General features: G+C 66.7%; 50 protein-coding genes, 2 tRNA genes and 2 riboswitches (2 of these 54 cut by a window edge). Of the genes, 33 read left to right on the top strand and 19 right to left on the bottom strand.

Annotation, left to right across the window (positions count from 1 at the left end):
- From L880_RS0112550 to L880_RS0112575, 6 genes are all read left to right on the top strand, one after another.
- Window positions 1–1,175, top strand: partial view of a C13 family peptidase gene (locus L880_RS0112550; protein WP_027475973.1) — the 3' portion only. The gene continues 361 nt to the left of window position 1, outside the view; 1,175 of the gene's 1,536 nt are visible here — the last part of the coding sequence; its start codon lies off the left edge, out of view; its stop codon occupies window positions 1,173–1,175.
- A gap of 106 nt (window positions 1,176–1,281) precedes the next feature.
- On the top strand, window positions 1,282–1,536 hold the full coding sequence (locus L880_RS0112555) for a type II toxin-antitoxin system Phd/YefM family antitoxin (RefSeq protein WP_027475974.1): 255 nt from the start codon (window positions 1,282–1,284) through the stop codon (window positions 1,534–1,536).
- Window positions 1,533–1,787 (top strand): Txe/YoeB family addiction module toxin, encoded by a 255-nt coding sequence (locus L880_RS0112560; protein WP_027475975.1) that lies wholly within the window; start codon window positions 1,533–1,535, stop codon window positions 1,785–1,787. The genes L880_RS0112555 and L880_RS0112560 overlap by 4 nt, the downstream gene beginning before the upstream one ends.
- 86 nt (window positions 1,788–1,873) lie before the next feature.
- Complete coding sequence (locus L880_RS0112565; protein ID WP_027475976.1) at window positions 1,874–4,393, top strand: ABC transporter permease; 2,520 nt, start codon at window positions 1,874–1,876, stop codon at window positions 4,391–4,393.
- Between the two features lie 60 nt (window positions 4,394–4,453).
- Complete coding sequence (locus L880_RS0112570; protein WP_027475977.1) at window positions 4,454–4,873, top strand: group II truncated hemoglobin; 420 nt, start codon at window positions 4,454–4,456, stop codon at window positions 4,871–4,873.
- A gap of 34 nt (window positions 4,874–4,907) precedes the next feature.
- Window positions 4,908–5,408 (top strand): GNAT family N-acetyltransferase, encoded by a 501-nt coding sequence (locus L880_RS0112575; protein ID WP_027475978.1) that lies wholly within the window; start codon window positions 4,908–4,910, stop codon window positions 5,406–5,408.
- A gap of 13 nt (window positions 5,409–5,421) precedes the next feature.
- On the opposite strand, the gene L880_RS0112580 is transcribed toward L880_RS0112575, so the two are convergent.
- The 3 genes from L880_RS0112580 to radC are packed head-to-tail and all read right to left on the bottom strand — an operon-like array spanning window position 5,422 to window position 8,232.
- The gene (locus tag L880_RS0112580; RefSeq protein ID WP_027475979.1) at window positions 5,422–6,798 is read right to left on the bottom strand and encodes an amidase family protein; all 1,377 of its coding nucleotides are present in this window, start codon (window positions 6,796–6,798) and stop codon (window positions 5,422–5,424) included.
- A gap of 58 nt (window positions 6,799–6,856) precedes the next feature.
- Entirely contained in the window at window positions 6,857–7,555 is a 699-nt protein-coding gene (locus L880_RS0112585; RefSeq protein WP_027475980.1) for a Smr/MutS family protein, read from the bottom strand.
- Window positions 7,555–8,232, bottom strand: a complete 678-nt coding sequence (radC, locus tag L880_RS0112590) for a RadC family protein (protein ID WP_027475981.1) — start codon at window positions 8,230–8,232, stop codon at window positions 7,555–7,557. The genes L880_RS0112585 and radC overlap by 1 nt, the downstream gene beginning before the upstream one ends.
- Window positions 8,233–8,409: 177 nt before the next feature.
- Between radC and L880_RS0112595 the strand changes: the two genes are divergently transcribed.
- Window positions 8,410–8,871 (top strand): FKBP-type peptidyl-prolyl cis-trans isomerase, encoded by a 462-nt coding sequence (locus L880_RS0112595; protein ID WP_019573972.1) that lies wholly within the window; start codon window positions 8,410–8,412, stop codon window positions 8,869–8,871.
- A complete protein-coding gene (gene ispH / locus L880_RS0112600; protein ID WP_027475982.1) occupies window positions 8,871–9,827 on the top strand; it encodes a 4-hydroxy-3-methylbut-2-enyl diphosphate reductase in 957 nt (318 codons plus the stop codon). Before L880_RS0112595 ends, ispH begins: the two co-directional genes overlap by 1 nt.
- 25 nt (window positions 9,828–9,852) lie before the next feature.
- Here ispH and L880_RS0112605 read toward each other — a convergent pair whose 3' ends face one another.
- Window positions 9,853–10,530 carry a CBS domain-containing protein gene (locus L880_RS0112605; protein ID WP_027475983.1) on the bottom strand — a complete coding sequence of 226 codons (678 nt, stop codon included), beginning with the start codon at window positions 10,528–10,530 and terminating at the stop codon, window positions 9,853–9,855.
- A gap of 102 nt (window positions 10,531–10,632) precedes the next feature.
- Between L880_RS0112605 and L880_RS0112610 the strand changes: the two genes are divergently transcribed.
- The 15 genes from L880_RS0112610 to L880_RS0112680 all read left to right on the top strand — a co-directional run bounded on the left by L880_RS0112610 (window position 10,633) and on the right by L880_RS0112680 (window position 27,995).
- Window positions 10,633–11,577, top strand: a complete 945-nt coding sequence (locus tag L880_RS0112610; RefSeq protein WP_027475984.1) for a threonine/serine dehydratase — start codon at window positions 10,633–10,635, stop codon at window positions 11,575–11,577.
- A gap of 46 nt (window positions 11,578–11,623) precedes the next feature.
- Window positions 11,624–12,934, top strand: a complete 1,311-nt coding sequence (serS, locus tag L880_RS0112615) for a serine--tRNA ligase (RefSeq protein WP_027475985.1) — start codon at window positions 11,624–11,626, stop codon at window positions 12,932–12,934.
- Window positions 12,935–12,968: 34 nt separating this feature from the next.
- Window positions 12,969–14,408: a cache domain-containing protein gene (locus L880_RS0112620; RefSeq protein WP_051443274.1), complete on the top strand. Its 1,440-nt coding sequence runs from the start codon at window positions 12,969–12,971 to the stop codon at window positions 14,406–14,408.
- Window positions 14,405–15,031, top strand: a complete 627-nt coding sequence (locus L880_RS0112625; protein WP_027475987.1) for a response regulator transcription factor — start codon at window positions 14,405–14,407, stop codon at window positions 15,029–15,031. The genes L880_RS0112620 and L880_RS0112625 overlap by 4 nt, the downstream gene beginning before the upstream one ends.
- 260 nt (window positions 15,032–15,291) lie before the next feature.
- Window positions 15,292–16,461: an acyl-CoA dehydrogenase family protein gene (locus L880_RS0112630; RefSeq protein ID WP_027475988.1), complete on the top strand. Its 1,170-nt coding sequence runs from the start codon at window positions 15,292–15,294 to the stop codon at window positions 16,459–16,461.
- 159 nt (window positions 16,462–16,620) lie between these two features.
- Complete coding sequence (locus L880_RS0112635; RefSeq protein WP_027475989.1) at window positions 16,621–18,687, top strand: carbon starvation CstA family protein; 2,067 nt, start codon at window positions 16,621–16,623, stop codon at window positions 18,685–18,687.
- A complete protein-coding gene (locus L880_RS0112640; RefSeq protein ID WP_051443275.1) occupies window positions 18,684–18,908 on the top strand; it encodes a YbdD/YjiX family protein in 225 nt (74 codons plus the stop codon). The genes L880_RS0112635 and L880_RS0112640 overlap by 4 nt, the downstream gene beginning before the upstream one ends.
- 146 nt (window positions 18,909–19,054) lie before the next feature.
- A tRNA-Ser gene (locus L880_RS0112645) sits at window positions 19,055–19,145 on the top strand.
- A gap of 199 nt (window positions 19,146–19,344) precedes the next feature.
- Window positions 19,345–19,599 carry a helix-turn-helix domain-containing protein gene (locus L880_RS32330; protein ID WP_051443276.1) on the top strand — a complete coding sequence of 85 codons (255 nt, stop codon included), beginning with the start codon at window positions 19,345–19,347 and terminating at the stop codon, window positions 19,597–19,599.
- Window positions 19,596–21,560, top strand: coding sequence for a site-specific DNA-methyltransferase (locus tag L880_RS0112655; RefSeq protein ID WP_027475991.1), 1,965 nt, complete (start codon window positions 19,596–19,598; stop codon window positions 21,558–21,560). Before L880_RS32330 ends, L880_RS0112655 begins: the two co-directional genes overlap by 4 nt.
- Before the next feature lie 9 nt (window positions 21,561–21,569).
- The gene (locus L880_RS0112660) at window positions 21,570–22,652 is read left to right on the top strand and encodes an AAA family ATPase (protein WP_027475992.1); all 1,083 of its coding nucleotides are present in this window, start codon (window positions 21,570–21,572) and stop codon (window positions 22,650–22,652) included.
- Window positions 22,653–23,336: a DUF4276 family protein gene (locus tag L880_RS0112665; RefSeq protein ID WP_027475993.1), complete on the top strand. Its 684-nt coding sequence runs from the start codon at window positions 22,653–22,655 to the stop codon at window positions 23,334–23,336.
- Window positions 23,333–26,113 (top strand): restriction endonuclease, encoded by a 2,781-nt coding sequence (locus L880_RS0112670; protein WP_027475994.1) that lies wholly within the window; start codon window positions 23,333–23,335, stop codon window positions 26,111–26,113. The genes L880_RS0112665 and L880_RS0112670 overlap by 4 nt, the downstream gene beginning before the upstream one ends.
- A gap of 427 nt (window positions 26,114–26,540) precedes the next feature.
- The gene (locus tag L880_RS0112675) at window positions 26,541–27,359 is read left to right on the top strand and encodes an EAL domain-containing protein (RefSeq protein WP_027475995.1); all 819 of its coding nucleotides are present in this window, start codon (window positions 26,541–26,543) and stop codon (window positions 27,357–27,359) included.
- Between the two features lie 48 nt (window positions 27,360–27,407).
- Window positions 27,408–27,995 carry a TMEM175 family protein gene (locus L880_RS0112680; protein WP_027475996.1) on the top strand — a complete coding sequence of 196 codons (588 nt, stop codon included), beginning with the start codon at window positions 27,408–27,410 and terminating at the stop codon, window positions 27,993–27,995.
- A gap of 138 nt (window positions 27,996–28,133) precedes the next feature.
- On the opposite strand, the gene L880_RS0112685 is transcribed toward L880_RS0112680, so the two are convergent.
- The 5 genes from L880_RS0112685 to L880_RS0112705 all read right to left on the bottom strand — a co-directional run bounded on the left by L880_RS0112685 (window position 28,134) and on the right by L880_RS0112705 (window position 36,006).
- Window positions 28,134–29,384: a hypothetical protein gene (locus L880_RS0112685; RefSeq protein ID WP_043329357.1), complete on the bottom strand. Its 1,251-nt coding sequence runs from the start codon at window positions 29,382–29,384 to the stop codon at window positions 28,134–28,136.
- A gap of 2 nt (window positions 29,385–29,386) precedes the next feature.
- Window positions 29,387–30,193: an outer membrane lipoprotein-sorting protein gene (locus L880_RS0112690; protein WP_027475998.1), complete on the bottom strand. Its 807-nt coding sequence runs from the start codon at window positions 30,191–30,193 to the stop codon at window positions 29,387–29,389.
- Window positions 30,190–32,832: an RND transporter family protein gene (locus L880_RS0112695; RefSeq protein ID WP_027475999.1), complete on the bottom strand. Its 2,643-nt coding sequence runs from the start codon at window positions 32,830–32,832 to the stop codon at window positions 30,190–30,192. The genes L880_RS0112690 and L880_RS0112695 overlap by 4 nt, the downstream gene beginning before the upstream one ends.
- A 14-nt stretch (window positions 32,833–32,846) precedes the next feature.
- Complete coding sequence (locus tag L880_RS0112700; RefSeq protein WP_027476000.1) at window positions 32,847–34,010, bottom strand: hypothetical protein; 1,164 nt, start codon at window positions 34,008–34,010, stop codon at window positions 32,847–32,849.
- Window positions 34,011–34,122: 112 nt separating this feature from the next.
- Window positions 34,123–36,006, bottom strand: a complete 1,884-nt coding sequence (locus L880_RS0112705) for a sensor histidine kinase (RefSeq protein WP_169737754.1) — start codon at window positions 36,004–36,006, stop codon at window positions 34,123–34,125.
- 19 nt (window positions 36,007–36,025) lie between these two features.
- Between L880_RS0112705 and L880_RS32335 the strand changes: the two genes are divergently transcribed.
- Window positions 36,026–36,685: a LuxR C-terminal-related transcriptional regulator gene (locus tag L880_RS32335; RefSeq protein WP_051443277.1), complete on the top strand. Its 660-nt coding sequence runs from the start codon at window positions 36,026–36,028 to the stop codon at window positions 36,683–36,685.
- On the top strand, window positions 36,682–37,953 hold the full coding sequence (locus L880_RS0112715; RefSeq protein WP_027476002.1) for an FAD-binding domain-containing protein: 1,272 nt from the start codon (window positions 36,682–36,684) through the stop codon (window positions 37,951–37,953). The genes L880_RS32335 and L880_RS0112715 overlap by 4 nt, the downstream gene beginning before the upstream one ends.
- 19 nt (window positions 37,954–37,972) lie before the next feature.
- Here the strand turns inward: L880_RS0112715 and L880_RS32340 are convergent, their stop codons facing one another.
- Complete coding sequence (locus L880_RS32340) at window positions 37,973–38,407, bottom strand: lysozyme inhibitor LprI family protein (RefSeq protein WP_211245314.1); 435 nt, start codon at window positions 38,405–38,407, stop codon at window positions 37,973–37,975.
- A gap of 5 nt (window positions 38,408–38,412) precedes the next feature.
- A complete protein-coding gene (locus L880_RS0112725; RefSeq protein WP_027476003.1) occupies window positions 38,413–39,096 on the bottom strand; it encodes a glutathione S-transferase family protein in 684 nt (227 codons plus the stop codon).
- A gap of 199 nt (window positions 39,097–39,295) precedes the next feature.
- Between L880_RS0112725 and L880_RS0112730 the strand changes: the two genes are divergently transcribed.
- A tRNA-Met gene (locus L880_RS0112730) sits at window positions 39,296–39,372 on the top strand.
- A gap of 110 nt (window positions 39,373–39,482) precedes the next feature.
- Here the strand turns inward: L880_RS0112730 and L880_RS0112735 are convergent.
- A complete protein-coding gene (locus L880_RS0112735) occupies window positions 39,483–39,899 on the bottom strand; it encodes a winged helix-turn-helix transcriptional regulator (protein WP_043329359.1) in 417 nt (138 codons plus the stop codon).
- 90 nt (window positions 39,900–39,989) lie between these two features.
- Between L880_RS0112735 and L880_RS0112740 the strand changes: the two genes are divergently transcribed.
- Both L880_RS0112740 and L880_RS0112745 read left to right on the top strand, forming a co-directional pair.
- Window positions 39,990–40,841 (top strand): SDR family oxidoreductase, encoded by an 852-nt coding sequence (locus L880_RS0112740; RefSeq protein WP_027476005.1) that lies wholly within the window; start codon window positions 39,990–39,992, stop codon window positions 40,839–40,841.
- An 87-nt stretch (window positions 40,842–40,928) separates the two neighbouring features.
- Entirely contained in the window at window positions 40,929–41,177 is a 249-nt protein-coding gene (locus tag L880_RS0112745; RefSeq protein WP_027476006.1) for a hypothetical protein, read from the top strand.
- A 13-nt stretch (window positions 41,178–41,190) separates the two neighbouring features.
- Here the strand turns inward: L880_RS0112745 and L880_RS0112750 are convergent, their stop codons facing one another.
- The gene (locus tag L880_RS0112750) at window positions 41,191–42,093 is read right to left on the bottom strand and encodes a polysaccharide deacetylase family protein (RefSeq protein WP_157462840.1); all 903 of its coding nucleotides are present in this window, start codon (window positions 42,091–42,093) and stop codon (window positions 41,191–41,193) included.
- A 53-nt stretch (window positions 42,094–42,146) separates the two neighbouring features.
- The gene (locus L880_RS0112755; protein ID WP_027476008.1) at window positions 42,147–43,133 is read right to left on the bottom strand and encodes an MBL fold metallo-hydrolase; all 987 of its coding nucleotides are present in this window, start codon (window positions 43,131–43,133) and stop codon (window positions 42,147–42,149) included.
- A 132-nt stretch (window positions 43,134–43,265) separates the two neighbouring features.
- Here L880_RS0112755 and L880_RS0112760 point away from each other — a divergent pair, with 132 nt between their 5' ends.
- A complete protein-coding gene (locus tag L880_RS0112760) occupies window positions 43,266–44,132 on the top strand; it encodes a transporter substrate-binding domain-containing protein (protein WP_027476009.1) in 867 nt (288 codons plus the stop codon).
- 21 nt (window positions 44,133–44,153) lie between these two features.
- Here the strand turns inward: L880_RS0112760 and L880_RS0112765 are convergent, their stop codons facing one another.
- Both L880_RS0112765 and L880_RS0112770 read right to left on the bottom strand, forming a co-directional pair.
- Window positions 44,154–45,407 (bottom strand): branched-chain amino acid ABC transporter substrate-binding protein, encoded by a 1,254-nt coding sequence (locus L880_RS0112765; RefSeq protein WP_027476010.1) that lies wholly within the window; start codon window positions 45,405–45,407, stop codon window positions 44,154–44,156.
- Window positions 45,408–45,462: 55 nt separating this feature from the next.
- Window positions 45,463–47,091: a long-chain-fatty-acid--CoA ligase gene (locus tag L880_RS0112770; RefSeq protein ID WP_027476011.1), complete on the bottom strand. Its 1,629-nt coding sequence runs from the start codon at window positions 47,089–47,091 to the stop codon at window positions 45,463–45,465.
- 199 nt (window positions 47,092–47,290) lie between these two features.
- A riboswitch (glycine riboswitch) is annotated at window positions 47,291–47,393 on the top strand.
- A 1-nt stretch (window position 47,394) separates the two neighbouring features.
- Window positions 47,395–47,524, top strand: a riboswitch (glycine riboswitch).
- Window positions 47,525–47,581: 57 nt separating this feature from the next.
- On the opposite strand from L880_RS0112770, the gene L880_RS0112775 reads away from it, so the two are divergent.
- Both L880_RS0112775 and L880_RS34970 read left to right on the top strand, forming a co-directional pair.
- Window positions 47,582–48,859 carry a D-amino acid dehydrogenase gene (locus tag L880_RS0112775; RefSeq protein WP_027476012.1) on the top strand — a complete coding sequence of 426 codons (1,278 nt, stop codon included), beginning with the start codon at window positions 47,582–47,584 and terminating at the stop codon, window positions 48,857–48,859.
- Between the two features lie 237 nt (window positions 48,860–49,096).
- Window positions 49,097–51,073 carry a methyl-accepting chemotaxis protein gene (locus L880_RS34970; protein WP_245615129.1) on the top strand — a complete coding sequence of 659 codons (1,977 nt, stop codon included), beginning with the start codon at window positions 49,097–49,099 and terminating at the stop codon, window positions 51,071–51,073.
- 21 nt (window positions 51,074–51,094) lie between these two features.
- Here L880_RS34970 and L880_RS0112785 read toward each other — a convergent pair whose 3' ends face one another.
- Window positions 51,095–51,523 carry an acyl-CoA thioesterase gene (locus L880_RS0112785; protein ID WP_027476013.1) on the bottom strand — a complete coding sequence of 143 codons (429 nt, stop codon included), beginning with the start codon at window positions 51,521–51,523 and terminating at the stop codon, window positions 51,095–51,097.
- A gap of 286 nt (window positions 51,524–51,809) precedes the next feature.
- Between L880_RS0112785 and L880_RS0112790 the strand changes: the two genes are divergently transcribed.
- Window positions 51,810–52,340 (top strand): chemotaxis protein CheW, encoded by a 531-nt coding sequence (locus tag L880_RS0112790; RefSeq protein ID WP_027476014.1) that lies wholly within the window; start codon window positions 51,810–51,812, stop codon window positions 52,338–52,340.
- Here the strand turns inward: L880_RS0112790 and L880_RS0112795 are convergent, their stop codons facing one another.
- Both L880_RS0112795 and L880_RS0112800 read right to left on the bottom strand, forming a co-directional pair.
- Entirely contained in the window at window positions 52,341–54,077 is a 1,737-nt protein-coding gene (locus L880_RS0112795; protein ID WP_027476015.1) for an FAD-dependent oxidoreductase, read from the bottom strand.
- A gap of 259 nt (window positions 54,078–54,336) precedes the next feature.
- On the bottom strand, window positions 54,337–55,143 hold the full coding sequence (locus tag L880_RS0112800) for a shikimate dehydrogenase family protein (protein WP_027476016.1): 807 nt from the start codon (window positions 55,141–55,143) through the stop codon (window positions 54,337–54,339).
- Window positions 55,144–55,343: 200 nt separating this feature from the next.
- On the opposite strand from L880_RS0112800, the gene L880_RS32350 reads away from it, so the two are divergent.
- Window positions 55,344–55,817, top strand: partial view of an IclR family transcriptional regulator gene (locus L880_RS32350; RefSeq protein WP_043329364.1) — the 5' portion only. Its footprint extends 354 nt past the window's final position; the window shows 474 of its 828 coding nt (coding positions 1–474); it begins with the start codon at window positions 55,344–55,346; the stop codon falls past the right edge of the window.

Below are 55,817 nucleotides of genomic sequence, written 5' to 3' on the forward strand. Positions count from 1 at the left end.
CCTGGTTTGCCCTGCCGCCCGAGCGCGTGGCCGAGATCGATGACGACCCCTGGCACCTGCGCGGCCTGGGCACCTGGTTTGCGCTCAGTTCGGGCGTGGCCCTGCCCGCGCAGCTGGTGCTGCAGGCCCTGTCGATCGCCGTGGTGCGCGAATGGCTTCCGGCGCAGACCGTGGCCCTGCAATGGGTCTATTGGGGCCTGTACCTGGGCCTGTCGCTGTGGCTGTGGGCGGCGGTGGTGCGGCTGACGGCCCGTTTTGCCGGCCCGCGCTGGCGCCTGGGCCTGTTTGCGGCCTTGCTGGCCGGCCTGTTCGCCCTGGCCATCTGGCAGTTCCCGGACCGCCCCTGGGCCCCCGATGAAAGCGCCGAGCTGGCCGCCGCCGACACCCCTGAGCCCCCGCGCCTGCACCTGAGTCAGGCCGTGTTCGAGGCCCAGCAAGCCCTGTGGCCTGCGGCCGAGCAGGCCCTGGCGGCGCAGCGCGAGGGCGTGGTCGATGTCTATGGCCTGGTGTTCGCCCCCGACGGCAGCGAGGCGGTGTTCCGCCGCGAAAGCCAGCTGGTGGCCGATGTGCTGCGCCAGCGCTTTGACGCCGAAGGCCGGGTGCTGCACCTGCTGAACAACCCCGAGACCGCCACCACCTTGCCCTGGGCCACGCCTGAGAACCTGGGCCGCGCCATCGGCCTGCTGGCCACCCACATGGACCGCGAACACGATCTGCTGGTGGTGTACCTGACCTCGCACGGGGCGCAGAACTTTCAGCTGGCCGCCAGCAACGACCCCTTGGAGGTGGCCCCGGTCGACCCCGGCCTGCTGCGCCGCCTGCTCGACGAAGCCGGCATCCGCAACCGGGTGATCATGGTGTCGGCCTGCTTTGCCGGCGGCTGGATCGAGCCCCTGGCCACCGACACCAGCCTGGTGATCACCGCCTCGGATGCCGAGCACACCTCCTACGGCTGCGGCCGCCTGTCGGAGCTGACCTTCTTCGGCCGGGCCGTGGTCGACGAGCAATTGCGCCAGACCCACTCCTTCACCCAGGCCTTCGAACGGGCCCGCCTGGTGATCGGCAAGCGCGAGGTCGAGGCCGGCAAGCCCGACGGCCCGTCCAACCCGCAGATGCGCCTGGGCGCCGGCCTGGTGCCGGTGCTGGGGGCGCTGGAGGCGCGGCTGGGGCCTTGACCGCGCCTGGATGCGATCGGCGCAGGTGCGGCGCCGATCCCTGGCGAGGGCGCCGGCAGCAAGCCGGTGCAGTATGTACAATTTTGTGTACAGATAGGAGCTTGCCATGGACACCATCACCTACACGGCGGCCCGCGCCCGGCTGGCCCAGACCATGGACCGGGTCTGCAATGACCACGAGCCCTTGATCATCACGCGCAATGGTGAGCAGCAGGCCGTGGTCATGCTGTCGCTGGAAGATTACAAGGCGCTCGAAGAAACGGCTTACCTGCTGCGCAGCCCCGCCAACGCCCAGCGCTTGCTGGCCGCCACCGCTCAATTGAATGCGGGCCAGGGCCAGGTCCGCACGCTGGCAGAGTGAGGCTGATCTTTGCCGACAGCGCCTGGGACGACTACCTGGACTGGCAGCAGCACGACCGGCGCATGGTCGAGCGCATCAACCGGCTGATCCGGGAGACCGAGCGCGAGCCTTTTGCCGGCATCGGCAAGCCAGAACCCTTGAAGCACGCGCTGGCTGGCTACTGGTCGCGCCGCATCAACGACGAGCACCGCATGGTGTACCGCATCGATGGCGATGCCCTGTGCATCGCACAGCTGCGCTACCACTATTGAATCGGGTTGAACCGGGGCCGAGCGCCACTTCCGGTCTTGCCCACACCCTGCCACGGCTGACACAGCTTTGCGCTATGGTGACGCGCATGAAGCCTTCATTTTTCAGTCTGGGGTGGCGCACCCTGTGGCGTGACCTGCGCGCCGGTGAGCTGCGCCTGTTGATCGTGGCCGTGACCCTGGCGGTGGCGGCCCTGAGTGCGGTGGGGTTTTTTTCGGACCGGCTCAAAGGAGGGCTGCAGCGCGATGCCCGCCAACTGCTGGGCGGCGACGCGGTGCTGGCCAGCGACAACCCGGCCCCGGCCGCCTTTGCCGAGCGGGCGCGGGCCCTGGGCCTGCAGGTGGGGGCCACCCAGACCTTTCCGACCATGGGGCGCGCGCCCGATGAGCAAGGCGGTGCCAGCCGCCTGGTGGCCCTGAAGGCGGTCAGCCCGGGCTACCCGCTGCGCGGCCAGTTGCTGGTGTCGACCACGGCCGACGGCGCTGGTGAGCCCACGCGCGAGGTGCCGGGGCCCGGCGAGGTGTGGGTGGATGCGGCGGTGCTCGAATCGCTGGACCTGCACCTGGGCGACCCCCTGCTGCTGGGCGACAGCCGCCTGCGCATTGCGCGCGTGCTGGTGCTGGAGCCCGACCGCGGCGCCGGCTTCATGAACTTTGCCCCACGGGTCATGGTGCGCGAATCCGACCTGGCGGCCACCCGCCTGGTGCAGCCCGCCAGCCGCATCAACCACCGCCTGGCGGTGGCTGGCGAGGGCCCGGCCGTCAAGGCCTTCACCGACTGGGCCGAGGCCGAGATGAAACGCAGCGGCCTGCGTGGCGCCCGCATCGAGTCGCTGGACAGCGGCCGCCCCGAGATGCGCCAGACCCTGGACCGGGCCGAGAAATTCCTCAACCTGGTGGCCTTGCTGGCCGCCTTGCTGAGTGCCGTGGCCGTGGCCCTGGCCGCACGCGGCTTTGCCGGCAGCCACCTGGACGATTGCGCCATGCTGCGGGTGCTGGGGCAAAGCCAGCGCACCATCGCGCTGGCCTATGCCTTCGAGTTCGTGCTGGCCGGCGCGGCCGCCAGCCTGCTCGGTGTGGTGCTGGGCTATGCGGTGCACTACGCCTTTGTGGCCCTGCTGGCGGGCCTGGTGGACGCGGCCCTGCCGGCCGCCACGGCCTGGCCCGCGCTGCTGGGCCTGGGCATGGGCCTGACCCTGTTGGTGGCCTTCGGTCTGCCGCCGGTGCTGCAACTGGCGCAGGTGCCGCCGCTGCGCGTGATCCGGCGCGACCTGGGCGGGCTCAAGCCGGCCTCGTTGCTGGTGCTGGGCCTGGGCGTGGCGGGCTTTGCGGCCTTGCTGATGGCCGTCAGCAGCGACCGCCTGCTGGGCCTGATCGCCGTGGGCGGCTTTGCCGGCGCCGTGCTGCTGTTTGCCGGCCTGAGCTGGCTGGCCGTGCAGGCCTTGCGCCGCAGCGTCAACGAGAGCACCGCGCCGCGCTGGCTGGTGCTGGCCACCCGCCAGGTGTCGGCCCGCCCGGCCTATGCGGTGGTGCAGGTCAGCGCCCTGGCGGTGGGCCTGCTGGCCCTGGTGCTGCTGGTGCTGCTGCGCACCGACCTCATCAGCAGCTGGCGCCAGGCCACGCCACCCGACGCGCCCAACCGCTTCGTGATCAATGTGCTGCCCGAGCAGGCGGCTGATTTTCAGGCCGCGCTGCGCCAGGCCGGGGTGGGCCAGTTCGATTGGTACCCCATGATCCGGGGCCGCCTGGTGAGCATCAACGGCCAGCCCGTCAAGCCCGAGGACTACCCCAGCGAGCGGGCCAAGCGCCTGGTCGACCGCGAGTTCAACCTCTCCAACAGCGCCGAACGCCCCCCGCACAACCCGGTGGTGGCAGGCCGCTGGACGCCCGAGGAGGCCGGCGCGGTGAGCGTGGAAGAAGGCATTGCCCAGACCCTGGGCCTGAAGCTCGGCGACCAGCTGCGTTTCGACATCGGCGGCGTGCAGACCGAATCGCGCATCACCTCGCTGCGCAAGGTGGACTGGGGCTCGCTGCATGCCAACTTCTTCGTCATCTACCCCGTGGCCAGCCTGCCCGATGTGCCCGTCACCTACCTGGCGGCCTTCCGGGCCCCGGCCCAGCGCGGCTTTGACAATGGCCTGGTGCGGCAGTTTCCGAACATCACCAATGTGGACATGAGCAGCACGCTCAACCAGATCCAGCGCGTGCTCGACCAGGTGGTGCAGGCGGTGGAGTTCCTGTTCGGCTTCACCCTGGCCGCCGGCCTGGTGGTGCTGTTTGCCGCCGTCACCGCCACCCGCGAAGAGCGCGCCCGCGAGTTCGCCATCATGCGCGCCGTGGGGGCCAGCAGCCGTCTGCTGCGCCAGGTGCAGGGCGCCGAATTGCTGGGCGTGGGTCTGCTGGCCGGCTTTCTGGCCAGTGCGGTGGCGGCCGGCGTGGGCTGGGGCCTGGCGCACTTCGTGTTCGATTTCCCCTGGACGGTCTCACCCTGGGTGCTGCTGGGCGGCGCCGCCGCCGGTGCCGTGCTGGCCCTGGCCGCCGGCTGGTGGGGCCTGCGCGAGGTGCTGCGCCGGCCGGTGGTGGAGACGCTGCGGCGGGCCGCGGCGTGAGGCCGGCCTGGGCGGTGTTGAGCCGCAAGCCGCGGTTTACGGAAGCGACAATGGTGGCCTATGAGCACCGATGACACCCCGCAAACGACCAACCCCGCCCCCGCCACCCCCTTCGAATGGATCGGCGGTGAAGAGCGCGTGTTGGCGCTGACCGAGCGCTTTTATGATCTGATGGACCTGGAGCCCGGCTACCACGACCTGCGCGCCGCGCACGGCCCCGACCTGTCGAATGCGCGCCAGCGCCTGTTCTGGTTTCTGTGCGGCTGGCTGGGCGGCCCTTCGTATTACACCGACCGCTTTGGCCACCCCATGCTGCGGGCGCGGCACCTGCCTTTCCCGATCGGCATCAAGGAGCGCGACCAGTGGGTGGCCTGCATGGACCAGGCCATGGGCGAGACGGGCGTGCCTGAGGACTTGCGGACTCGCCTCAAGGAGAGCTTTTTCGGCACGGCCGACTGGATGCGCAACAAGGGCATCTGAACGCCTCGGGCCTGGGTGCGTAACATACGCGGCCATGACCGAAACCACTTCTTCCTCCGTGCGCCTGCGCCCCGCCACCCAGGCCGATGTCGACACCATCCTGGGCTTGATCCGGGGCCTGGCCGAGTACGAGAACCTGCTGGACCGCGTGGTGGCCACGCCTGAGAAGCTGGCCGACACCTTGTTCGGCGCCCACCCCGCCGCCGAAGTGCTGCTGGCCGAGCTCGATGGCCAGGTACAGGGCTTTGCGCTGTTCTTTCACAACTACTCGACCTTTCTGGCCCAGCGCGGCCTGTACCTCGAAGACCTGTTTGTGCGCCCCGAGGCGCGTGGGCGGGGCGTGGGCAAGGCCTTGCTCAAGGCCCTGGCCGAGCTGGCCGTGCAGCGCGGCTGCGGGCGTTTCGAGTGGTCGGTGCTGGACTGGAACCAGAGCGCGATCGATTTCTACCAGGCCATGGGCGCCACCGTGATGCCCGACTGGCGCATCTGCCGTGTCACGGGCGAAGCCTTGACGCGGCTGGGGCAGCCGGTCTGAACTTTCCCCTGAATCAAGCCTGGGCGCGCAGCGCCTCCAGCCGCCGCACCAGGGCCAGCGGCGTGAGGTCTTCGAACATCGGGCCGATCACCTGCAGGCCGATGCGCAGACCGTCGCGGTCGCGGCCCACCGGGGCGCTGGTGGCGGGCAGGCCGGCCACGGTGGCGATGCCGGGCCAGAAGACCTGCGGCCCCAGGGGTTGGGCCTGGCCGTCCATCTGCACTGTGGCGCTGGCCCAGTCCATGGGGTCGATGTGCGGGTAGGCGGTGCAGCCCAGCACGGGGGTGAGCACCACGTCGACCTGTTCGAACAAGGCCTGCCACTGCTGTTGCAGGCCGGCGCGGCGGTCCAGCAGGGTCAGCCATTCGTGGGCGCTGATGGACGTGGCACCCGGCTGGCCGCGGGTCATGAAAGTGTTGAGCAGGCCGGCATAGATCTGGTGGGCCGTCTGCAGGTTGGGCAGGCGTTCGCTGCTGCGCAACACGGTGCAGCCGCCGGCCTGCAGGGTGTCGGCCACCGCCTGCAAGGCGGCCTGGGTGTCTTGCGACACGGGCAGGCCCGGGTGCTGGTCGAGCAGCAGGCAGCGTGCCTGCGCCATGTCGCGCGCGGGGGGCAGTTGCAGGGTGTAGGCCCGTGACTGTGGGGCCTCGGGGCCGGCCAGCACGCTCAGGGCCAGTTCCAGGTCGTCCACGCTGCGCGCCAGCGGGCCGATCACGGCCAACTCATTGGGGGCCCCGCTGCCCAGGCCCGGAAAATCATGGCCGCGCGCCGGCAGCAGGCCCAGGCTGGGCTTGTGGCCGTACACGCCGCAGAAGTGCGCCGGCACCCGGATCGAGCCACCGATGTCCGAGCCCAGCTCCAGGGCCACAAAGCGCGCCGCCAGCGCGGCGGCGCCACCGCCCGACGAGCCGCCCGGCGTGCGGCTCAGGTCCAGTGGGTTGCGGGTGCGGCCGTAGATCGGGTTGGCGGATTGCCAGTCGCCCAGGCCCACCGGCACATTGGTCTTGCCCAGGATCACGGCGCCCGCAGCCTTGAGCCGGGTCACGGCCAGGGCGTCGCGCTCGGCCCGGTGCTGGCGGGCAAACTCAAAACCCCAGGTGGTGGGTTGGCCAGCCAGGTTGAAGGATTCTTTCACCGTCATGGGCAGGCCCAGCAGGGGCTGGCGTTCACCACGCGCCAGGGCCTCGTCGGCGGCACGGGCCTGGCGGCGGGCCTGCTCGAAGTCGCGCACCACCACGGCGTTGATGGCGCCATCTTGCGCTTCGATGCGGGCGATGGCGGCCTCGCACAGGGCCAGGGCGCTGCATTGGCCACTTGCCAGCGCGGCCACCTGGGTGCGGGCATCGAGGTCGAGCAGGGCGTCAGCGGGCGAGGAGGGCAGTGAGGTCATGGCGGGGCCTGTGAAATAGGTCTCGCCATTGTGGCCCGAGCCCCTGGCCTGGCTCGTGTCAACCCGGTGACGGTCGCAGCAGCACCACCAGCGCGCCGGCCCCGCCTTCGGCCGGCCGGGCCTGCACAAAGGCCAGCACCTCGTTCTTCTGCACCAGCCAGCTTTGCACCCGGCCCTTGAGCACCGGGCTTTTGCCGGGCGAGCCCAGGCCCTTGCCGTGCACCACGCGCACACAGCGCAGGCCGATCTTGTGGGCTTCGCGGATGAACTGGCCCAGCGCCTCGCGCGCTTCGTCGGTGCGCAGGCCGTGCAGATCGAGCTGGCGCTGGATGCTCCAGACCCCGCGGCGCAGCTTGCGCGTGACCTCGACGCTGATGCCGGGGCGGCGAAAGCTCAGCGCGTCGTCGGTGTCGAGCAGGGTGCTGACGTCGAAGTCGTCGCTGATGGATTCGAGCAGCACACGTTGCTCGTCGAGCTGGTGCTGGTAGGGGACGGGCGCCGGCGGGTCGTTTTGCAGCAGCACGCGGCCATGGTGGCGCAGCGGGATCACCGGGCCCACGGCCAGCTCGAACAGGCGGTGCCGGGCCTGCTCGCGGGCGGCGGCCTCGCGGCGGGCGCGCTCCAGGGCTTCGGCCTCGGCGCGTTGCTGGGCCAGGCGTTTTTGCAGCTGCTTCAGGTCTTGCAGCGAGTGCAGCACCAGGGCGGCCGGGGGGGCGCTGGTGGAGGCAGCCGGGTGATGGGGCTGAGGCGATCGCATCACAGCAGCCCTTCTTCGGCCATCGACAAGGCCTGGCCGGGCGCCACGATCAGGTGGTCGAGCACGCGCACATCGATCAGGCCCAGGGCGGCCTTCAGGTGCTGGGTGAGGGCCTGGTCGGCGGCCGAGGGCTGCACCTGGCCGCTGGGGTGGTTGTGCGCCAGCACCACGGCGCCGGCCTGGTGGTGCAGGGCGCGCAGCACCACCTCACGCGGGTAGACCGAGGTCTGGTTGATCGTGCCGCGAAACAGCTCTTCAAAGGCCAGCAGCCGGTTCTGGCTGTCCAGAAACAGCACGGCAAACACCTCATGCCCCTTGTGGGCCAGGTGCAGCTGCAGGTAGCGGCGCACGGCATCGGGCGAGTCGAACACGGCGCGCTCGCTCAGCTGCTGGGCCAGGGCGCGGCGGGCCAGTTCGAGCACGGCGCTGAGTTCGGCCCGCTTGGCGGTGCCGCCCAGGCCCTTGATGCGTTTCAGGTCGTCCAGTTTGGCCTGCAGCAGGCCGGCCATGCCGCCAAAGGCGTCGAGCAGCTCTTGCGCCAGCATCAGCACGCTTTTGCCGGCCAGGCCGGTGCGCAGCAGCAGGGCCAGCAGCTCGGCGTCGCTGAGCGAGGCGGCGCCGCGCGCGATCAGCTTCTCGCGTGGGCGGGCTTCGGGGGGCAGGTTCAGCGGGCTCATGGGGGGTGTGGCGGAGAAGGGGGGCTGAAGCGCGGGAAAGGTGGGGCGGGCCGAAAAAGAAGCGAAAAGGACGCAAAAAAGAAGCTGAAATGAAGCGAAAGCTGGGGGCATAGAGCCCCGGGCTCAAAGGGGCTCTGGCTGGTTTTTTACAATGGCGGCCAGTTTATCGGGACTTCCATGTCAACAACGCCCTCTCAAGCATCTGTCGTTCAGCCGTCTTCCTTCCTGACCCTGCATTACCGCCTGGCCGGGCCGGCAGGGGACATCATCAATACTTTCGACGACAAACCCGCCACCTTGTCGCTGGGCTCGGGCGAGTTGTCGCCTGCGGTGGAGCAGCGGTTGATCGGCCTGGCCGAGGGCACCCGCACCCAGTTCGAGATCCCGGCCGGCGAGGCCTTTGGCGAGCGCAACCCCGACATGCTGCAATGGGTGGCGCGCAAGCTGCTGGCCCAGTTTGGCGACCCGGACGAGCAGTACGACGTGGGCGATGTGGTGCAGTTCCCCACGCCCGACGGCACCGGCAGCTATGCCGGCGCGGTGCAGCAGCTGAGCGATGACGCGGTGCTGTTCGATTTCAACCACCCGCTGGCCGGCCAGCCGGTCACCTTTGAAGTGCAACTGATTGGTGTTTTGTGATGAGCAGCGCCCCCGCCACCTCCCTGTCCGAAATCACCCTGGCCGAGCCGCGCGGCTTTTGTGCCGGCGTGGACCGGGCCATCGAGATCGTGGAGCGTGCGCTGCAGAAGTTCGGGGCGCCGATCTATGTGCGCCACGAGATCGTGCACAACACCTATGTGGTGAACGACCTCAAGAACAAGGGTGCGATCTTCATCGAAGAGCTCGACGATGTGCCCCCGGGCGCCACCCTGGTGTTCAGCGCCCACGGCGTGAGCCGGGCGGTGCAGGAAGAAGCCCGGGCGCGCGGTTTTTCGATCTTCGATGCCACCTGCCCGCTGGTGACCAAGGTGCACGTCGAGGTGGCCAAGCTGGCGCGCGAGGGATATGAGTTCATCATGATCGGCCACAAGGGCCACCCCGAGGTGGAGGGCACCATGGGCCAGTTGGACCACGGCATCCATCTGGTGGAAGACGTGGCCGATGTGGCCCGCGTGCAGCCCGGGCAGACCGATAAGCTGGCCGTGGTGACCCAGACCACGCTGAGCGTGGACGACGCCGCCGAGATCGCCGAGGCCGTGCGCCAGCGCTTTCCCAAGGTGCGCGAGCCCAAGCAGCAGGACATCTGCTACGCCACGCAAAACCGCCAGGACGCGGTGAAGATCCTCAGCCCGAAGGTGGACATCGTGATCGTGGTGGGCAGCCCGACCAGCTCCAACAGCAACCGCCTGCGCGAGCTGGCCGAAAAGCTGGGCACGCCCGCCTACATGGTGGACAGCGCCGCCGAACTGCAAGCCGCCTGGTTCGAGGGCAAGGCCCGCGTGGGCCTGACGGCTGGCGCGTCGGCGCCCGAACTGCTGGTGGAGCAGGTGATCGAGCGTCTGCGCGCCTTCGGGGCCGTGGCGGTGCGCAAGATGGATGGCATCGAGGAAACGCTGAAGTTTCCGCTGCCCAAGGGTCTGAAACTCGACGCTTGAGGATGTTGGACCTGAGCCGCAGGGCTCAGGTCCACAGATCCAGCGGCGGGTCGGCCACCACGGCGCGCAGGATGTCGGCGCGCGACAGGAAGCCGATCACGTGGCCGTCGTCCTGGGTCACGGGCAGGCCGGGCAGGCCCATGTCCAGCAGCACCCGGGCCGCGCGGCGCAGCGAGGTGTCGCCGGCCACGGCGGGCACGGGGGTGAGCATGATGTCGCGCACGCTTTTCTGGGCCAGCTGCCAGGCCGAGATGCCGGTGGCGCTGGGGGCGGGCATCAGCACCGGCGGCATCATGTCGGCGCGCAGCAGCAGCCCGATCAGCAGGCCTTGGGCATCCAGCACCGGGGCCTGGCCCACGCCGCGTGCGGCCAGTGCCTCCCAGGCCTCGGCCACGGTGAGCTCGGGTGACACGCTGAACACCTCGCGGCTCATCACGTCCTGCACCCGGTCCAGCGGCTGGCGCGTCGGGGGCTTGGCCTGCTGGGCATCGGCGTAGGTGGCCATGGCGTCGTTGCGCCGGGTGTGCAGGGCGTTGGCCGGCGGGCGTGGGGTGGCGGGCGGCAGCTCGAAGGCATCGCGGTGCAGGGCATCGCTGCGGTGCAAGGCGCGCGTGGCCGACAAGGCGCGCACCGGGCTCAGATCGGCCAAGTTTTCCATCGTGCCCCGGTAGATGGGGCCACCCAGACCAAAAACGTAGAACATGCGCTTCTCCGGAGCCGCCCGTGGGGGTCAGCGGTGGGGCCGCCCTGACAATCAGGGCTGGATACACTGCGAGCTTCGTATTTTGCGACGATTGCCTGCGCCATGATCTTGCGTTCCGACATTGAGGCCGCTTCGGCCCGCCTGCAACAGCAGGGCCCCCAAGGTTTTTTGCGTGCCACACCGCTGTGGCGACTGCCCGGTGCCACCCTGGGGGTGGCCGCGGCCGAGGTCTGGCTCAAGCTGGAGCACCTGCAGGTCAGCGGCAGTTTCAAGGCCCGTGGCATGTTGAACCGCCTGCTGGCCCAGCCCATCCCGGCCAGCGGGGTGATCGTGGCCTCGGGCGGCAATGCCGGCATTGCCACTGCGGCGGCGGCCCGCGCCCTGGGCGTGCCCTGCGAGGTGTTCGTGCCCGAGGTCTCCCCTGAAGCCAAGCGCCAGAAGCTGCGCGAACTGGGCGCCCAGGTGCAGGTGGTGGGCGCCACCTATGCCGAGGCCTTCGAGGCCTGCATGGCGCGCCAGCAGGTCAGCGGGGCCCTGATCACCCATGCCTACGACCAGCCCGAGGTGGTGGCCGGTGCCGGCACCCTGGCGCGTGAGATCGAGGCCGAGGCCGGCCTGCCCGACAGCGTGCTGGTGAGTGTGGGCGGCGGCGGCCTGATCGGCGGCATGGCCGCCTGGTTCGAGCAACGCGCCCGTGTGGTGGCCCTGGAGCCCGAAGGCGCGCCCACCCTGTTCCGCGCCCGCGAGGCCGGTCAGCCCGTGGACGTGGCCGTGTCGGGCATTGCGGCCGACTCGCTGGGCGCGCGGCGCATCGGGGCCATCGGCTGGCAGGTGACGCAGGCCCAGGTGGGCCAGGCCCTGCTGCTGGGCGACGACGCCATTGCCAAGGCCCGCAAAACCCTGTGGAGCGAGTTCAAGCTGGCGGTCGAGCCGGCCGCCGCGCTGGGCCTGGCGGCCCTGCAGTCGGGCGCCTATGTGCCGGCCCCCGGCGAGAAGGTGTGCCTGGTGCTGTGTGGCGCCAATTTCGACCCCGCCACCCTGGCCTGAAGCGCGCCACCGGAACCGCCCTGAGACCCCTCGTTAAAATCGCCCCATGCTAGACATCAATTCCCTGCGCAAAGACCTCGATTCGGTCGTCGCCCGCCTTGAAACCCGCAAAAAGCCCCAGGCCTACCTGAATGTGGACGCCTTCCGCACCCTGGAGGCCGAGCGCAAGACCCTGCAGACCCGCACCGAAGAGCTGCAGGCCCAGCGCAACACGCTGTCCAAGCAGATCGGCCAGCGCAAGTCCAAGGGCGAGAGCGTGGACGACATCATGGCCGCCGTGGCCGCCATCAAGACCGAGCTCGACACCTCGGCCGCCCGCCTGGAGGCCCTGCAGCCCGAACTCAACCACCTGCTGATGGCCGTGCCCAACCTGCCGCACGAGTCGGTGCCGGTGGGCTCGGACGAGTCTGGCAACGTCGAGGTGCGCCGCTGGGGCACGCCGGGCCAGTACGACTTCGAGGTGAAAGACCACGTCGATCTGGGCGAACCCCTGGGCCTGGACTTTGACATGGGTGTCAAGCTCTCGGGCTCGCGCTTCACCGTGATGAAGGGGCAGATCGCCCGCCTGCACCGTGCGCTGTCGCAGTTCATGCTCGATGTGCAGACGCAAGAGCACGGCTACACCGAATGCTATGTGCCCTACGCCGTGAACACTGATTCGCTCAAGGGCACGGGCCAACTGCCCAAGTTCGAAGGCGATCTGTTTGCCGCCAAGAAGGGCGGTCAGGACGGCGAACCCGTGCCCGACCACGCCGCGCTCTACCTGATCCCGACCAGCGAAGTGCCGCTGACCAATTTTGTGCGCGACGTGGTGCTGGCCGAGGGCGAGCTGCCGATCAAGCTCACGGCCCACACCCCGTGCTTCCGCTCCGAAGCCGGCAGCTATGGGCGCGACACCCGCGGCATGATCCGCCAGCACCAGTTCGACAAGGTCGAGATGGTGCAGATCGTGCACCCCGAGCGCAGCTACGAAGCCCTGGAGGCCATGACCGGCCATGCCGAGGCCATTCTGCAGAAGCTGGGCCTGCCCTACCGTGTGATGGCGCTGTGCACCGGCGACATGGGTTTTGGCTCGGCCAAGACCTATGACCTGGAAGTGTGGCTGCCGGCGCAGAACACCTACCGCGAGATCAGCTCGGTGTCGAACTGCGAAGCCTTCCAGGCGCGCCGCCTGCAGGCCCGCTTCAAGAACGCCCAAGGCAAGAACGAGCTGGTGCACACTCTGAACGGCTCGGGCCTGGCCGTGGGCCGCACCCTGGTGGCCGTGCTGGAGAACAACCAGCAGGCCGACGGCAGCATCACCGTGCCCGAAGTGCTGCGCCCCTACATGGGCGGCCTGACGGTGCTCAAGCCCTGAGCCTGGCCCACCCAGGCGCCGCCCGGTTGAGCGCATGATGTTTCGCCTGGGCGGCTGGTCACCCGCGCGCCGCCTGCGCGCCAAGTTCGTGCTGCTGGCCCTGCTGCCCCTGCTGGGGGCGCTGGGCCTGATGGCACTGACCGTGGCCCACCAGGACCACGAGCTCGCCGAGCGCGAGCGCGTGCTGGTGCTGCAGACCTACATGAACGCGCGCCGGGTGGAGCTGCGCCACTACGTGGATTTGGCTGTCAGCACGGTGCGCCCCCTGTACGACAGCGGGCAGACCGACCCGGCCACGCGCCAGCAGGCGATCCAGCGCCTGGCCTCTCTCGACTACGGCAGCGACGGCTACTTCTTCGTGTACGACCTCGATGGTGAAGTGCTCATGCACTCGCGCCAGCCCGAGCTGCTGGGGCGCAACCTGTGGAACCTGCGCGACCCCCGGGGCCAGCCCACCATCCAGCAGCTGATCGCCCAGGCCCGCCAGGGTGGCGGCTACGTGGAGTACCTGTGGCAAAAGCCCTCCAGCGGCAAGATGGTGCCCAAGCTGGGCTATGTGGTGGCCCTGCCGCGCTGGCACCTGATGCTGGGCACGGGCCTGTACCTGGACGACATGGACGACACCCTGACCCAGCTGGACCAGCAGGTGCGCAGCAACATCAGCGCCACCTTGTGGTGGATGCTGGGCATCGCCGGCCTGGCCCTGCTGTGCCTGAGCGTGAGCGGCCTGTGGCTGAACCTCAGCGAGCAGCGCATCGCCGACCAGAAGCTGCGCCTGCTGGCCCAGCGCCTGGTGCGTTCACAAGAAGACGAGCGCGCCCGCCTGGCCCGTGAACTGCACGACGGCAGCAGCCAGACCCTGGTGTCGACCAAGCTGCTGCTCGAATCCGCCCTGCACACGGTGCAGCACGGTGGGCCGCCGCCCGAGCACAGCCTGCGCCAGGCCCTGGCCCGCCTGGGCGACAGCCTGACCGAGATCCGGCGCCTGTCGCACCGCCTGCGCCCCGCCATGCTCGACCGCCTGGGCCTGCCGGCCGCGCTGGAGCAGTTGGTGGCCGAATGGAGCGAGGCCAGCGGCGTGGCCGCGCAGGTCTTTGTGGGCCCCCAGGTGCCCGAACTGGGCGAAGAGATCAAGACGGCGCTGTTCCGGGTGGCGCAGGAGGCCCTGGCCAATGTGGCCAAGCACGCGGCCGCCAGCCAGGTGCAACTGAGCCTGCTGGCCGACACCGGCAGCCCCGGCGAGGGCCCCACGCTGCACCTGCAGATCAGCGACGACGGGCAGGGCTTCGAGGCCGAGCGCCTGCACCACGATCCGCAGCAGGGCATCGGGCTGCGCAACATCCGCGAGCGCATGGCCGCGGTGGGTGGCTCGGTGGAGTTCTTGAGCGCGCCAGGGCAGGGCACCCAGCTCGATGCCCAGGTGCCCCTGGGCCCCGGGGCTGCCCCAGGTTTGAATCAGGAGTCTGAAGGATGAGCGAATCGGAAGTGCGCCTGCTGCTGGTGGACGACCACCCCATGGTGCGTGAGGGCCTGCGCGCCCGCCTGAGCCATGTGGCACAGTTCAAGGTGGTCGACGAGGCCGGCTCGGCCACCGAGGCCCTGCAAAGCCTGGTCCGGCACGACATCCACCTGGTGCTGATGGACATCGGCATGAAGCCGGTCAATGGCCTCGAGCTGACGGCCCAGGTGCTGGCGCGCTGGCCGCGCCTCAAGGTGCTGATGTTCAGCATGTATGACAACCCCGAATTCGTGCAGCGCGCCCTGCAGGCCGGGGCCAGCGGCTACCTGCTGAAGGACGCGCCGGCCGACGAGATCGTGGCCGCCATTGGCGTGGTGATGAGCGGCGCCACCTTTCTGAGCCCGGGCGTGTCGGGCCGGCTGTTCCGCAACGACCAGCCCAAGCCCCTGCTGTCGCCGCGCGAGGCCGAGGTGCTGAGCGCCCTGGGCCGCGGCGAATCCAGCAAGCAGATGGCGGCCCGCCTGGGCCTGAGCTTTCGCACCGTCGAGGCGCACCGCCAGAGCATCAAGCGCAAGCTCGGCATCGAGGGCCAGGCCGAGCTGATCAAGTACGCGGTGGAGCATGCGGGCGGGCAGTGAGGCGGGGCCTGAGACCGGGTTTCAGCGCTGAAATTGACGCGGGCGTGGGCGCGCAGGAGCGGGTGATGGGGAGGTGATGGGGAGGTGATGGGGCGGTGATGGGGCGGTGACAGGCCGGTGACAGGCGCCCTTGATCGTGCCGAAGGGCGCTTCTGGCGGTCTCTGTTCGATCTGGTGCCGCCACGTGGGAGCACCGAGGTTTCGCGCTCTAGGCTCTTGTCGATGGCCTCCCTTCGGAGCGCCGCAAGAACGGAGACAGCATGATCCGAGACCCCCAAGCGTTTTCCCAAGCCCTGCAATCCATCGAGCGCCATGTGCGTGAGCGCCTGATCCCGAGCGAGGCCGAGGTGGAGGCCCGCGATGAAGTGCCCCCGCAGCTGGTGGCCGAGTTGGCGAGCCTGGGCTATTTCGGCTGGTCCATTCCCGAGGAATGGGGCGGCCAGGGTATGACGACCGAAGAGCTGGTGCTGGCCGCCATGGCGCTGTCGCAGGCCTCGGTGGCCTTCCGGGCCCGGGTGGGCACCAACACCGGCATCGGCTCCGAGGCCCTGGTGGCCGACGGCACGCCCGAGCAGAAGGCCCGCTACCTGCCCCGCCTGGCCAGCGGCGAGATCACGGGCGCTTTCGCCCTGACCGAACCCGAGGCCGGCTCGGATGCCACGGCCCTGCGCACCCGGGCCGAGCGCGACGGCAGCGACTACCTCCTGAACGGCACCAAGTGTTTCATCACCAATGCGCCGCTGGCCGGCCTGTTCACGGTGCTGGCCCGCACCGACCCCGAGCAGGCGGGCGCCCAGGGCATCTCGGCCTTTCTGGTCGAGCGCGACACACCCGGTCTGCAGACCGGGCAGCCCTACAAAAAAATGGGGCAGGCGGGCTCCCCGGTGTCCGAGGTGCACTTTGACCAGTGCCGGGTGCCGGCCGCGAACCTGATCGGGGGGCGCGAAGGGCAGGGCTTCAAGACCGCCATGAAGGTGCTCAACAAACAGCGCATCCACCTGGCCGCCCTGTGCACCGGCCCGGCCATCCGCATGCTGGAGGAGGCCATGCGCTGGACCACACAGCGCCACCAGTTCGGCCAGCCGGTGGCGCAGTTTCAGCTGGTGCAGGCCCTGATCGCCGATTGCCAGACCGACATCCAGGCGGCACGAGCCCTGATCCTGCAAACCGCCCGCCAGCGCGATGAGGGCGAAGACGTGAGCCTGCAGGCCTCGGTCTGCAAGTACTTTGCCTCGGAGATGTGTGGCCGGGTGGCCGACCGCTGTGTGCAGATGCTGGGCGGCAGCGGCTACATCCACGGTCACCCGGTCGAGCGTTTCTACCGCGACGTGCGCCTGTTCCGGCTCTATGAGGGCACCAGCCAGATCCACCAACTGAACATCGCCAAACGCACGCTGGCGGCCTTCGAGGCACAGCAGGGGCGTCTGTGATCCTGACGGTTTGATCAGGGTTTTCCATTAGGTGTTGCCGCGTGCGCCCCCACGTGGTGCGACGGATGCGGCGGCACGACCCGCTCTTGACAATGGCCGCACCGCGGCGCCGTGCCCCAGCAGGGGCGGCGCCGGCCTTCTCACACAACGGAGACCTGCATGGAATTCTTGAAACGCCACCTGCCGTGGCTGGCCGTGGCCTTGCTCGGCACCTGGGGCCTGGCCACCCTGGCCCTGAGCCGCGGCGAAGCCGTCAGCGCCACCTGGCTGGTGATGGCCGCGATCTGTGTCTACCTGATCGCCTACCGCTACTACAGCCTGTTCATCGCCAACAAGGTGCTGGGCCTGGACGCCACGCGCAACACCCCGGCCTGGCGCCACAACGACGGGCTGGACTTTGTGCCCACCCACAAGTACGTGCTGTTCGGCCACCACTTTGCCGCCATTGCCGGCGCCGGCCCCCTGGTGGGCCCGGTGCTGGCCGCGCAGATGGGCTACCTGCCCGGCCTGTTGTGGATCTTGGCAGGCGTGGTGCTGGCCGGTGCGGTGCAGGACTTCATCGTGCTGTTCATCTCGACCCGGCGCGATGGCCGCTCGCTGGGCGAGATGGTCAAGCAGGAGATGGGCAACGTGCCCGGCGTGATCGCGCTGTTCGGCGCCTTCATGATCATGATCATCATCCTGGCCGTGCTGGCGCTGATCGTGGTGAAGGCCCTGGCGCATTCGCCCTGGGGCACCTTCACCGTGATGGCCACCGTGCCGGTGGCGCTGTTCATGGGCTTTTACGTGCGCTACCTGCGCCCGGGCCACATCGGCGAGGTGTCGGTGATCGGCTTTGTGCTGCTGATGGCGGCCATCGTGGGCGGCCAGGCCGTGTTCGAGAGCCCCGTGTGGGGGCCGTATTTCGACTTCAGCCCCGAGGCGCTGACCTGGATCCTGATCGGCTACGGCTTTGTGGCCTCGGTGCTGCCGGTTTGGATGCTGCTGGCCCCGCGCGACTACCTGTCGACCTTCCTGAAGATCGGCACCATCCTGGCGCTGGCCGTGGGCATCGTGGTGGTCAACCCCACGCTGGCCATGCCCTCGATCACCCAGTTTGCCCAGGGCAATGGCCCGGTCTGGGCGGGTGACCTGTTCCCCTTCCTGTTCATCACCATCGCCTGCGGCGCGGTGTCGGGCTTCCATGCGCTGATCTCGTCGGGCACCACGCCCAAGATGCTGGAGAACGAAACCCAGGCCCGCTTCATCGGTTACGGCGGCATGCTGGCCGAGTCCTTTGTGGCTGTGATGGCCCTGGCCGCGGCCTCGGTGATCGACCCCGGCATCTACTTCGCCATGAACAGCCCGGCCGCCCTGGTCGGCAACACGCCCGAGGCGGTGGCCCAGACCATCTCCACCTGGGGCTTTGTGATCACCCCCGACGTGCTGATCCAGACTGCCAAGGACGTGGGCGAGAACACCATCCTGGCGCGGGCCGGTGGTGCACCCACCCTGGCCGTGGGCATGGCCCACATCCTGCACCAGGCCGTGGGCGGTCAGGCCATGATGGCCTTCTGGTACCACTTCGCCATCCTGTTCGAAGCCCTGTTCATCCTGACCGCGGTGGACGCCGGCACCCGCGCCGGGCGCTTCATGCTGCAAGACCTGCTGGGCACCTTTGTGCCCGCGCTCAAGCGCACCGAATCGCTGGGCGCCAACCTGCTGGCCACCGGCCTGACCGTGGCGGCCTGGGGCTATTTTGTGTACCAGGGCGTGCAAGACCCGCTGGGCGGCATCAACACCCTGTGGCCGCTGTTCGGCATCTCCAACCAGATGCTGGCCGCCGTGGCCCTGATGCTGGGCACCGTGGTGCTGTTCAACATGAAGCGCGAGCGCTACGCCTGGGTGACGGCGCTGCCGGCCGCCTGGTTGCTGGCCTGCACCCTGTCGGCAGGTTGGTTGAAGATCTTCTCGGCCGATGTGAAGGTGGGCTTTCTGGCCCACGCCAACCGCTACGCCGACGCCCTGGCCCAAGGCCAGGTGCTGGCCCCGGCCAAGAGCGCGGCCGCCATGGCCCGTGTGGTGTTCAACGACCGCCTGGACGCCGGCCTGTGCGTGCTGTTCATGGCCGTGGTGCTGAGCACCCTGGTCTACAGCGTGCGCGCCTGCCTGCGTGCCCGCGGCCAGGCCAAGGACCAGACCCGCGAAGTGCCCTACCAGCCCCTGCCGGCCGAGGCGCGGGCATGACAACCCACCCTGTGCCCGCCGCCAACCCCTTGCTGGAGGCCGGGCGCTACATCGCCCAGTCGTTTCGCCTGATGGTGGGCCAGCCCAGCTACGACACCTACGTGGCCCACCGCCAGCGCACCCATCCCGGCGAGCCGGTGATGAGCTACGAGGCCTTCTTCCGCGAGCGCCAGGAGGCCCGCTACGGTGGCGGCAAAGGGCGCATGGGGCGTTGTTGCTGAGATTTTTCAAAAGGGCCAAAAAACCCTGCTAGAATTCGAGGCTCGACAAACGGCAGCCAGCCGGATGTCAAAAAATTCAGCTCTGCGGTCTCGCGCAGAGCGGCTTTCAAAGCCAGCCAAGCTGGCATTGAAAGTTTCGGGACCACGGAGAGATGGCAGAGTGGTCGAATGCGTCGGACTCGAAATCCGATATACAGTTATGCTGTATCGAGGGTTCGAATCCCTCTCTCTCCTCCAAGACAACGGTCTGTTGCTACTGAAAAGTAGCACAGGCCGTTTTTCTTTGTCTGGCGGAAACAGACTTTGCAAGCTGCTTGCGTTATCAGCGCCAGCTAAATCGGCTGTAAAAACGCGTTCTCTGCCATCTTCTGGATGGCAGAATTGGCCCATCTTAGGCACGCCTAACCCCTCTTTGCCAACCACAGGGCAGTCCAGCATGACGGAGCCAGATGCAGACGAAATCCTCACGCTGGATGAGGTGGCCGCTTACCTGAAGGCAGGCAAGCTGAAGGCAGGCAAGAAGACCGCTTGCCGCCTGGCCCAGCAGGGCCAGATACCGGCCTTCAAGCAGGGCGGCACTTGGCGCTTTCGCCGCCCCGAGCCGCACCGCTGGATGGCCGCCCAAACAGGCGGCCAGGCTGCCGCACCCTTGGCTGCAACAGCCGCCGACAAGACACAGGACAAAAAATGAGTGACCAGAACCCCACCCCTGCCGACTTGGCCGCCAGCCCGAATCCCGCAGACGAACTGCGCGCCAAGCTGGCCGACCTCATTCCGGGGGCATTTTCGGAGGGCAAGCTGAACCCAGCCGCACTCAAGCGTGCGCTGGGTGAGGCCCATGTGAACGAAGGCAGCGAACGCTACGCGCTCACCTGGGCGGGCAAGGCCGACGCCTACAAAGTGCTGCAAACCCCGTCCACCGCCACGCTGCGGCCTGAGCGCGACAAGTCGGTGAACTTCGACCAGGCGCAGCATGTGTTCATTGAGGGCGAGAACCTGGAGGTGCTCAAGGTCTTGCAAAAGGCTTATTTCGGCAAGGTCAAGCTGATTTATATCGACCCGCCTTACAACACCGGGTCAGACAGTTTCATTTACCCCGACCGTTTTCAGGAAAGCAAAGAGGATTACCTCAAACGCATCAATGACCTGGCCGATGATGGCACTTTGATGCGCGAGGGTTTCTTTCGCAAGAACAGCAAGGAAAGCGGGCACTATCACAGCAATTGGTTGTCGATGATGTTGCCGCGCCTCTATATTGCACGTAACTTGTTGCGTGAGGACGGGGTGATTTTTGTTTCTTGTGATGACAACGAGGTGCATAACCTGCGGTGTTTGATGAATGAGGTGTTTGGTGAGGAGAATTTCATCGCGCAAATGATTTGGGAGGGTGCGACAAAGAATACAGCCGATCAAATTGGCACCGATCATGAGTATGTACTAGTTTTTGCACGGTCTCAACTTAACGTACCAAAGACATGGAAGTTGTCAAAAGACGGCGTCGCCCCCGTTCTCAAGGAGGTTGCTCGGCTAAAGAAAGTGCATGGCAACAACTACGAGGCTGCTTCACAAGAGCTGGCCGCTTGGTTTCGCGCAAATAAAGCGAAACCTTCTTTCGCACTTCGCCGTTTTAGGTATGTAGATCGAATTGGTGCTTACAAAGAGGACGATCCGACTGCGCCAGGGGGGCGAAAATATGAGTTACGTGACCCACGCAACAATACAGTTATTCCATTGCGCCCCAATCGAGGTTGGGCCTTTGATCAAGACGAGTTTAATGAAATGGTCCGAGAGGGTCGGATCAGCTTCATTACTCCCACTAGTGTAATGGTGCGACGTTATTTGCATGAGACCGACTATGCAACCCCTCAAAGCGTCTTCTATCAACCCGCGCGATCTGCATCTGAACGCCTCGATAAATTTTTAGGAGGAGCATATTTTTCCTATCCGAAGGACGATGAGGTAATTCGTCAATTCGTAGAAATGGCAACTGATGCTGCTGACGAAAATTGCATTGTTTTGGATTTTTTTGCTGGATCAGCAACAACAGCGCATGCAGTGATGGATCTGAATCATCGAGACGGCGGTAATCGCCGTGCACTTCTTGTGCAGCTTCCGGAGCCAGTTGATTCAGATGCCATTCGGGCGGCTGGTTTTGAATCTATCGCGGACATTGCGAGAGAACGGATGCGGCGCCGAGTGGAGCAGGGTGGTACGGGATTGCATTCCACGACTACCTCTGACTCCAGCGGAATGAAATCTTTCCGCCTCGCACCTTCAAACTTCAAACAATGGCGCGGCGATGGAATCGATACCCCCGAACAATTGGCCGAGCAAATGAAGCTGTTCACCAAGTCTGAAAAAGACGGTGCAGCGGTTGAAGACATGCTCTACGAGCTGTTGCTGAAATTTGGCCAGGAACTGACCACGCCCGTTGAAACACTTCAAGTCGCGGGCGGCCGAGTGTTCGCCATTCATGATCCCAAGATGCTCTTCGTTTTGGAGTCGTTCACTGAGGCCATGATCGTGCCGCTGGTTGCCATGAAACCCCGCGAGGTCATCGCTATCGACGGGGTGTTCGAGGACTCGGACATGCTCAAGACCAACCTTGACCTGCAATGCCGCGACGCGGGCATTCGGTTCACCTGCTTGTGAGGCGGCACCATGTCTAGCGTTCGTTCGCTCACGGTCTCGGGGTACAAGTCCATCCGGGAACTGAAGGCGTTTCCTCTGAACGATTTGAACGTGCTCATCGGTGCCAACGGCGCAGGCAAGAGCAACTTCATTGGCTTGTTTCGGCTGCTGGGTGAAATCGTCGAAGAGCGCTTGCAGCTCTATGTGCAGACGCAAGGCGGGCCCGACGCATTGCTGCATGGTGGTCGTGGGCGAACGGAGCGCTTGCACGTTGAGTTCTTTTTTGCGCAGAACGGCTACAAGTTCGATCTGGTGCCCACGTTTGACAACAGGCTGGTTTTCGAGAGCGAGCAAAGTTGGTTTGCTGGCAGCAAGTATCCAGGCTCCTACAGCGCACCCTTGGGTGCGGGGCACGAAGAGTCGAAGCTCAAGACGGCCACGGACAGTTTTTCGCCCTATGTCCGTTCGTCGGTCACCAACTGGCGCGTCTATCACTTCCACGACACCAGCGAGCGGGCCAAGGTCAAGCAGAAGCAGGCGGTCAATGACAACCTGCGGCTGAAGCCGGACGCGGCCAATCTGGCCGCCTACTTGCGTTTGCTGAAAGAAAATCACGAGCCTGAATACCAGAACATCGTGAGCACCATTCGGTTGGTGGCCCCGTTTTTTGACGATTTCGTGCACCGCGAAGGCGACTCGGAAACCATTGAGCTGGAGTGGCTGCAAAAGGGCAACCCAGACACGCCGTTCAAGGCGCACATGTTGTCTGACGGCAGTTTGCGGTTTATTTGCCTGGCCACGCTGCTGCTGCAGCCTTGGTACAAGTTGCCCGAGACAGTGCTCATTGATGAGCCAGAACTGGGCCTGCACCCCTATGCCATCACCGTGCTGGCTGACATGTTCAAACAGGTGGCCGAGAAGCGGCAGTTGATCGTGTCCACCCAATCGGTGGAATTGCTCAACGAGCTGACGCCGGCTGATGTGATTGTGGTTGACCAGGTGGACGGCGCATCAACCTTCAAGCGTTTCACCCAGGACGAGCTTTCGGGTTGGTTGGAGCAGTACGCCATGGGCGAGCTGTGGAAGCGCAATGTGTTGGGCGGAAGGCCGTGAATGGTGGAAGTCATTGTTTTCGCCGAAGGCCCGACCGAAGAGCAGTTCATCAAACGGGTGGTGGCGCCTGCGCTGCGGCCCCTGCAAGTGTTCTTGAAGCCGCAGATGCTCAAGACCTCGCAAGAGGCGCGGGGAGGCGCCATCAACTTTGACCGCCTGAAGTTCAACGCCCGCAACACGTTGCGCCAACATCCTGCCGCCGTGCTCACCACGCTTCTGGACTTGTATGGGCTGGACACCTCGTTTCCCGGCTTTGAGCAAGCCAAGAGCAAGCCCGATCTGTCAAGCCGGGTGACGCACCTCAACGCGGCACTTCACCGTGAACTGGTGGCCTATGTGGGTTGCAGGCCGGAGCGCTTCATTGCGCACATCCAGCCCTACGAGTTCGAGGGGCTGCTGTTTTCTGACACACAGGCCCTGTCTCAGACTGAGCCGGGTTGGCAAACGGGGGGCGTCCAATTGGCAGCCGTGCGGGCCGCATTTGAAACGCCAGAACACATCAACAACAGCATTGAGACCAAGCCGTCAAGGCGACTGGAGCAGTTGCTACAACCTGGCTACAAGAAAACCCGGCACGGCCCGTTGGCCGCAGAGCGAGTCACGCTGGCCGCCATGGAGCGGGAGTGCCCGCACTTTCGCCTGTGGGTGGCGGCGCTGCGCAACTCGGGAGGAAATCACCCGTGAAATTGCAATTTGACGCCAATCAGGATTACCAACTGGAGGCGATTCGTGCCGTGGTGGCTTTGTTCGAAGGCCAACCAGACGCCTCGCAAGCCGCTGTCACGCGCGAGGACGAGCTGTCCAGCCTGGCGTTGAGTGAAACCGGCATTGCCAACCACAGAGTGATTGGCGATAAGCAGTGGCTGGCCAACCTCAACGCCGTGCAGAAGACCCACGGGCTTGAGCCATCGGGTGCATTGGCGACCATGACGCTCGACAACGGGGGGCCCGTGGGAAGCTTCCCCAATTTCACGGTGGAGATGGAGACTGGCACGGGCAAGACCTATGTGTACCTGCGCACGGTGCATGAGCTGGCCAAGACGTATGGCTTTAAAAAGTTCGTGATCGTGGTGCCGTCTGTGGCGATCCGCGAGGGTGTGTTGTCCAGTCTCAACATCACCCGCGAACACTTCCAGACGCTGTACGGCTATGAGCGCATGGAGTTCATGGTGTACGACTCGGGCAAGGTGAACCAGCTTCGCAACTTTGCCCTGTCTGACGCGATTCAAATTTTGGTCATCAACATCGACGCCTTCGCCAAGGATTCGACCGACACCAGCGACGACGCCGCAAGCGGCAAGGCCAAGAAGAAGACTAAGGGCAACGTCATCAACCAGATGCGCGAGACGGGCGTGAAGCCCATTGAGTTCATTCAGGCTGCGCACCCTTTGGTGATCGTGGACGAGCCGCAGAACCTGGAAACCGACATTCGCAAGCAGGCCCTGGCGCGCCTGAACCCGCTTTGCACGCTGCGCTATTCGGCCACGCACCGCAACGCCTACAACCTGATCTATTCACTGGACCCCGTGCGCGCCTACGAATTGGGGTTGGTCAAGCAGATCGGGGTGGATTCGGTCATCGAGCTGAAGGACGCCAATCAGGCGTTCATTGAGGTCGAGGGCTTCAAGACGGGTAAGCGCAGCGTGTCGGCCAAAATTTCGATCTGGGTCAACCAAGCGCAAGGGCCGGCCAAGAAGTCGGTGACCGTGAAAAACGGAGACGACCTCTACACGCTTTCCAACCAGCGAGAGATTTACCGCAACGGGTTTATCGTCAACGAGATTGATGCGGGCGAGGGCTTTGTGACCTTTGCCAACGATGTGCGCGTGGCCCTGGGTCGTCCGCATGGCGCGCTGACCGATGCCATCCTGCGTTTGCAGATTGAGGCGACGGTGCGCCGTCATTTTGAGAAGGCAAAGAAACTGCACCCCATGGGAATCAAGGTGTTGTCGGTCTTCTTCATTGACCGCGTGTCGAACTACCGGGTGTATGGCGAGGATGGCGCAACAGCCAAAGGCAAATTCGCGACATGGTTTGAGGAAATCTATGCGCAGTACCAGGCCAAGGATGAGTTCTCGGGCCTTTTCAGTGCTGAGGCCTCGACGGTACACAACGGCTACTTCTCGCAAGACAAGCGGGCCGTATCGCCGTTCGAGACCCTGACCGGCAAGACCAACGCCGATGCTGAAGCGAGTGCGTTTGAGTTGATCATGCGTGACAAGGAGCGCTTGCTGGGTCTCGAAGAACCGCTGGCCTTCATCTTCAGCCACTCCGCGCTGCGCGAGGGTTGGGACAACCCCAACGTGTTCCAGATTTGCACGCTGGCCGAGTCCAGCTCTGAAATTAAAAAGCGGCAGGAAATCGGGCGTGGCCTTCGCCTGGCAGTGAACCAGGAGGGCGAGCGCGTGCGCGACCCTGCCATCAATCGGTTGACCGTGATCGCCAACGAAAGCTATGAGGACTTTGCCAACCAGTTGCAGACCGAGATGGTTGAGGCGGGCGTGAGATTCAAGCGCGAGATGATCAAGAACGAGCGCGACAAGGTGACCGTGCGCCTGCGCAAGGGGTTTGATACCGATCCGCAGTTTCTTGCGCTATGGGAGCAGATTCACACTCGTACCCGCTACAGCGTGACCTATAAAACCGAAGAGCTGGTTGCCAAGGCTGCCAGCCGCATTCAGGCCAAGATGCCTGTCATCGAGCGGCCCAAGGTCGCGCTGACACGCGCAGACATTGCCATCGGCTCGGGCGGCGTGGTGGGCAAGCAAACCGGGTATCGTACCCAGACGGTAGAAGCCAAATATGTGATGCCTGACTTTGTCGGGCAAGTGCAGGCCAAGACGGGACTGGCGAAATCCACGGTGGCGAACATCCTGCTTGAAACAGGCCGCTTGGGAGACGCGGTGAACAACCCGCAGGTGTTCATCGATCACGTCTCAGAGATCACCAACGCGGTCAAGCGCGAATTTTTGGTCTACGGTGATGGCTCCGATGAAAGCGGCGTGAAGTATGTCAAGCTGGACGATTCGGTCTACGAGATGCGTCGCTTCGAGCGAGACGACCTGATGGAGGTTTTCGAGTCGAATGCGCGCGCAGTGGAGAAGCAAGAGAAGACGCTGTTCTCCCATATCGTCATCGACTCGAACTCGGGGCCAGAGCGTGCCTTCGCACAGGCCTGCGAGGACAACGATGATGTGCTGTTCTACATCAAGCTTCCGAGCTGGTTCCGGATTGAAACGCCCGTGGGTTCGTACAACCCCGACTGGGCTTTGGCGTACCGCAATGACAAAACCTTGTATTTCGTGGCAGAGACCAAAAAGACAGGGGCCGGGGACCATGTTCAGCTTGACCTGTTGAGGCCGATTGAAGACTTGCGCATTGAGTGCGGAAGACGCCACTTCAAGAATTTTGAACAGGTGCAGTTCAAGGTGCTGACGACGCTCACCGACTTGCTTGTTTGAGTGTGGGTTTTCAGGGGGATGTCCAGGTGAACTGAAGTTTTCGGCCTCTGACTGCGAACATTCGACCTTGAACATAGCCGCAAGCGGGCGATCTTGTTCACCGCAATTCGACACCAAGCGTCGTAAGTGCTTGATCTGTATAGGGGTGGCCTTTCTGGTTGGCACTACAACAGGGTCAATCGAGCGTCGATGGTTGGTTTGTTGATCTTGAGAGCGGCCTGGGCTTGGGCCTGGCGAGCTTGCAGGGTGGAGCCGCCACGCGCCTCCGGATATTTCCCTGTTGCGTGTGAGCACTCGCGAGAGGACTTTGGGTGCCAGTCAAAAAACTTCGGCGGTAGATCGAATTGGAACGTGGTAGAACCGCGAATGCGGGACGCTCAGGTGGCGCTTCAATCTCCAAGCTCATGGCTGCCCCGCCACCCCAATCATGTCCACTGAGACCTCTCCCCACCACGGACAGAACCGATCTTTCCCGGCAACGTTCGTCCCCTTGAGTGGCAGTGCTCGAGATTGCCAGGACTGTGGTCGTGGCGAGGGCGTGGGGTTTGCTTTCGATTATGCGTATCAGCCCATCGTCGATCTGGCACGCAAGGCCGTGTTCGCGCACGAAGCCTTGGTGCGAGGCCCGAATGGTGAAAGTGCTGCCAGCGTTCTGGCGAAGGTCAATGATGTGAACCGGTACCGCTTTGACCAGGCCTGCCGCGTGAAGGCCATCAAGGGGGCCAAAGAGCTTGGAATCCAAGAGCCGATATCGATCAACTTTCTACCCAACGCCATCTACAAGCCCGAGGTCTGCATCCGCACGACGCTGGAGGCGGCCCGGGTTCATGGTTTTCCGCTGGACCACATCATCTTCGAGGTGACCGAGGGCGAACGGATCGAGGACGGCCCCTGGTTCGCGAGCATTCTTCGCGAGTACAAACGCTGTGGCTTCAAGACGGCCATCGATGACTTTGGTGCGGGCTATGCCGGGCTCAAGCTGCTGGCAGACTTCCAGCCGGATCTGGTCAAGATCGACATGGACCTGATCCGCGGCGTCGACGGCAATCCCGCCCGGCAGGCGATTGTTCGCAGCCTGGTCAGCCTGTGCCGGGAGATGTCCATCACCCTCATTGCAGAGGGTGTTGAAACACCCTCTGAGCGAGACTTCCTGTTTGACCAGGGCATTGAGCTGATGCAGGGTTATCTGTTTGCCCGGCCTGCCTTTCGAGCCATCGCGGCGGTCGATCCTGGCACTTACCGTTGAGGGCGGGCAGAGAAAGCTCAGGCAGAACCCCGCAAAGGAGAACGTACCTTGGGAAAGACCCGTCTGGAAGCTTTCAGTGATGGCGTGCTCGCCATCATCATCACGATCATGGTGCTGGAGATCAAGGTGCCTCATGAACCGACGCCCGAGGCGCTGCTGGCGCTGTTGCCGGTGTTTCTGAGTTATCTGTTGAGCTTTGTCTACGTCGGCATCTATTGGAACAACCACCACCACATGCTGCACACCTGTGAGCGTGTGACCGGGCCCATTCTTTGGGCCAATCTGCATCTGCTGTTCTGGCTGTCGCTGCTGCCATGGGCCACGGGCTGGATGGGCGAGAACCATTTTGCTGCGCTGCCCACGGCGGTCTACGGCGTGGTGCTGTTGGTGGCGGCGCTGGCCTACTATGTCTTGCAGCAGACCATTGTTGCGTCGCAAGGGCCTCACTCCCTGCTGCGCTTGGCCATCGGAAGGGATTTGAAGGGCAAGGCGTCGCCCGTGCTCTATCTCTGCGGTGTGGCGCTGACCTGTGTGAAGCCGCCACTGGGTCAGCTGATGTATGTGTTGGTGGCGCTGATGTGGCTGGTGCCGGACAGGCGCATCGAGCGCGCGGCAGGGCGCGCTGACGCTGGGTGACACCGGCTTCGTTGCAAGACCACGGGCAGGGTGCCTCATGTCACCCGGAACGTGTTGAAGGGGGACGTGCTGGGTCGACGAGCTGAGGCAGGCCCTTCAGCCTTGACGCCGCCGGTCCGGTCGAACATCGGCTGGGCTTCAAAGCCGCCACAGCAGGCCGGCGGTCCAGCGGCTGAGGCGGCGGTACTGACCCCAGAAGGTGTCCGGCTGCCCGGCGATGGCCACGGCGCCCAGGGTCAGTTCGAGCTGCACGCTGAGGCGTCGCTGTGCCTCCAGCCGGATGAAGCGCTGGCGCTCCCCGGGCTTCCAGCTGCCCTCCAGGCTCAGTCGCCAGGCCTCGGGGTCGTCGGTCTGTTGCTGCACGCGGGCCAGCAGTTGGTGGTTGAACAGGCGCCTGAAGTCCCACCAGCCTTCGGGGGCCTCGCGTGACCGGTACACGGCGTATTCACCCTGCCACTGCAGGACCAGGCGCAGCGCATCGTCTCCGGGGCCGTTCAGGGTCTGTTCGATGCCCGCCACCCATTGGCTGAAGCTGTCGCTGCGCCGGGCATGGTGCAGGCCCCATTCCAGGCGCAGCAGCGATTGCGTGCCCAGCTCGCGGAGATGGCCCAGTGCCAGGGCGTTCAGGCGATCCTGCAGCGGCTGCAGGGCGGGCAGTCCGGTGTCGGTCTGCGCCCACACCGCGGTGGGCGCATGGCTGTGGCCGTGGTAGAGCACCACGCTGGTGTCGCCGCCCAGCGCCTGGCCCGACCAACGCAAACCCAGCTGGGCCTGCGAGGGGTGTTGCACCGGCAGCAGATTGAGGCCCGCAGGCAGCGAGGGCGCCCACACGCCGTCGGGCAGCCGGGACGCCGTGGCGCCGGGGCTGAGCACCAGCTCCAGCTGTTGACCGGCCTGTGCATGGCGCAGGCTCAGGGAGGGCAGCGCGAGCTTGCGCGAACGGGTCGGATCGCGCCAATCGCGGGGGTTCAGCAGGTCGCTGGGTGAGACGGTGTCGGTCACGCTCCAGTCGTGGATCTGGCGGCCCACGGTCCATTGCCAGGGGCCTTGCCGATGCCGGTAGAACGCCTGCCCCAGTCGGACCTCTTCCACGCCACGGGCACGCCAAAGCCCGTCCAGCTCCAGATGCCATTGCTGCTCGTCGGCCTGCTTCCAGCTCAGTTGCTGTTGCCAGCGGGTCTCGGCCTCATCGCTGGCACGGCCTTGCCAGGCCAGCCCCAGGCGGGTTTCACTGCGGGCATCGCTGGACCATTGCCACGGGCCGGTATCGGCATCGGCACCGGCGGCTGCCGCCGCCTCGGGCGCCCAGGCCCACACCCAGGCCCACATACAGGCCCACACCCAGGTATTCAGGCGCCAGGCCCCCCAGGTTTGTCGACGCGGGTTCATGTTCAATCGTTGCCCAGGTCTTCGGGGTTGAAACGGCTCGGGCCCGTGGCGGGGTCGAATTGGCGCTGGCCGATCTCGATCACCGTGCGGCGGTCCTCCTGCAGGTTCTCGATCACCACCTGCAGGGGCCGCCAGCGGCCCGATCCATCCAGTTGCAGCTGGGGGTGGCGCTGCACCTTCAACAAGCGGCCCTGGGTGTCGTGGTACTCGATGCGTTCGACCGCCAAGGCGGGCGTCAGCTGGATGACCCGTTTGCCATAGCCGCTGAGCACACCGGGTTTGGGGCGGGCCTCGATCCGCCAGCCGTTGGGCTCCGCACTCAGCATCTGGTAGTCGAAGTCGGCCACAGCCTCACCCAGCAACTGGCGGTTGTCTTCGAACGTGAGGTCGGTGCCACCAAAGTAGCGGCTCTCGCGGTCGCCACTCAGCCGTCGGGCCTGGGGCCAGCTGGGCATGCGCAGCCACATCTGGGCACCTGTGCTGCCGCCCTTGCTCTGGCGCAGCACCAGCAGGCCCAGACCCTTGTCCAGCGCGGGCTCCGTGAACTGCACCCGGACCTTGTCGCCCTCGCTGGAGAAGCGGGTCCACCGCAGCAATGATTTCAGCTCGGCCTGGCGCTGGGGGCGCTCCACACGCACCCGGATCTGCTCCACCTCGGTCTGCACGCCGCTGCGGTACAGGCTCCAGCTTTGGGCGATCAGCTGGGCAGGATCGGGCGTCGTGCCCCAGGCCAGGGAGGCCAGGCCGCTGAGGCAGAGCAGGCTGCCAGCCCGCCGGCAGAGGGGGTGCAGCGCTTGTCGAGGGGTCATGTCGGTCGCTCCTGGGAAGATGTGCGGGAGGAGGTGTGGGATGAGGTGAGGGAGGATGTGGCGACGGCTGTGCGGGCGTCGGTGTCGCTCGGCGTGGACCTGGCTTCCACGCAACTGCGCAGCACGCCGGTCATGAGAAAGAGCGCGCCGAAGGCGCAGGCGATCAGCAGCACGATCATCATCAGGCCGAGTCTCTGGATGGGCAAAAAGGGTGACAGCAGCAGAAAGCTGAAGCAGACCGCATTGAGTTGGGCATCGATCAGCGTGACGCGCCCGCGCTCATGCAAGGCATAGTGCAGCGCCTCATCCGGCGTCTCGCCCAGGCCCAGCCGGTGCGCGAAGTCGTCCACCACATAGATGTCGAAGTCGATGGCGGCGTTGATGCCCAGCGCCGTGGCGCAGGCGCTCGCCTGGTCCAGCGGGATCTGGCACAGCGCCATCAGCACCACCACCACCGAATACGCAAACACAAAGGGCAGGCTGATGGCCAGCGCGCTGCGCAGGGGGGCCAGGGTGCGCGCGCCTGGCGGCAGGCTTTTGCGCTGGCCCGCCTGGCGCCAACCCAGCCAGATCAGGCACACCCCCAGCACCAGGGGGAAGGAGGTCAGCACATTCAGCGGCTTGCCCTGGCTGATGTACTGGTCGGTCTGGTGGTAGGTGTGCAGGCGGCCGAAGGGCAGCACCTGCAGGTCTGCAAAGTCCTTTTCGGCCAGCGCCATCGTGGCGTCCGCAAAGTCGCGCAGGTCGCGGGAGTTGTCTGCCGCATGGGCGGCATACAGCACCAGGCCTTGCTCCGACCAGAAGTAGCCGGCCAGTTTGTCGTCGTCCAGATCCCAGCGGATCATCTGCAGCAGTTCGTGGGCCTGGGCCCGGTTGGCCGGCAAGGCGGCGTGCACGTCGGGGCTGCGTTCGGCCAGTTGGCCCAGCTTGTCGAGCACCGAGCGCACCGGCATGGCCCCGGGCAGGGCCGCCACCCGCTGCTGGAATTCGAAGGCCCGGGCGAGAAAGACCGGGTCCTCGACGGGGGCCTGCCCGGGCTGGGCGTGGCGCGGCAGCACCAGGTAGGACAGGCGTCCGAAGCCGGCGCCACCGGGCCGGTTGAGCATGGCCCGTGCCCGGTCAACAATGGTGTGGGGCAGGTAGTCGATCGGCCGCTCCTGCACCTTGATCCAGGGGCTGGCGGGGTGGCTGACATCGTGCAGCACGATGCCCAGGGCGCAGCCCAGGGCCAGCCCGCTCAGGCCCAGCGAGACGAGCAGGCTTTGCCGGGGGTGCAGGGCGGCGATCCGGCGCCAGGCCGCCTGGGGCAGCCAGTCGATCGCGAGCAGGTAGCGGCCGTGCAACGCGCCAAGTCGGCCCGGTCGCCCCAGCCGGCCCCCTTGGCCAGAGTGCCCGCAGTGGTGTCGGCCCAGCTCGTCCGGCACCCCGCCGACGCACAGGTGCAAGGCCGGCAGCACGTTGCCCGCCAGCAGGCGTTGCAAGGCAATGCCCAACGCAGACAGCACGCCCACTTCCATGATGCCGCGAATGCCGATCTGGGGCAGGGTGGCAAAGTTGAGGAAGGCGATCAGCGCCACCACATTGAACTTGCCGCGCAAGCCCGTGCCGACCTGGCGCCACAGCTCGGCCGGCGGGGTGTCGGGTCGCTCGCGCCAGGCATCGTTGTAGGCCTCGAAGGCGCGCACGTTGAAGGAGATGCCCGACACGATCAGGGCCGACAGCACCAGCAGAAAATAGACCCGTTCATGCACCGGCAGGCCCTGAAAGCGAAGCCCCATCCAGTCCATCACCGGGATGGCGGCGCGCACCAGCACGAAAGACATCAGGATCACAGCGCTGACCTGCACCGCCTGGCGCCATGAGCCCAGGGAGAACACCGCCGCCAGGGTGGCAATCAGCAGGCCCAGGGTCGAGTAGAAAAGCACGTCCGAGATCAGCGCGTAGTGCATCAGCCCGCGGGCCACGGCCCAACCCCCCAGGCTGACATTGGCGTAGGCGGGCGCTGGTCGGATATCGCCTTTGAACAGCATCCACTGCCAGGTGGGGGTGTCGCGTTGCTCCAGATAGCGCGCGCACCGTTCCAGAATGCCTTGCTCGCTGTAGTCGGGCGGCAGAAAGACAATGATCTGCGCATGATCGAAGCCAGGGCCGACCAGCACCGGGTACACCGAGCTGTCCTGCTGCACCTGGCGCTTCCAGCCGGCCAGGTCAAAGCCGGCCGGCACCTGCCCTTGCGAGTCCAGCAGGGCCTGCGAAAGGTGCGGGCGGCTCTCCAGTGTGGGCTTGCCGTCCTGTGTGTCGACCCGATAGTCCGCGCTGTTGCTGGCCAGGCTCCAGACCACGCCCTCGGGAAACTGCGTGCGCAGTTCCTGGCTCATGCGGATGATCTGGCCGAGGCCCTGCGTGTCGATGCCCTGCGGAAAGTCCAACACAAAGGACAGCGTGTCGCCCTGGGTCAGCTCCGGGTGCGTGGCGGCCTCGCGCTGCCAGCGTTCGTAGCGGTTGTCGCTGTCCAGCAGCGCGTCCTGCACGATGCCGGCGCTTTGCACATGCAGGTTGAGCCAGGCGCCCACCAGGGTGATCAGCAGCGCGAGCGCGACCAGCCAACGCGCTCTTGTCGGGTTGAGCTTCAGGTCCATGATCGATGCCCGGTTCAGGTGGAGGATGCGGCGCCCAGGCCCTGGGTGCCCAATCCCTGGCCCGCCGCACGCCCCAGCTCCAGCCCGAAATCGCTCACCAGGTGGCCGAAGCAATGGGGCGCCGGCAGGCCCAGCTCGAGCGACTGGAACGCCTCGCGCACCAGGGCCATGTTGCTGTCCGAGACCTCGAACCAGTCGCGGGTGAGGGCGCTGGGGTTGTGCTCGCGGTACACCGCATGGAACAGTGACATGGCCTCGGCAAAGCAGCCAAAGACCGTGCCTTGCGACAGGTGAAGCTTGTTCCAGCTGAGGGGGCCCAGCACGTATTTCAGATGTGGTGAATGGCCGTTGCCGGCGTCCTGTCGCACCACCTTGCCCTCGCAGCGGGCCAGTGTTTCGGCGTCGAGGTTGGCCGGCTCGGCCACGTCCACCACCAGCAGGCGTCGGTGGGGCCGCCGCAGGCGCTCGACCGTGGCGGGGTCCAGCTTCGACTCGGCGCTGTGGGTGCAGGCGACCACCACATCGAAATGCCCGGCCTGCTCGAGGTCACTGGTCACGTTGATGCCTGTCTCGGCCCAGAACTGGGTCAGAAGAGAGGCGTTGGCCCCATAGCCGACCACGTCGTGGCGTTGCCGCTGCAGCTCGTGCGAGACCGCAGCGCCCAGGATGCCATACGGCCCGATCACCAGGATGCGGGGCCGCACCAGGCCCGCGCGGCGAATCGCCCGGGCCACGTCCTGGCACAGCAGGTGGGCCGTGCCGTTGTCGCCGATGGTGAACAGCAGCTCCGGGAAGCGCTCGCGCAGCTCGGCGCCGTCGCGGCCGAACAGGCGCTTGGTCGATGCGGCCAGCAGCACCACCCGGGCACCCTGGTCCTGGGACCAGGCCACGGCATCGATGAAGACCTTCTTGGCGCGTTTGCGGTCCTCGCGGTCGTACATCTGCGCGGCGGTGAAGGGGATGCCGCGCACCTGCCCGGCCACATCACCAAGGTAGACGCGGGGCCCGCTGGCGTGCCGATGGGCCGGTGAGCCGGCGGGGAAGAAGCGCCGCCGCTCGGCTTCGTCGCGGATGTTGGTGATGAAGGCCACATCCAGGCCGGGGCGGTCGGTCAACAGGCGCAAGGCCTTGCGGTGGTCTGCGGCGGCCAGTGCGGCGCGCCAGAGTGTGCTGAGCATGGGCTGGGTTCCTTCGGGTCCGTCGATTCCCCTTGGGAATGTGTCGGCTGACCCATGGTGTCCATGCTAGAAAAGGCACAGATGCCTTCCCATACGGTGCTGACCGTAGTTTTCAGTGGGCCTCGGGCGGGTGGCGCTCCGGCACCTCAGGCACAAAGATGCCGAAGCAGCTGCCCTGCCGCAAGCGCGACCGCACCCGCAGCCCATAGCCGCTGCGCTCACACAGCGAGCGCACGATGAACAAGCCCAGGCCGTGGCCCTCGGGTGCCGCGTGCCGGCCTTGGCGGAAGGGCGCCTGCAGCGCCTGGATGTCGGCGGGCAGCAGGCCCGGCCCGGTATCGAGCACCTGGATCTCGATGCCACCCGGGCGGCGCCGAGCCCCCAGCAGCACCCGGCCCTTGGGTGGGGTGTAGCGCAAGGCGTTGCTGATCAGGTTGCCCAGGATGCGACGCAGCACCGTGGCGGAGGCGTCGATGTCGATGCGGTTGTCGACATAGCGCAGCTGCAGATCGCGGGCCTGGGCCTGGTCGCGGTGGTCGCGCACCAGCTCCGCCAGCAAGGTGCCCAGTTCAATGTGCTCGGGCGGTTCCGGCAGGCTGTCGCGGGTTTCCTCGATGATGCCGCGCAGCAGTGACTCGGCATAGTCGAGGCTGCGATGCAGGTGCTGGGCGATGCCCTCGGCCTGGGGCTCGTTTTGCAGGGCGCCGATGGCCAGGCGCAGGGCCCCGAGGGGCTGAGAAATATCGTGGCTGGCGCTGGCCAGTTGCAGGCCCTGCCGCTGGGCGTGCTGCAGCGCGCTGCGCCGCTCGGTCTCGGCGCGCAGCAGTTCCTCGGCTTCGGCCAGGCGACGCACGCGGGCTTCGGCCTGGTGGCGTTGTGCCTGTCGCACCTGGTTGACCAGGGCCACCGAAAAGAAGCTGCATTCCAGCAGCAGCCCGAACTTGGGGTAGTGGAAGAAGTTCACGCCGGGCAGCGGGTTCTGGCCCATGATGCCCATGAGGAACAGCGCAAAGCCAAACAGCACCAGGCAGGCTGAACCCAGCAGGTACAGGCGCGCCCCGGGCAGGCGGTCGCGCAGTGCCAGGGTGGCGGTGATCAGGGCCAGCACCCCATAGGCGCTGGCCCAGACCATCAGCATGACTTCGATCTGGGGGCGGTGGATCCAGGGCAGGGTGGCCGCCATCAGGATCAGCCCGCCCAGGTGCACGATGTACAGGCGGGGGTAGCGTTGGCGCACCCTCAGAAAGTGCACCGCAAACAAGGCGTGGCTGGCCAGGCACAACAGGGCGAACAGCGAGGGCGCCACGTTGTTCCAGCGCGGCGATTCGGGCCACAGGTAGGCAAAGCCGTAGCCACTGGTTTGCGAGACCAGGCACATCTCGCTGAACACCAGCGCGGCATAGGCCAGATAGGCCCGCGGCCCGCCGACAAAGCGGTAGACGAACACCACGGTGAGCAAGGTCAGCATGATGCCCAGCACCATGCCGTGCAGCAGATGCTCCAGGGTGTTCTGGCGCTGGGCCGTGGCCGGGTCCAGCAGTTGCAGCTGCAGTCGTCCGTTGACGTGCAGGCTGTAGTCCAGCTCGATCAGGTGGCGCCCGGGCGTGAGGGTCAGGGGCAGCTGCCACTGGGGCTGCAGCAGCGGTCGGTCCGCAAACCCTGCCGTGGGGCCCTGGTCCACCAGCGTCTGCTGGCTTGTGGCATCGCGCTGGGTGACCCGCAGGGCCAGCACATCAGGCACCCCCAGGTGCAGAACCGCGTGTTGCGGCCGGTCTTGATCGTTGACCAGCCACACGCGCTCGTGGCGCAGTCCGCCAGCGGCGGGCAAGTCCTGAAGGCACCCGGCCAGTGCCAGCACCTGCGCGCCCACGGCGGGGCGGCAGGGCGTCGGCGCCGCGCTGCTCAGCCCCGTGGGGCCGGCCGGCGCGGCGGCAGCCGACTTGTAGAATCCGGCCCAGCCCCCGATCAGGCCCGCGCACAAGGCGAGCAAAGTCATTTGAATCCAACGTCGTGCCATGTCCGCCACTGTTCCCAAGACACTCCTGCTCGCTGATGACCACACCTTGTTCCGCGAGGGTTTGAAGTTGTTGCTGGGCACCATGCCCGGCGTGCGCATTGTCGCGGAGACAGGGGATCTTTCAACGCCCAAGGCGCTGGTGCAGCAGCATCAGCCTGATCTTCTGCTGCTCGACTACCACATGCCCGGTGGCGACACCGCCGCGCTGGCCATGTACTTGCGTCAGCGCCATCCCGCCATGCGCCTGGTGATGCTGACCGGGGCGGCCAACCCCTGGGTGTTGCGCCAGTTGGTGGAGCTGGGGGCGGATGCGGTGCTGCTCAAGGCCCTGGACGCCCAGGCCTTGCAGCGCTGTCTGACCGAGGTCCTGGCGGGGCGGCGGGTGCTGCCCCCCGAGGTGAAGGCCTTGATGGCGCAGCAGGAGGTCGAACTGACGCGCCGCGAGATGCAGATCCTCAAGCTGGTGTACGACGGGATGTCGAATGCCGGGATCGCCGAGCTGCTGTCGCTGTCGCCCAAGACCGTGGACAAGCACCGCGAGAACTTCATGCGCAAGATGGGCGTCAGCAGTGCGCCCCAGTTGGTGCGCAAGGTCCATGAGCTGCGTTTGTTTGAAGAGCGTCCGGAGTCCGTGCCGGACGGCGCGGGCCTGCCATGACCCGATGGCATCAAACGGCGCCGCACGACGAGGGTGCGGCCCCTGTCGCCCAGCCCTGGGCGGGCGCCACCACGGCCCACCACCCGGTGGCCCTGCCCACCCTGGACCAGGCCTGGGCCCGGTTGGCTGCGCTCGATCCTGCGGCCTATGCCCGCACCCGCAATGCCTTGGACGGGGCCGTCAGCGGGCTGTCGCCCTACATCACCCATGGTCTGCTGAGCCTGCCGCAGGTGCTGGCGGGCGTGCACCAGCACCACCCGATGGCCGTGCAGCACAAGTTTGTCTACGAGCTGGGCTGGCGCGAGTTCGGTCGCCATGTCTGGGCGCAGCAGGGGGCAGGCATTTTTCGCTCGCTGCACCCCGGCCCCTTGCCGGACGAGGCCTACGCCCCCCAGTTGCCGCCTGACATCCGACAGGGCTGCACCGGTGTGCCCGTGGTGGACCGGGCCGTGCAGGCGCTCTATGCCACGGGCCACCTGCACAACCACGCCCGCATGTGGTTGGCGAGCTATGTGGTGCACGTGCGCAAGGTGCATTGGCGGGCGGGGGCCGACTGGCTGTATGCCCATCTGCTCGATGGTGACCTGGCCAGCAACCACCTGAGCTGGCAATGGGTGGCGGGCACGGGCAGCAGCAAGCCCTATGTGTTCAACGCCGAGAACGTGGCGCGCTTTGCGCCCGCCGCCTGGCACAGCGAGGGCAGCGTGATCGACACCGATTACGAAGCGCTGGATCGGATGGCGCGCAGCCCCGGTGCCGTGGTGCCAGCGGCTGCGTTGGCACCTGTGCTCACCGAGCCTGCCCTGTCCAGCCAGCCACCCGACTGGCTGGGGGCCCGCCCGCCCCAGGCCGCCGACGTGGCGGGGCGCGAAGTCTGGCTGGTGCACCCCTGGCAGCTCGGGGCCTTGCCCGCGGATCTGCCCGCTGACACGGTGGTGGTCGGCCTGTGGCTGGCCGATTTTCACCAGGCCTGGCCCTGGAGCGAGGCGCGCTGGCGTTTTGTCGGCACCCGCCTGGCTGAGCTGGCCGGCTTGCATTGGTGGGGCGATGCCGAGGCGGTGGGCCGCGCCCTGGCCGCCGCACGCAGGGTGCGCAGCGTGGCCGAGCCGCATCTGCAGCCCTGGCTCGGCCAGTGGGCCCAGGCGTTGCCCGCGCCCAGGCTGTTCCCGCGGGTGGAGCGGGCCTGCACCTCGTTTTCGCAGTGGTGGACGCGTGCCTCCAAGGGCTTCGACAGCGCGGCCGATCTGCTGAGCCAAAGCCAGGGCTGAAGGGCCTCGCCCGCGCGCCTCAGTTGCCGGGGCAGCCGTCTTGGGTGCAGCTGAAGTGTTGCCGCAGGACGCGCAGCCGGGCCTCGGTGTGCTCGCTCAGGCAGGTGTTTTGCAGCAGGGGCCAGATCGTGCCCGACTCTTCACGCGGCCCGTTGCGGTACAGGCAGTCGGCCTCGGCGTATTTCAGCCAGGCGCGCTGGGCCTCGCGGTAGCGCTGCACATCCACCTTGGACGACATGCGGGCCAGGTGCGCCTGGTAGATCCGGTTCAGCTCGGCATCCACCTTTTTGTAGCGGTGAAAAGAGCACAGGTTCAGGCTCATCTGGTTGGCGTCGCAGTTTTTCAGCGCCTCGGCTTCCATCGCGGCCTGACTGCTGGGTGGGGCCGTGGTCTGGGCCCCGGCCAGGCTGCACAGCAGCACCAGGGCCAGGCTGGCCAGCGATGCGGGCTTCATGACCATCACATCACCACCGGTCCGCCCTGGGCGATGGCGCGCTGGTAGGCCGGGCGCGCGTTCATCCGCTGGCGGAAGGCCGCCAGGTGCGGGTAGCGGTCGGCCTTGCCGGCGCGCGACAGGGCGGCCTCGACGGCAAAGCTCATCTGAAAGTCGGCCAGCGTCAGCGCGGGGCCGGCAAACCAGGTGTGGGTGGCGAGGTGGCTGTCCATGAAGGCCATGGCGGTGTCCACATTGGGGTCGATCAACGCAGCCTGCACCTTGGCACAGAGTTGGCGCGCGATCGGGCGCACGAAGAAGGGCATGGGCTGGGTCGGGATGGTCATGAACACCAGCTTCATCACCAGCCAGTTCATCAACGAGCCTTCGGCGTAGTGCATCCAGAAGCGGCATTGCCGGTGCTCTTCGGTGCCCCGGGCCGGCTCCAGGCCGGCCAACTCGCCGCCCAGGCCCTGGCCGTACTGCTCCGCCAGGTACTCCAGGATGGCCCCGGACTCGGCCACCGTGATGTTCCCATCGGTGATCACCGGCGATTTGCCCAGCGGGTGGATGGCCTTGAGTTCGGGCGGCGCCAGGCGGGTCTTGGGGTCGCGCTTGTACGTCTTGATCTGGTAGGGCAGGCCCAGTTCTTCGAGCAGCCAGAGCACGCGCTGCGAGCGCGAGGTTTCGAGGTGGTGGACGGTGATCATGCGGTTCCAGGGGTGGTTTGTGGGGTGGCGGCTGGGTCGGGCGCTTCGCCTCAAGCCGCCGACCACGGCGCGATTGTCATCGCTCCTGAGGCGGGCTGTGTCTCAGCATGGCAAAGCCCGTCGGGTGCTGCGCCCGCTTTTTTAAAACTTATTTTTCTATCAATAGAATTTCATATTCCGAACACTGTTATGATTCGTCTGCGCGGTGGAGCAGCCTGGTAGCTCGTTGGGCTCATAACCCAAAGGTCGCAAGTTCAAATCCTGCCCGCGCAACCAATACCCAAGTCCCCAAGCCCTGGAGGCTTGTAGCCAACGCCCACTGTCCAGTGGGCGTTTTGCTTTGTGCGCGGCCCACACGCAAGGCCAGCACCCCAGGGTTCGGGGTTTCAGAGGCTTTTGGCTTGCGCCGATTCGCGCGCACTGAGGATCATGGGCAGGCTGCGCTCGATCCAGTCGGCCAGGTCTTCCACCCGCTGACTCACTTCCTGCCCCACGGGCGTCAGCGAATATTCCACATGCGGCGGGATCACGGGGTGGGCCACCCGCAGCACAAAACCATCCTGCTCCAGCGTTTGCAGGGTCTGCGCCAGCATTTTTTCGCTGATCCCGTTGATCTTGCGCCGCAGGTCGCTGAAGCGATGCGTTCCCCCGCGCAAGGCCACCAGGATCAACACCCCCCAGCGGCTGGTCACGTTGCGCAGCACCTCGCGCGAGGGACAGGCCTCGGCAAACACATCGCCTCGGGCCAGGCGTTCGGCCAGCGAGCCGGCCAAGGGGATGTCCTCAGGGCGTGTGGTGTTCATGGTGCTTACCTTTTTGTGCGTACTTGCGAAAAGTTAGTGTCATCGCAATCATAGCGGCTCCTCTCTTTTTCAACCACAGGAAAGCACCTCATGATCGTCGTCACCGGCGCCAACGGCCAACTGGGCCAACTCGTCATTCAATCGCTGCTGCGCAGCGTGCCCGCCTCGCAAATCGTTGCGGCGGTGCGCCAACCCGCCAAGGCCGGCGCCCTGGCCGCCCTGGGCGTGCAGGTGCGCGAGGCCGACTACAACCGCCCCGACACGCTGGACACGGCCTTCGCGGGTGCCGACAAGGTCTTGCTGATCTCCTCCAGCGAGGTGGGCCAGCGCCTGCCGCAGCATCAGAACGTGATCGATGCGGCCGTGCGCGCCGGTGTCAAGCTGCTGGCCTACACCAGCCTGCTGAAGGCCGACACCTCGCCCCTGGGCCTGGCGGCCGAGCACCTGGCCACCGAGCGCGCCCTCAAGGCCTCGGGCCTGCCGCACGTGCTGCTGCGCAACGGCTGGTACACCGAGAACTACCTGGCCAGCGTGCCGGCTGCCCTGGCCCACGGCGCCCTGATCGGCAGCGCGGGCGAGGGGCGCATCGCCTCGGCCGCGCGGGCTGACTACGCCGACGCGGCGGCAGCCGTGCTCACCCAGGCTGATCAGGCCGGCAAGGTCTATGAGCTGGCCGGCGACAGCGCCTACACCCTGGCCGAACTGGCCGCCGAGCTCAGCCAGGCCACGGGCAAGACCATCCCCTACGTGAACCTGCCCGAAGCCGACTTCAAAGGCGCCTTGCTGCAGGCCGGTCTGCCGGCACCCATCGCCGAGCTGCTGGCCAACTCGGACGCCGGTGCGGCCCAGGGCGGCTTGTACGATGGCAGCGGCCAGCTCGGCCGCTTGATCGGGCGCCCCACGGCGGCCCTGGCCACGCAGCTGCGCGCCAGCCTGGCCTGATCTTCAGGGGCGCCGGTGGGCCTTGTGGGGGGTGCCCGCTGGCGCTCAAAATGCCTGTTGTCCACCCGCCACCAGGAGCCCGCGCCCATGTCCGACCTTCGCCACACCCTGAGCCTCATGCAGGCCGGCCGCTGGAACGAGGCGCATGACCGCATCCAGCACGACGATTCGATGCTGGCGGCCTGGTTGCATGGCCTGCTGCACCTTCAGGAGGGCGATCTGGAGGATGCCGAGAATTGGTACGACCGCGCGGCACGGCACTTTCGCAGCCGGGGCAGCCTGGACGAAGAGCTGGCCCTGTTCGAGGCCGCATTGGGGCGCGAGCCGGCCCCTTGAGCGCTGGGCCGCCTCAGCGCAGCGAGCCTGCAAAACCCTCGTCCTTGAGCGAGCCGAAGGTGTAGCCGGCGGCCAGCAAGGCCTCGATGATCGCCTCCAGCGACTTGAGGGTGTTGGGGTGGATCTCATGCATCAGCACGATGCCGCCCCGGTGCGCGCGCAGCGCCGACAGCACATGGCCCACGTAGTCCTTGCGGTAGGCCGGCAGCACGCCGCACTCCAGCGCTTCCTTGCTGTCCACGCCGCCGTTGGCGTCAAACGCCCAGTCGCACGAATCCACGTGCCAGCCCACGGTCTGGTAGCCCTCGGTCTTGAGCAGCGCGTTGGTCTCGCAGCTGGAGTTGCCATAGGGGTAGCGAAACAGCTTGGGGTTCAGGGCGGTGCCCAACGCAGCCTCGGCGTCGCGCACCTCGCGGGCCTGCACATCGACCGCGATGGTGTGAAAGTTGGGGTGGTTCCAGGAGTGGTTGCCGATCAGGTGGTGACCTGAGCGCTGCACCGCGGCCACCAACTCGGGGTGGCGTTTGGCCTTCTCGCCAATCATGAAGAAGGTGGCGGGCACCTGGTGGCGCTCCAGCACCTCCAGGATGTGCTCGGTCTGCCCGGGCTCGGGGCCGTCGTCAAAGGTCAGCGCCACGCGCTGGAGGGGGGGCGGGCTGGTGATCTCAGACTCGTAGCGGCAATGCTCGCGTGAGGCCTGGGGGTCGCCGTTGATGCGGTCGCTGAGGTGTTGCAGCCGGTTGGCCCGTATGGCCGCCCGGTGCTCGCCGGCACCCTGATCGGCGGGGGCATGGAGGGCGGGGGCCACAGCGGGCAAGGTCTCTTCTGCGGCGTGGGCGAAGACGACCGGGCTGAGCAGCAGTGTCGTCAGCAGCAGCGCCCGGTTCAAAGGGTCTGGCAGGGTTTGGAATGGCATGCCGGCATGTTAGCGGCCGGCTGCCAGCGCGTTGCCCATACCCCCGGGCAGGCTCAGGAGCAGCCCGCAGTGCACAGGCCGCCGGCATCAAACTCCAGCGTCCTGTCCGATAGCGGCACATAGGCCGGTACCTTGCTGGCCTTCAAAAACGCCTCGGTCTTGCTGCCGGGGCGCACCTTGCCGCCCACCGTGCCTACCTCGTTGGCGTGCGAGAGGATCACCGAGGCGGGCTTGACCAGGTCGTTGATCACATAGGCCGCTTCGGCGGGGCCGGTGGTGAAGCCGTCGCCCATGTTCATCACGGCGAGCTTGGCGTGGTAGTGATCGCGCACCACACGCTCATGATCGGCCAGGATGCCGGTGTCGCCCGACAGGTAGGTGACCAGGCCGTTGCTGAAGGTGAGCACATAGCCGGTGGCCGGGCCGGCGTCGCCCGCGATGCCGGCCTCTTTCATGGCCTTGCCCAGCTCGCCACCGATGTAGTCGGGGTCGACGCCATTGCTGTGCAGGGCGGTCACGGTGGCAATGCGCACGCCACCCACCGTCACGCTGCCGCCGAAGCGGGCCAGCACCGCATTGGCCGGGTCGCCGCCGTTGGCCCGCAGCTTGGCGGCAAAAAAGGCTGGCATCTCGCTGCCGCTGACGATCTTGGCCTTTTTGGCCACGGCAATCGCCACCGCGCTGGTGGCGGGCAAGGCCGATACCGACACATCGGGCTGGGCGCAGCTGCCCGAATTGGGGGCCTTGTTGTGTGCATTGCCCACGTGGTCGCCATGCAGGTGGGTGACCAGCACGATGTCGATCTTGCCCAGGCGCGGGTCGTTGGCGCCGGCCACGGTGCGGCCCGGGTCGTACAGGATGCGCGTGCCGTTCGGGTCTTCGAACACCAGGGCCCGATCCTGCGGGCAGAACTCGCCCGCGATGCCGCCCAGGGGCGTGACCTTGACGCTTTCCTTGCCATTCTGGGCGGCTGCCGTGCCGAGCCCGCAGCTGAAGGCCAGGGCCAGCGCGGTGCTCACAAGCGGGGATGTCTTGAACATGGGTTGTCTCCTGTTTGGTGTTTCAAAGTATTGCATGGGCGCTTTGTTTTTGCTGGGTTGTGCGCTTTGGCTCTGCGGTTGACAGGGGATGGGCCCGTGACGACGATGGCTTGCCTTGACCCAGGAGAATGCATGCGCCCGATCACCCACCCGCCCCAGCCTGGGGCCCTGCCCATCCGGCGCCGTGACCTGCTGGGGGCTCTTGCGCTCGGCCTGCCCCTGGCGGGCTGTGCGACCCGTGCCGGTGAGGCCCAGACCGCCGCGGCGCGGGCCGAGTTGTCCACGGAAGGGCGGCTGCGCGTGGCCATCAACCTGGGCAACCCGATCCTGGCGTCGCGGGGCGATCGGCCTGGTGACCCCCAGGGCGTGTCGGTCGATCTGGCGCGTGAGGCGGGGCGGCGCCTGGGTTTGCCCATCGAATGGGTCGAGCTGGAAGCGGCGGGCCGGGCGGTCGAGGCGGTGCGGGCCGGCCAGGTGAACCTGGCCTTTGTGGCCATCGACCCCGTGCGCGGCGCCGACCTGGACTACACAGCCCCCTACGTGATCATCGAAGGCGCCTACCTGGTGCGGGCCGACTCGCCAATCACCCGCAACGACGAGGTGGACCGCCCCGGCACCCGCGTGGTGGTGGGCCGCGGCAGTGCCTACGACCTGTACCTCACGCGGGCCCTGCAGCAGGCCCGGCTGGTGCGTGCCCCCACCTCACCCGCCGTGGTCGATCAGTTTCTGGCCGAAGGCCTGGAGGTGGCGGCCGGCGTAAGGCAGCAACTGCAGGCCGACATGGGCCGGTTGGCAACAACAGGCGCGCCGGCGCTGCGTCTGCTGCCGGGCCGCTTCATGGTGATCGAGCAGGCCATGGCCGTGCCCAAGGGGCGCCTGGCGGCCCAGGCCTGGCTCAGCGCCTTCATTGAAGAGATGAAGGCCTCGGGTTTTGTGGCCGACAGCCTGCGCCGCCATGGCATCGAAGGGGCCGCGGTGGCGCCGGCCGCCCGGCCCTGAGGCGGGGGCCGAGAGCGCGCCTCAACCGGGCCGCTTCATCTGGCACGAGGTGGGCTGGGCGCTGATGTACGAATCCCAGGCCACTTCCGAGCGGAAGCCGTAGCCGGTGTTCTCGGCGTCGTACTTCACGCCCTTGCTGCCTTGCTTGGCCCAGATGCCCAGGTACAGCGGGGCCTCCAGCTGGTGGTCGGTCTTGCGCATCTTCACCTCGCCCATGGGGCTCTTGTAGCTCATGCCTTCGAGCGCCAGGGCCACCTTTTTCGCGTCGGTGGACTGGGCCTTGCGCATGGCCTCGCGCAGCATGTTCATGCTGTTCCAGTGGGCGGCAAAGATGAACTCGTCGTTGTACTTCTTCTTGTAGTCGACGTAGATCTTCTCCAGCTCGGGCGTGGGCGCGTTGTGCACCCAGTTCCACACCACCCCCACCTTGCCTTCGCCCCAGGCGCCCAGCTGCGCCGGGGTGCCCGGGTTGTTGGCGTTGAGCGTGAAGTAGTTGATGTTGAGCCCGTAGTCGCGCGAGGACTTGAACAGCAGGGTCAGGTCGCTGCCCCAGTTGGAGGTGATCACCGTGTCGGCGCCACTCGAGGCGATCTTGGCCACGTACGAGGCAAAGTCACGTGTCTGGGCGATGGGGATGAAGTCATCGCCCACGATCTGGATGTCGGGGCGCTTGCGCGCCAGGTACTCGCGCGCCGCCTTGGACACCTGGCGGCCGTGGGTGTAGTCCTGGTTCAGCAGGTACACCTTCTTGATGTCCTTGCGGCCTTGCAGGTAGGTGGTCAGCGCCTCGATCTTCATCTCGCTCGAGGGGTAGAAGCGGAAGTGCCAGAAGCTGCATTTGTCGTTGGTCAGCAGCGGGTCCATGGCGGCGTAGTTCAGGTAGACCGTGGCGCGTTCAGGCTCGCGTTCGGCCAGCTTGTTGAGTGCGTCGACCAGGGCCAGCGCCACGCCCGAGCCGCCGCCCTGGGTGATGTAGCGGATGCCGCGGTCGGTGGCCGCCTTGAGCACGTTCAGGCTCTCCTGGGGCGAGCCCTTGTTGTCGAAGTCGACCACCTCGAACCTGGGCTCGTTCGGACCGGCCTTGGCATTGACTTGCTGCACCACCTCGCGCAGTTGCTTGAGCGAGCTTTGCCCGGTGAGCGCAAAAGGCCCCGAGAGCAGGTCGATGAAGCCGATGCGCACGGTCTCGGCGGCACCGGCCTGGGCGGTGGCGGCCAGCAGGGCTGCGGCCAGCCAGGCGCGCCGGCGCAGGGTTGAGGGCTTGAACAGGGTCATGAGGTCTCCAGGGGCGCCGAGGCGCTGTTTGTTGTGGGAATCCAGGCCTGACAGATCACAGGCCTTCGAACACGCCGCCGTGCTGGTGGCGCAGCTCGTTTTTCTGCACCTTGCCGGTGCCGCCCAGGGGCAGGCTGTCGACGAACAGCACCTCGTCGGGCAGCCACCACTTGGCCACGCGCTCGGTCAAGAAGTCGAGCACCTGCTGCTTGCTCAGCTCCTGGCCGGGTTTGAGCACGATGAACATCAGCGGCCGCTCGTCCCAGCGCGGGTGCTTGACGCCGATCACCGCGGCCATGGCCACGGCGGGGTGGGCCACGGCGGCATTTTCGAGATCGATCGAGCTGATCCATTCACCGCCCGACTTGATCACGTCCTTGGTGCGGTCGCGGATCTGCATCACGCCCTGGGCGTCGATGGTGGCGATGTCGCCGGTGGGGAACCAGCCCTCGACCAGGGCCGAGCGTTCGGCCTTGTGGTAGCGCTCCACGATCCACTGGCCGCGCACCATCAGCTCACCTTGCGAGTGGCCGTCGCGCGGCAGGGTGGCGCCGTTGTCATCCACCACCTTGATCTCGATGCCGAACACCGACTTGCCCTGCTTGCCCACCAGGGTGTGGCGCTCTTCGGCCGGGCGGGCCATCTCGTCGGGGCCCAGGTTGCTCATGGTGGCAATCGCGGTGGTCTCGGTCATGCCCCAGCCGTGGCGCACGTCCACGCCGTACACGTCGTTGAACTTGGCGATCAGGGCCTTGGGCATGGCCGAGCCGCCCACGCCGGTGCGGCGCATGGTGCTGAAACGCAGTTGGTGCTGCTCCACGTGCTGGATCAGGCCCATCCAGATGGTGGGCACGCCGGCACTGACGGTGACGCGCTCGGACTCCATCAGCTCGTACAGGCTGGCCGGGTCCAGGCGCGGGCCGGGCAAGACCAGCTTGGCGCCGGAGATCAGGGCCGCGTAGGGCAGGCACCAGGCGTTGATGTGGAACATCGGCACCACGGGCAGCAGGGTCTCCTGGGCCCACAGGCTCAGCACGCCGGGCAGGCAGGCCGAGAGCGCGCTCAGGCACAGGGCGCGGTGCGAATAAAGCACCCCCTTGGGGTGCCCGGTGGTGCCCGAGGTGTAGCACAGGGCGGCACCGGTCTTCTCGTCCAGTTCAGGCCAGTCGAAGCGGTCGCTCTGCGCCTGGATCAGCCGGTCCACCGCCAGCACGGCCGGGCCGCCCTCCAGGGTGGGGAGGTCCGCCTCGCCGCACAGGGCGACCCAGTGGCGCACACGCGGGCAGTGCGCGGCCACCGCTTTCACCAGGGGGGCGAAGCTGGTGTCGAACAGCACCACCTCATCGTCGGCGTGGTTGATGATGTAGGCCAGTTGCTCGGGGTGCAGGCGCGGGTTGCAGGTGTGCATCACCATGCCGCTGCCCGAGACGGCGTAGTAGGCCTCCAGGTGGCGGTGGTTGTTCCAGGCGATCGAGCCGACCGTGCTGCCCGCCTTCAGTCCCAGCGCCTGCAGCGCATTGGCCAGTTGCCGGGCCCGCGCGGCCAGGTCGGTGAAGGTGTAGCGGTGCAGGCTGCCATCGGTCTCGCGCGAGACGATCTGCTGCGCGCCGAACTGGGCGGTGCCGTGTTCCAGAATGGCCGAAACCAGCAGGGGGCGGTCCATCATGCGGCCGGGCTGTTGCATTGTCTGTGTCTCCTTGGCTTGTTTTGACGGGGCGGGCTCGTCGGCCCTTGAAATGTGTCCGGATGTTCGCAAACGCATCCGCTCCTCCTTGTCGTGTCGGCGACTGAGGGGCATGGGCATGGGGACAAAAACTTTTTGTTTCCAATCGGGCCAGGTTCTTCTACACTGCGGCCGGTTGTCGGTTGAAAACCACCGACACCACGTGAACCCGGGAGAGACTGCACCGCCCTCAGTGGCCGGAGCGCAGCGCCGAAGGAGCAACCGCCCCGGAAACTCTCAGGCAAAAGGACCGGGTTCACACGCGACAGACACTCTGAAGAGCTGCCGGAAATCGTTTTCGTCGTCCGGCGCACCGAAGGAGCAAGCCCGCACTGCCGTCCCGTTCACGGGGGTGGCCGGGTGAATCTCTCAGGTCCAGAACAGAGGGGGCGCCTGCCACGCAATGTCGCGTGCAGGCCCCACCCTCATGACGAGTTCTGGAGCTTTTCCCATGAAAACCATCGCAGTCATCGGCGGCGGCATCACCGGCGTCACCACGGCCTATGCGCTGGCGCGCCGCGGCCTCTCGGTCACCCTGTTCGAGAAGAACCGCTATGCCGCCATGGAGACCTCGTTTGCCAACGGCGGCCAGCTGTCGGCCTCGAACGCCGAGGTCTGGAACCACCCCTCGACCCTGCTCAAGGGCCTGAAGTGGATGCTGCGCAACGATGCGCCGCTGCTGGTCAACCCCAAGCCCAGCTGGCACAAGATCTCGTGGTTTGCCGAGTTCATCGCCCACCTGCCGCATTACGAGCGCAACACCATCGAGACCGCCCGCCTGGCCGTGGCGGCCCGCGAGCACCTGTTTGCCTGGGCGCAGGAGGAGGGCATCGACTTCGACCTCAAGAAGCAAGGCATCCTGCACATCTACCGCGACAAGGCCGGCTTTGACCACGCCGGCCGGGTGTCCGAGCTGCTGGCCCGTGGCGGCCTGCCGCGCCGCGCCGTGACGCCTGCCGAGATGAAGGCCATCGAGCCCACGCTGGCCGGCCAGTACTTCGGCGGCTACTACACCGAGAGCGACTCCACCGGCGACATCCACAAGTTCACCAACGGCCTGGCCCGCGCGGCCGAGCGCCGCGGGGTGCGCACCCTGTTCGGGCAGGACGTGCAGGGTGTGCGGTCGCATGGTGGGGGCATCCAGGTCACCGCGGCCGATGCCTCGGGCGTGACGCAGCACGCCTTCGACGCGGTGGTGGTCTGTGCCGGCACGGCCAGCCGCCAGATTGCCGCCAGCCTGGGCGACCGCATCAACATCTACCCGGTCAAGGGCTACTCCATCACGGTCAACCTGCGCGACGAGACCAGCCAGCGCGCGGCCCCCCAGGTCAGCCTGCTGGACGATGCCACCAAGCTGGTCACCAGCCGCCTCGGGGTGGACCGTTTCCGCGTGGCGGGCACGGCCGAATTCAACGGCTTCAACAAAGACATCCGGGCCGACCGCATCCAGCCCCTGATCGACTGGGTGCAGCAATGCTTCCCCGGCGTCAGCACCCAGAGCGTGGTGCCCTGGGCCGGGCTGCGCCCGATGATGCCCAACATGCTGCCCCGGGTGGGCCGGGGCAGGGCCCCCGGGGTGTTCTACAACACGGGCCATGGCCACCTGGGCTGGACGCTGAGCGCCGTCACGGCCGACATGATCGGCGATGTGGTGGCCGAAGCCCTGCTGCCTCGGCCGATGCTGGTGGGCGCCGGGGCTGTGGCAGGGCACGCACTCACCCAGGCCTGACGGGCTTGCAGCCGGGCGCTCGGGATGGCGCCCGGTTCTGGTGCGCGGCCGCCAAGGCCCCGCTGGGCCTTGGCATCGCGGGGCGTGGTGCCCTGTGTTGGGGCACCTCGGCGTGCACCCGTGTCATCCGGGCCTGGGTCAGGGCATCGAGGATTCGGCACCGAACTTGCTCAGTGTGAAGCGGACCGCCCTGCACCCCAGGCAAGGGCCGGCCTGAGTTCTGTGCTTTCCCATTCCATGAATCCCCCACGCCACACCCCCCTGCTTTCTGCCTCCCCACGTTCTTCCGGTCATTTCTTCCAGCACCATGGCGTGTGGGCGCCGGGGGTCAGGCTGTTCAGGCGGCTGCAGTTCGGCGCCAAGGCCGGCTGGATCTCTCTGGCCTTTCTGGTGCCCATCGTGCTGCTCTTGCTGGCCTATGTGCGCACCAGCCAGGCCACCATCGACTTCGCCGCCAGCGAGCGCGTGGGCGTCGAGGTCATCCGCCACATCGAGCCCTGGCTGATCGAGGTGCAGAAACAGCGCCGTCTGGTCGAGTCGGGCATCGCCAGGACGCCGGATCTGGAGGCGATTGCGGCCCGCATGGCGGCCACGCAGGCCAGTTTGACGGCGGTGGCTTCGCAGCTGGATCTGCGTACCGAATTCAGTCGTGTGGCCCAGTTGCACGAGCAACTCAAGCCCCTGGTCGCCAGTGGCCGTGCCGACGATCTGAGCGCTCCATTGCAGACCTATGTGGATGCCGTGCGCGATCTGCGTGTGACGGTGATGGACCGATCCCAGCTCACGCTCGATCCCGATCAGGACACCTACTACCTGATGACCCTGTCGACCGATGTGGTGTCGGCGGTGATCGAGCCGGTCTCGCGGACCCGGGCCTTGGCCGGTGCGATCGCACGCCATGGCGAACCCGATGCAGCGGCCCTGCGCCAACTCTATGGCGTCTGGTACCAGGGGCGCGAGAGTGTGGACGGTGTGCTGAAAGCCGCACAACGAGCCGCCGAGGCCAACCCTGAGGTGACACGGCGTGTCAAAGCGGCTGAGGCTGTCGAAGCCGCGCGCGCCTTCTTGAATGCCGCTGACAAGTCCTGGTTCGGCCCGGCCTTCAAGGCTGACACCGAAGCCCTGAATGGCCCTGGCCAGGTGGCGGTGGACCGTCTGCGCGAGGTGGGCACGGCCAGCCTGGGCCTGCTCGACGAGTTGCTGAGCCAGCGCATTGCCCGCACCGAGAGCGAGCGGCGGCTGCTGCTGGTCGGGCTGGTGCTGTGCCTGCTGGTCGGCGTCTACCTTTTCTATGCGTTCTACCTGGTCATGAACGGCGGCTTGCAAGAGGTCAGCCGCCATCTGGAGGCCATGACCGAGGGCGACCTCACCACCTCGCCCAGCCCCTGGGGGCGCGACGAGGCGGCCAGCCTGATGATCATGCTGCGCCAGATGCAGGACAGCTTGCGCAGCATGGTGCTGCAGGTGCGGCGCTCGTCGGACGAGATCGTGCACTCCAGCACCGAGATCGCCGAGGGCTCGGTCGACCTTTCGGCGCGGACCGAGAAGACCGCGGCCAACCTGGAGCAGTCGGCGGCCGCGATGGAGCAGATCGGCGCCACGGTGCGCCAGACCACCGAGCACACCCAGGAGGCCACCCGCATCGCCGCCCACAATGCCCAGGTGGCCGGGCATGGCGGTGATGTGATCGGCAACATGGTGGCCACGATGGAGGAGATCCAGGCCGCCTCGCGGCGCATCGAAGACATCATCGGCGTCATCGACGGCATTGCGTTCCAGACCAACATCCTGGCGCTCAATGCGGCGGTCGAGGCGGCCCGGGCCGGCGAGCAGGGCCGGGGCTTTGCCGTGGTGGCCAGCGAGGTGCGCTCACTGGCCCAGCGGTCGGCCGCGGCCGCACGCGAAATCAAGGCCCTGATCGGCACCAGTGTGGAGAAGGTGGAAGGCGGCACCGCCATCGTGCGCGAAGCCGGCAGCACCATGCAGGACATCGTGCAAAGTGCCCAGCGTGTCAACGAGCTGCTGAGCTACATCGCCACCGGGGCGGTGGAGCAGAGCCAGGGCATCGGCCAGGTCAGCGAGGCGGTGCAGGAGCTGGACCGCGCCACGCAACAGAATGCCGCGCTGGTCGAGGAGACCGCGGCGGGTGCCACAGCCCTGCGTGAGCAGGCGGCGCGGCTGGCCCGCGAGGTGGCGCGCTTTCAGGTGCCTTGAAAGCGTTTCATCCCCCGTGCCTCAGCGGCAAAGGGCCAGGATGTCGGCCGGCACCGGCACGGCCTTGATGCGCTCCGGGCCCTCGGCGCTCTCGGGCAGGCGCACGCAGAAGGCGCGCACCTCGCGCCCCTCGCACAGCACCTCGTCGCCGCGTTTGACCACGTGGCGGTGCACAAAGGTCTTGTCGCGCCATTCCTCGACGCTGGTGTGGATCTGCAGCGTCTCGCCATAGGTGGCAGGGCGCATGAACTTGGTGTTGATCTCCAGCAGCGGCGTGCCGATGATGCCGGTGGTCTTGACCAGTTCACCCCAGGGCGGCACGCCACAGGCCATGAAAAAGTTCAGCGACGAGGCGTCCATCCATTTCGAGAAATTCGGAAAGAACACGATGCCGGCCGGATCGCAGTCGCCGAACATCACCTTCACTTCATAGACCACGGTTTGGGTCATGGGGTCTCCATGGGTTTGATTGACAGCTTGGTGACCAGGCCCTGGGCCCGACTCACCTCTGACCCGATTGTCGGGCCTGCACGGCGGTGCCGCAGTCGACGGGGTTCGCCGGTGTCGGCAGTGCCGGGCCGGGCAACGCACAAAAGAGGCTGTGGAGGCTCATTTCTCACTGTCAGATCAACAAAAATACAATTTTTATTGATTTTCAAGGGTGAATTGCTTATCATAAAAATCAATTTAAGCAATTGATGGCGATGCCCAGCGTGTCTGCCTCAGGAGTCATTTCATGGAACTGTCCACTTCTTCCTCCCCCTCCAGCCGGGCCGGCCGCCCCAGCGAGGCCTCGGCCCAGGTGCGCGAGTACCTGGCCTTCCAGGTCGGCAAAGAGCTGTATGGCGTGGACATCCTGCGCGTGCAGGAGATCCGCGGCTTCGAGACCCCCACCCGCATCGCAGGGGCCTCCGAGGTGGTGCGTGGGGTGCTGAACCTGCGCGGGGTCATCGTGCCCGTGCTGGACCTGCGCCACAGCATGGGCCTGCCGGCCGACATCGGGGTGGGCACCGTGACCATCGTGATGAACCTCAAGCAACGCACCGTGGGTTTCGTGGTGGATGGCGTGACCGATGTGGTCGGCCTGGCCCCGGCCGACATCCAGCCGGCCCCCGAACTGGCCGACGGCGGGCGCGGTACCTTCATCCAGGGCCTGGGCGAGCTCAAGGTGGAAGGGCGCCAGCAGATGCTGATCCTGCTCGACGCCGATCAGTTGCTGGGCCAACTGGGCGACAGCGAACAGGCCCTGCTCGCGGTGCCGGTGTAATCAGGCCGCGGATCTGGCGCGGGCACAGGCGTGCTGTGCCGCCAGGTAGGCAAACACCAGGCCCGGCCCGATGGTGATGCCGGGCGCGGTGTACACGCCCCCCATGATCGAGTTCATGTCGTTGCCTACCGCGTACAGGCCGGGCAGAGCCTGGTCGTGCTCGTTGAGCAGTCGGGCCTGTGCGTCGGTCACCAGGCCGGTGCTGGCGCCGATGTCACCGGGGTAGAGGCGGATGGCGTAGAACGGCGCTTCTTTCAGCGGCCCCAGATTGGGGTTGCGCCCGCCCGCCGTCGCGTCGCCGATGTTCTGCTGGTAGGCCGTCTCGCCGCGGTGGAAGTCGGGGTCCACGCCGGTTTCGGCATAGCGGTTGATCTGTTCCACGGTGCGCTGCAATGCGTCGGCAGGCACCATCAATTGCGCGGCCAACTCGGCCAGCGTCCGGCCCTGCACCAGGTAGCCATCGGCCAGGAAGGGGGCCAGCCCCTTGCCGCCCGGGCGCACCATGCCCAGGCCGTACTGGCGCAGGGCTTTGGCGTCGCACACCAGGTAGGCCGGGATGGCGGGGCTTTGCTGGTGGGCCTTCTGCATGGCCAGGCCGAACAGGTGGTACGAGGTGCTTTCGTTGACAAAGCGCTCGCCGGCCTGGTTCACGGTCACCATGCCGGGCTTGGCCCGGTCCATCACAAAGTGCGGGAACACCGCCTGGCTGCCATCGGCACGCCGGCGCAACGACACCGGGGCCCAGAAGGCCGGGCTCAGGCCATTGCGGCCATGGCGGGCCCCCAGGCCCTGGACCAGGCTCTGCGCCTGGCCGGTGTGGCCGGGCGCGGCGGGGCACCAGGCCTCGTCGGCGCCGGGCAGCAGCTTCTGGCGCCACTCGGGGTGGCGGTTGAAGCCGCCGCTGGCCAGCACCACGCCGCCCCGCACCTTCACAGTCAGGCGCTGGCCGTTCTGCTCCAGCGTCAATTCGCGCAGGCCTTGCTGCTCGGGTCCCAGGGCGCACACGCTGGTGTTCAGCGCCAGGCTGACCTGGTCGTGCTGGGCCAGCGAGTGCAGCAGGCGCGCGATCAGGGCATTGCCCATCACCAGGCGGGTGCCGCGCGGGTGGCTCAGGCGGTCCAGGCCGTGGCGTGCCAGGATCTTGATCGAGTGCTTGAGCGAGGCCCAGGAGCGCGTCATGCCCAGCAGGTGGTTGATGTCGTTGCGGTCCACCATCATGCCGCCCAGCACGGTGAACTCGGGGATGGGCGGGCGCAGCAGCTTCAGCAGCGGGCCCAGGCGGCGGCCGTCGAAGGGCAGGGGCTCCAGGGCGCGCCCGCACAGGGTCGAGCCACCCAGGTCGGAGATGTAGTCAGGGTGCTTGGCATAGGCGCGGTACCGCACCTCGGAGTGCGCCTCGATCTGGTCCACCGCGGCCCGGCCATGGGCCAGAAAGGCCTCACGCAGCGCGCGCGGGGCGTGGTCGCCGATGGCGTTGTCCAGGTAGCGCGTCGCCTCGCTCAGGCTGTCCTGCGGGTTCACCGCCGCGCCCTGGCGCGTGCCCGGCACCCAGGTGGTGGCCGCCGACAAGGCCGTGGTGCCCCCCACAAATTCGGTCTTCTCGACCACCAGCACCCGCGCCCCCTCGATGGCCGCAAACAGCGCCGCCGACAGCCCGGCCCCTCCCGCCCCCACCACCACCACATCAAACGTCTGGCCCGGTGTGAGGCCGCTCAAGTCTTTGTCCAGCAACTGCATATCAGTGATTCAAATGAAAAAGTGAGGCCGCGGAGGTGGCTTTGCCAGGCTGCTGTTGTTGTGTTCAGCCTGATGCGGGCAACGAAAACGGAAGAGCAAATTCAGGTCCGGAGCTTTTGCAAAGACCCACGACGCCCGATCCCGCCCTGCCCGTAACGCTCGAAAGGCCGCGGAGCAGGCCACGCCAGCAGGCACCGTGGAGCGGGCTTTGCCCGGCCACGGGTGCCGTCCCCTTTGGGGGGATGACGCCGAAGGCGGCTCAGGGGGGGGAAAGAAACTCCACCATCAAGTCCCGCACCCGCGCAAACATGTCCGCCCCGGTCATGGTGGCGCAGCCCAGGCTGCGTGCCTGAGCGATCAGCGGGGTGACCGCGGGCTGGGTGATCACGCAGCCCACGAACATCTGACCCGTGAGGCGGCTGGCGTCCAGCGGGTAGGGGTCGCTTTCCTTCATGCCCACCGGGGTGGCGTTGAGCACGATGTCAAAGCCGCTCGGGTCGGCGCTGCCGTCGTGCACCGGGCAACGACCCAGGCCGGCCAGGCGGTTCACCAGGGTCTGCCGCCGGGTGGTGTCTTCGTCGTGGATGGCCAGCTCGCTCACGCCGGCCAGCACCAGGGCGTGGGCGATCGCCGAGCCGGCGCCACCGGCGCCCACCAGCAAGGCCTTCTTGCCGGCGGGTTGGCAGCCCCGGTCCTGCATGGCGCTGACAAAGCCCAGGCCGTCGAACATGTCGCCATACCAGCTGCCATCGGGCAGACGGCGCATCACGTTCACCGTGTGCAGAAAGGCGGCGCGTTCGGAGTGCGCGCTGCACAGCTCGAAGCTGGCGAATTTGTGCGGCACGGTGACGATGATGCCGTCCACATTGCGCGCCAGCGACACGCCGCGTGCCCAGGCCGCCAGCTCGGCCGGCGGCACATGGGCCGGCACCACCAGCGCATGCTGGCCCCGTGCCTGCAAGGCCAGGCTGACCCCGGCTGGGGATTTGACCTGGGCGATCGGGTCGCCCACGATGTAATGGACGCGGGTGGCGCCGTCGAGCGAGAGGCTCAGCTTGTCTGTCATGGTGTGATGAGGGTTCTGGCGGGTGAATTGAATCAAGGCCTCGATGGTATTTGAAAGTGGAATGCAATTCAACTATTGAATTTAATTCCAATTTATCGGTATGATGGCGGCATGCAGTCACGCCACGCCCTGTCACTCACCCCCGCCGCTGGCCGCGGCTCGGGTACGCTCAGGCTCCTTCCCGCATGGAGAGTTGAGCAATGAGTGGCGTATTGGAAAGAACCCTGGGCATTCTTGAACTGCTGGCCCAGCATGGCGATGGGCTGGAGCTGGCGGTCATCGCCGACCGCCTGGACATCCCGCGCAGCGCGGTGCACCGCCTGCTGACCGATCTGGTGCGCTGCGGCTATGTGCGCCAGTTGCGCGACCACGGCGACTACATGCTCACCACCAAGCTGGTGGCCATGGGCCTGTCCTTTCTCAGCAGCACCGGCATCGTCGACATCGCCCAGCCCCTGCTCGACCGCCTGGCCGAGATCTCGGGCGAGCTGGTGCGCCTGGCCGTGGTCGATGGCCACCGCCTGACCTGGGTGGCGCGGGCCCAGGGCGCCCGCCAGGGCCTGCGTTACGACCCCGACATGGGCAGCGATGCGCTGCTGGCCTGCTCGTCTTCGGGCCTGGCCTGGCTGTCGGGCCTGAGCGACGACGAGGCCCTGGCCCTGCTGGCCCAGCAA

It is taken from the genome of Curvibacter gracilis ATCC BAA-807 (assembly GCF_000518645.1).
In the GTDB taxonomy this organism is placed as follows: Bacteria; Pseudomonadota; Gammaproteobacteria; order Burkholderiales; family Burkholderiaceae_C; genus Curvibacter; species Curvibacter gracilis.

Bases quoted from the DNA above. Each gene is read 5' to 3' on its own strand.
- L880_RS0112555 (WP_027475974.1), top strand. From the start codon at position 1,282: ATGGACACCATCACCTACACGGCGGCCCGCGCCCGGCTGGCCCAGACC.
- L880_RS0112565 (WP_027475976.1), top strand. From the start codon at position 1,874: ATGAAGCCTTCATTTTTCAGTCTGGGGTGGCGCACCCTGTGGCGTGAC.
- L880_RS0112570 (WP_027475977.1), top strand. From the start codon at position 4,454: ATGAGCACCGATGACACCCCGCAAACGACCAACCCCGCCCCCGCCACC.
- L880_RS0112575 (WP_027475978.1), top strand. From the start codon at position 4,908: ATGACCGAAACCACTTCTTCCTCCGTGCGCCTGCGCCCCGCCACCCAG.
- L880_RS0112580 (WP_027475979.1), bottom strand. From the start codon at position 6,798: ATGACCTCACTGCCCTCCTCGCCCGCTGACGCCCTGCTCGACCTCGAT.
- L880_RS0112585 (WP_027475980.1), bottom strand. From the start codon at position 7,555: ATGCGATCGCCTCAGCCCCATCACCCGGCTGCCTCCACCAGCGCCCCC.
- radC (WP_027475981.1), bottom strand. From the start codon at position 8,232: ATGAGCCCGCTGAACCTGCCCCCCGAAGCCCGCCCACGCGAGAAGCTG.
- L880_RS0112595 (WP_019573972.1), top strand. From the start codon at position 8,410: ATGTCAACAACGCCCTCTCAAGCATCTGTCGTTCAGCCGTCTTCCTTC.
- ispH (WP_027475982.1), top strand. From the start codon at position 8,871: ATGAGCAGCGCCCCCGCCACCTCCCTGTCCGAAATCACCCTGGCCGAG.
- L880_RS0112605 (WP_027475983.1), bottom strand. From the start codon at position 10,530: ATGTTCTACGTTTTTGGTCTGGGTGGCCCCATCTACCGGGGCACGATG.
- L880_RS0112610 (WP_027475984.1), top strand. From the start codon at position 10,633: ATGATCTTGCGTTCCGACATTGAGGCCGCTTCGGCCCGCCTGCAACAG.
- serS (WP_027475985.1), top strand. From the start codon at position 11,624: ATGCTAGACATCAATTCCCTGCGCAAAGACCTCGATTCGGTCGTCGCC.
- L880_RS0112620 (WP_051443274.1), top strand. From the start codon at position 12,969: ATGATGTTTCGCCTGGGCGGCTGGTCACCCGCGCGCCGCCTGCGCGCC.
- L880_RS0112625 (WP_027475987.1), top strand. From the start codon at position 14,405: ATGAGCGAATCGGAAGTGCGCCTGCTGCTGGTGGACGACCACCCCATG.
- L880_RS0112630 (WP_027475988.1), top strand. From the start codon at position 15,292: ATGATCCGAGACCCCCAAGCGTTTTCCCAAGCCCTGCAATCCATCGAG.
- L880_RS0112635 (WP_027475989.1), top strand. From the start codon at position 16,621: ATGGAATTCTTGAAACGCCACCTGCCGTGGCTGGCCGTGGCCTTGCTC.
- L880_RS0112640 (WP_051443275.1), top strand. From the start codon at position 18,684: ATGACAACCCACCCTGTGCCCGCCGCCAACCCCTTGCTGGAGGCCGGG.
- L880_RS32330 (WP_051443276.1), top strand. From the start codon at position 19,345: ATGACGGAGCCAGATGCAGACGAAATCCTCACGCTGGATGAGGTGGCC.
- L880_RS0112655 (WP_027475991.1), top strand. From the start codon at position 19,596: ATGAGTGACCAGAACCCCACCCCTGCCGACTTGGCCGCCAGCCCGAAT.
- L880_RS0112660 (WP_027475992.1), top strand. From the start codon at position 21,570: ATGTCTAGCGTTCGTTCGCTCACGGTCTCGGGGTACAAGTCCATCCGG.
- L880_RS0112665 (WP_027475993.1), top strand. From the start codon at position 22,653: ATGGTGGAAGTCATTGTTTTCGCCGAAGGCCCGACCGAAGAGCAGTTC.
- L880_RS0112675 (WP_027475995.1), top strand. From the start codon at position 26,541: ATGTCCACTGAGACCTCTCCCCACCACGGACAGAACCGATCTTTCCCG.
- L880_RS0112685 (WP_043329357.1), bottom strand. From the start codon at position 29,384: ATGAACCCGCGTCGACAAACCTGGGGGGCCTGGCGCCTGAATACCTGG.
- L880_RS0112690 (WP_027475998.1), bottom strand. From the start codon at position 30,193: ATGACCCCTCGACAAGCGCTGCACCCCCTCTGCCGGCGGGCTGGCAGC.
- L880_RS0112695 (WP_027475999.1), bottom strand. From the start codon at position 32,832: ATGGACCTGAAGCTCAACCCGACAAGAGCGCGTTGGCTGGTCGCGCTC.
- L880_RS0112700 (WP_027476000.1), bottom strand. From the start codon at position 34,010: ATGCTCAGCACACTCTGGCGCGCCGCACTGGCCGCCGCAGACCACCGC.
- L880_RS0112705 (WP_169737754.1), bottom strand. From the start codon at position 36,006: ATGACTTTGCTCGCCTTGTGCGCGGGCCTGATCGGGGGCTGGGCCGGA.
- L880_RS32335 (WP_051443277.1), top strand. From the start codon at position 36,026: ATGTCCGCCACTGTTCCCAAGACACTCCTGCTCGCTGATGACCACACC.
- L880_RS0112715 (WP_027476002.1), top strand. From the start codon at position 36,682: ATGACCCGATGGCATCAAACGGCGCCGCACGACGAGGGTGCGGCCCCT.
- L880_RS32340 (WP_211245314.1), bottom strand. From the start codon at position 38,407: ATGAAGCCCGCATCGCTGGCCAGCCTGGCCCTGGTGCTGCTGTGCAGC.
- L880_RS0112725 (WP_027476003.1), bottom strand. From the start codon at position 39,096: ATGATCACCGTCCACCACCTCGAAACCTCGCGCTCGCAGCGCGTGCTC.
- L880_RS0112735 (WP_043329359.1), bottom strand. From the start codon at position 39,899: ATGAACACCACACGCCCTGAGGACATCCCCTTGGCCGGCTCGCTGGCC.
- L880_RS0112740 (WP_027476005.1), top strand. From the start codon at position 39,990: ATGATCGTCGTCACCGGCGCCAACGGCCAACTGGGCCAACTCGTCATT.
- L880_RS0112745 (WP_027476006.1), top strand. From the start codon at position 40,929: ATGTCCGACCTTCGCCACACCCTGAGCCTCATGCAGGCCGGCCGCTGG.
- L880_RS0112750 (WP_157462840.1), bottom strand. From the start codon at position 42,093: ATGCCATTCCAAACCCTGCCAGACCCTTTGAACCGGGCGCTGCTGCTG.
- L880_RS0112755 (WP_027476008.1), bottom strand. From the start codon at position 43,133: ATGTTCAAGACATCCCCGCTTGTGAGCACCGCGCTGGCCCTGGCCTTC.
- L880_RS0112760 (WP_027476009.1), top strand. From the start codon at position 43,266: ATGCGCCCGATCACCCACCCGCCCCAGCCTGGGGCCCTGCCCATCCGG.
- L880_RS0112765 (WP_027476010.1), bottom strand. From the start codon at position 45,407: ATGACCCTGTTCAAGCCCTCAACCCTGCGCCGGCGCGCCTGGCTGGCC.
- L880_RS0112770 (WP_027476011.1), bottom strand. From the start codon at position 47,091: ATGCAACAGCCCGGCCGCATGATGGACCGCCCCCTGCTGGTTTCGGCC.
- L880_RS0112775 (WP_027476012.1), top strand. From the start codon at position 47,582: ATGAAAACCATCGCAGTCATCGGCGGCGGCATCACCGGCGTCACCACG.
- L880_RS34970 (WP_245615129.1), top strand. From the start codon at position 49,097: ATGAATCCCCCACGCCACACCCCCCTGCTTTCTGCCTCCCCACGTTCT.
- L880_RS0112785 (WP_027476013.1), bottom strand. From the start codon at position 51,523: ATGACCCAAACCGTGGTCTATGAAGTGAAGGTGATGTTCGGCGACTGC.
- L880_RS0112790 (WP_027476014.1), top strand. From the start codon at position 51,810: ATGGAACTGTCCACTTCTTCCTCCCCCTCCAGCCGGGCCGGCCGCCCC.
- L880_RS0112795 (WP_027476015.1), bottom strand. From the start codon at position 54,077: ATGCAGTTGCTGGACAAAGACTTGAGCGGCCTCACACCGGGCCAGACG.
- L880_RS0112800 (WP_027476016.1), bottom strand. From the start codon at position 55,143: ATGACAGACAAGCTGAGCCTCTCGCTCGACGGCGCCACCCGCGTCCAT.